We start from the raw sequence: 40684 nt of genomic DNA on the forward strand, positions 1-40684 counted from the left end.
GGGGCCGGCACCGGCAGCAGGGTGGCCACGTAGAGCCAGGTCTCGGGGTCGAGCTCCATCTGCACTACCAGGATCGGCGGCGATAGCGGCTCCATCAACAGGCTGTGCTGGCCCCAGCGCGGCGGCAGGTCGTGCAGCAGCACCTCGTTGTTGTAGACGCGCAGGGTCTCGGCGCGGGAGAACTCCACCAGCACGTCGTCGATGCTCAGCTCGCGAATCAGAATCTCGCGAAAATTGTCCACCACCAGCGCCTTCTCCGGCCCCGAGCCGATATCCTCCACCGGTATGCGCCGCTCGTTGACGCTGACGAAGAAGCGCGTACCGCCCATGTTGCGCAGCTGGTCGAGCACGATATGGCGGTACTCGTAGGGCAGCGAGCGGAAGAAGCGCATGGTCGAGGCCACGCTGTAGGCCACGTTGCGCGATAGCTCGTCGAGTTGTTCGAGCTGGCTCGAGCGCACCTGTGAGGTCCAGATGGTATAGCTGGCAAGCTGGGCCGTGAGTACGCCGACGATCATGATCAGCACGAAGCGTCCACGCAGGGTGCGCGGCAGGACCCACACGAGGCGGCGGCGCCAGCGCTGCCAGCGCGTTGTCATCACGTCAATGCTTCGATCTTGGCGGTGAAGACGTAGCCGGCGCCACGCACGGTGCGGATCAACTGATGGTACTGCGCATCCTCGCCGAGACGCTGGCGAAGGCGGCAGACGTGCACGTCGATGGAGCGATCCAGCGGCGGCGCCGGGCGGCCCCGGGTCAACTCGTACAACGCCTCGCGCGTTAGCACCCGCTCGGGATGCTCGAGGAAGACCTGGAGCAGTTGGAAATCGGCACCCGAAAGCGGGATGCGCTCGCCCTTCTCGTCGATCAGCTCGCGAGTCATGCGATCCAGCCGCCAGGCGCCGAAGGCGACCAGCCGCGCCCGGGCCGGGTCGGCCGCGGCACCACCGCCACGGACACGACGCAGCACCGCCTTGATGCGGGCCAGAAGTTCGCGCGGATTGAATGGTTTGCCCAGGTAGTCGTCGGCACCGAGCTCGAGACCGAGGATGCGATCGGTCTCGTCGGCGCTGGCAGTGAGCATGATGATCGGCACCTGGCTGTCGCGGCGAATATCGCGGCAGATGGTGAAGCCATCGTCACCGGGCAGCATGATGTCGACGATGAGCAGGTCGGGAGTTTCGCTCGTCAGCAGCCGATGCAATGCCGCGGCGTCCTCGGCAGCCAGGGCGCGATAGCCGTGACGGCCCAGGTAGTCGACCAGCAATTCGCGTATTTCGGGGTCGTCGTCGACCACGATCAGGGTGGCGGGCGTTGTCGTCATCGTCGTCCGATGGTAAGGGGCGTCGCCTGGGCGCCGCCGTGAGTCGTTGTCGTTATTCGGCCTTGATGATGGGCAAGCGGGTACGACGCGGCAAGGGGGGCTAGACCATCGTCGCACACCGGTCTAGAGAGAAAATCTCTCCTGCAGATGTCTGGCCACGGCGGTTTCGGCGTGGTGTCCGATGCGGCGTGCCACGGGCACCCTTTCAGCCAGCTCCGGATGCGCATTGGCCATGACGTGGGCTTCGCCAGCGAGGCTGAGCATCTCGGTATCGTTGAGGTTGTCGCCGAAGGCCAGGCAGCGCTCGCTGTCGATCTCGAGCACGGCGAGCAGGGCCTCGAGCGCCGTGCCCTTGTTCACTCCGCCGGCCATGATCTCGAGCGAATTGACGGTGGAATAGGTGACGTGCAGGCGCTCGCCGTGGCGCCCGCGCACCGCGGCTTCGAGACCTGTCAGTCGCTCGGGATCGCCGATGTAGAGCACCTTGCCGACGCCCTCGCCGTCGAGGCTCGCCGGCTCGACCACGCGATAGCCGAAGCCGGTGTGGGCGTGATAGGCGAGCAGCCGCGGCGCGGGGGCATCGATCAGCCACTCGTCCTCGAGGTAGAGATTGAGGCGCACGCTGTCGTGACGCTCCAGCGCGATCAGCTCACGCGCCAGCTCGGCCTCGAGGTGACGCGACGCCAGCAGCTCGCCATCGGGGCCGTGCAGGTAGGCGCCATTGGTGCTGATCACATGGATCGGCACGCCCAGCCGCTCACGAAAGGCCAGCATGTCGAGAAAGTGGCGTCCCGAGGCGAAGGCCAACTGGTGGCCCCGTTCGGCCAGCAGGCGCAGGGTCTCGACGGTTTCCGGGTGCAGGTCGTGATTGGCGTCCAGCAGGGTACCGTCGAGGTCGGATACGATCAGGTGGGGTGTCATGGGCGTCCATTGCATCGGGTACCCGGTAGAGGCTAACGCAGGCCATGTCCGTTTGCACAGGCCATTCGACCTGGCCTTTCCATGGTGCCTTGAACATGGCCAGGCCGGACGATCTTGCCATCCGGCCTGGACGTGTATGCCAGGCAAAGCCTTATCGGTGCCCCGAGACAGCCGGGCAGAACAGGACAGGCTAACCACGGCTCCTCAGCGCGTTCGCCACGGCGGCGGCCTGGGCGCCGACCACCAGGTGCCAGACATTGCCGCCCAAGGCCTGGGTGCCCCGGCATCCGAGTCGTTCGAGCGACGCTTCGTCGAGATACTTGCCGTCGGCGAGCTCGACACGCAGGCGGGTCCGTGCCTGCGCCTCGAAACCGCGCAGGTTGGCCTCACCGCCCAGGGCCGCCAGCCAGCGTGCCGCCTGTTCGGCCGAAAGCGACTCAGCCGATGTCTCGGCCGGCTCCGGCGAAGCCTCTTCCACGGCCTTGCCTGCGGCCGATACCTCGCCGCCCGACTCGGCCACGGCCGCGCGGATCTCATCGGCCACGCCGTCGGCAATAGGACCCAGGATGACCTGTACGCCGCCACCGCGCAGGCGCATCACGCCGCGAGCGCCCAGGCGCTTGAGCGCCTCCTCGTCGATGGCGTCGGGGTCCTCGAGCACCAGCCGCAAGCGGGTGGTACAGGCGCCGACACTGCTCAGGTTGCCCGCTCCGCCCAAGGCGGTGACGAACGCCGGGCCGCGCTCACCGGCAGCGGAGGGGCCGCTGGCGGAAGGTGTCGCCGACTCGGGCTCGCGGCCCGGCGTGGTCAGGTTGAAGCGGGCGATGGCCCAGCGGAACACGCCGTAGTAAATGGCGAAGTAGGCCAGCCCCACCGGCAGCAGCATCCAGCCATTGTTGGAGAGGCCATAGGAGAGTGCGAAATCGAAGGCGCCCGCCGAAAAGGTGAAGCCCAGCTTGACGTCGAGCCAATGCATCAGCGCCATCGAGATCCCTGTCAGCAGCGCATGCATGAGATAGAGCAGCGGCGCCAGGAACATGAAGGTGAACTCGATGGGCTCGGTGACGCCGGTCAGGAACGCGGTGAGCGCCAGCGACAACAACAGACCGCCCACCTGGGCACGGCGCCCCTTGGGTGCGGCATGGTACATGGCCAGGGCCGCCGCCGGCAGGCCGAACATCATCACCGGGAAGAAACCGGTCATGAAGCTTCCCGCCGTCGGGTCGCCGGCAAAGAAACGGTTGAGATCACCGCTGGCCAGCGTGCCGGAGGCCGCCTCGAAGCTGCCGAAGACGAACCACACCAGGCTGTTGAGCACGTGATGGAGCCCGGTCACGATCAACAGGCGGTTGAGCGTGCCATAGACGAACAGGCCCAGCTCGCCGGCATCGATCAACCATTGTCCGAGCGTATCGATACCCTGCTGTACGGGAGGCCAGATCAAGCCGAAGACGACCCCCAGAACCACCGCCGCCAGTCCCGTGGCGATGGGCACGAAGCGACGACCGCCGAAGAACGCCAGGTATTCGGGTAGGCGTATCGCCTTGTAGCGGTTGTAGAGCAGCCCCGCCACGCTGCCGATGATGATGCCGGAGAGTACCCCCATGTCGATATCCGGGTTGAGCGACATCAGGACGGCATCGAGTACCAGGTAGCCGACCACGCCGGCCAGACCCGCGGCGCCATTGCTGTCGTCGGCGAAGCCGATCGCCAGACCGATGGCGAAGATCAGCGCCAGGTTGGCGAAGATGGCTTCGCCGGCGCTGGCGACGAAGGCGATGTCGAGCAGATCCGGCTGGCCCAGACGCAGCAGCAGGCCGGCAATGGGCAGCACCGCGATGGGCAGCATGAGGGAGCGTCCGAGCTTCTGTAGCCCGGCCATGGTCCAGGAACCCAGGTCGGTCGTCTTCATGACGGTAACCTCTCGATAGTCGTTGTCGTGGGATCTCGTTCTGTCGTTAGCCAGGCCGACAGGCGCTCACGCACCGCCGCGGCATCCGCCAGGCTCAGCAGCGCCGGCAGTTCCGCAGCCAGGCGCCCGATATCGAGTCGCCTGATGGCTGCCTTGACGGCAGGCACCCGGGCGGGCTCGACGGAAAGCTCGTCGACGCCCAGGGCAACCAGCACCAGTGATGCCAAGGGGTCACCGGCGGCAGCGCCGCAGACGCCGACCGGGCAGCGTCCGGCGGACCCCTCCACGGTGGCCTTGATCAGCCTGAGCACGGCCGGGTGCAGCACGTCGGCCCGCGCCGCCAGGTCCGGGTCCTCGCGATCCATGGCCAGGGTGTACTGGGTCAGATCGTTGGTGCCGATGGAGAGGAAATCCGCCTCCTCGGCGAGGCTGGCCGCGCACAGGGCGGCACTCGGCACTTCAACCATCACGCCCAACTGGGGCCGCTCGGCAAGACCGAGCCGTCTCGCCACGCTGTCGAGGCGCCGGCGTACTTCCACCAGTTCGGCAACCTCGCTCACCATCGGCAGCATGATGCGCAGCGATTCGAGCGGCTCTACCCGCAGCAGCGCCCTGAGCTGGGTCTCCATCAGCTCCGGCAGGCACTGCCAGAGGCGCACGCCGCGCACCCCCAGCGCCGGATTGGCGACATCGGGCAGCGGCAAGTACGGCAGCTGCTTGTCGGCGCCGATGTCGAGGGTGCGCACGATGACCGGCTTGCCGCCCAGGGCATGAATGCTGGCCTGGTACTCGCGGTGCTGGTCGTCCTCGCCGGGAGCGGAGGCACGTTCGAGGTAAAGAAATTCGCTGCGCAGCAGGCCAATGCCGTCTGCTCCGGCCTGCGCCGCCAGCTCGGCCTCGGCCGACGAGCCAACATTGGCACACACCTCGACTCGTCGACCGTCCAGGGTAAAGGCTGGCTTGTGGGCGGCTCGTCGCTCCTCCTGCGCCTGGCGCTCCCGCGTCTCGATAGCGGCGTTCACCTCGACCAGGCGAGCCGCAGACGGTGACACCTCGAGGCGACCACGCTCGCCATCGAGAATCGCACGCTCGCTGCATGCCCGTTCCACGGCGCCCATCGAAACCAGACAGGGAATACCTCGCGCCCGCGCCAGAATCGCCACGTGCGCCGTGGTGCCACTGCGCGCCAGGCAGAGGCCGGCAGGGCGACGCTCGGCCAGCGCGACGAACTGCGAGGGCGTCAGCTCGTCGGCCACGACGATGGCGCCCTCCGGCACTGCCGCGTCTTCGCACGCCCCGGGCTCGGCCAGCAGCGTCATGACGCGCTGCTGCAGGTCGCGCAGATCGGCGATGCGGCCCGCCAGCAGCGGGTTGCCGCTCTCGGCGAGCCTTCCTGCCTCGGCATCGAGCGCCTCGCGCCAGGCCTGGCCGGCGCTGCGCCCGGCGCGTACCGACGTAAGCGCGGCATCACCCAGGGCAGGGTCCTCGAGCCAGGCCCGGTGAGTGCCGAATATCTCCGCCTCGCCGTGCCGGCCTCGCTGCGCGGCCTCAGCCTCGGCCTGCTCCAAGGCCTCAGCGGCTTGGCTCAGGGCCTGCTGCAACCGCGGCCACTCCACCGCTTCGCCCTCCCCGTCCCGTGGCACTTGGGGCAACGGCGGGCGATACGTCACCAGCGGCCCCACGGCCAGCCCGCCACTGGCCACCAGGCCAGCCAGCTCCCCTTCACCCAAAGGCCCGGAGGGAGCCGTGGCCTGGCACGGCGCTGCATGGTCGTCGGCCTCGGCGATGGTCAGCAGCGCCACGGCCGCCTTCAGGGCTTCCTCGGCCCGTTCACCGCTAGCCGTGAGGTTCAGTTCGTCTCCCTCGGAAAGCCCCAGGTTGAGCAGTGCACTGATGCTGTCGGTCTCGGCCGTGGCTTTGCCGTGCGCTATCGTCATGCTGACGGCGTGGCGCCGGGCAATGTCCCGCAGCCTTGCCGCTGGTCGTGCATGCAGGCCTGAGCGCAGGGCCAAGGTGATGCGCCGGGTTGCGGTGGAAGGTGCCGCATCTCTATCCGCCGATGCCGCTATGTCTCTCGCCTCCTCCGTCAATTGGAGCAGCGGCTCGCCGCGGGCGACGCGAACGCCACCGGCGTGGCCCATCGCCGACACTCGCCAGCCGTTGGCGGCCGTCACGACCAGCGGCGTGATCAAGGAGCTGGCCTGGCGTGCGACACGGTCGGCGTCGAAGCGGCACAGCGGGTCGCCGGTCGTCACCCGGTCGCCCACGGCGACGAGCAGTTCGATGCCCTCGCCGTTCAGCTCGACGGAGTCGAGGCCCAGATGGAGCAAGAGTTCGACGCCCGCTTCCGTCTTGAGCGTTACGGCGTGGCGGGTCCGGGCACACTGAACCACCTCGCCGTCGCAGGGGGCGTAGAGACACTCGGCGAGAGGATCGAGGGCGATACCCTCGCCCAGGACGCCAGCGGCAAACACCGGGTCAGGCACTTCACCGAGGGGAACCACGACGCCGTCCACGGGCGCATGCAGGATCAAGGGAGATGCGGTCATGAAGACCTCCGCTATTGTTATGTGGGCAGTCAAGGGCCGAGGCCCACTGCCTGGGTCAAAGGGTGCAGGTCACCTTGTTGAGGTGTCGGGGTCGGTCGGGATCGCTGCCTCGCGCCGCAGCCAGGTTGGCCACCATCACGTAGAAGCTCTGGATCACCGAGAGCGGCTGAAGCGCGTCGTGGTCGGCATCGACCAGGGTCAGCTGTCGACCGGCCACGCGCTCGTCCGCCGCCAGCAGCACCCGCGCGCCGATGCTCTTGAGCCACTCGGCGAGATCCAGCAGCCCGGCCTGTTCAGCGCCCGGCGGGGCGAACACCAGCACCGGATAGCCCGGATCGATCAGCGCCATGGGGCCATGGCGCACCTCGGCCCCGCTGAAGGCTTCGGCCTGGATGGCGCAGGTTTCCTTGAACTTGAGCGCCGCCTCCTGGGCCACGGCCAGGCCGGCGCCGCGACCGATCACCATCAACCGGTCGCTGCCTGCCAGCGCCTCGACCGCGGCCGACCAGTCCTGCGCCAGGGCCTGACTCAGGCGCTCCGGCAAGGCCTCCAGGGCCGCCAGAAGGTCGCGATCCCGATTCCAGTGACCCAGCAGTTGGGCCGCGGCAGCGAGAGTCGCCAGATAGCTCTTGGTGGCGGCAACACTCTTCTCATCGCCCGCATAGAGCGGTACTTCCAGGTCGCTGACCGCTCCCAACGGTGATTCGGGGGTATTGACCAGCGCCAGCGCGCACGCGCCGGCCTCGCCGAGAGCGCGCTGGGTGGCGACCAGGTCGGGGCTCTGCCCCGACTGCGAAACCGCCAGCGCCAGCTGTCCCTCGAGCCGCCATGGCGCGCTGGCCAGGGTGGTCAGCGACAGCGGCAGCGAGGCCACGGGAATGCCCCGGCTCTGCATGCACAGATAGGCGAAGTAGCTGGCAGCGTGATCGGAGCTGCCACGTGCCACCGTCACCGCAGCCAAAGGAGGATCGCGACGCAGCCGCTCGCCGAGATCGGCCAGGATCGCGGCATTGCGCGGCAGCTGGCCACGGATGCGCTCGGGCGCATTGCGGGCTTCATCGAGCATCAGGGACATCAGCGCTCTCCTTCGATGATGCGGCCCTCGACCACGACCGCCTGCAGGCCGAGGCGGTCGTCGAGCAAGACTAGGTCCGCCACGGCCCCTTTAGTCAGCCGTCCGTGATCGGCCAGACCGAGGAAGTCGGCCGGGAAGCGAGACAGGCGGGAAGACGCGTCGGCCAGCGACAGGCCGAGCTGGACCAGGTTGCGTAGCGCCTGGTCCATGGTCAGGGTGCTGCCGGCCAGGGTGCCGTCGGCCAGGCGCACGCCGCCCAGGCACTTGGTCACGGTCTGCTCGCCGAGACGGTAGTCGCCGTCGGGCATGCCGGCGGCGGCCGTGGAGTCGGTAACCGCATAGAGGTGGGGGATGCAGCGCAAGGCGGCGCGAATGGCACCGGGATGCACGTGCTGCAGGTCGGGGATCAGTTCGGCGTAATCGGCATGCGCCAGGGCGGCTCCCACCATGCCCGGCTTGCGGTGATGCAACCCGGTCATGGCATTGAAAAGGTGGGTGAAGCCGCAGGCACCATGGCCGAGTGCGGCAACGCCCTCTTCGTAGCTGCCCAGGGTATGCCCCAGTTGCACGCGGATGCCGCGAGCCGTCAGGTGGCGGATCAGTTCGCCGTGACCGCACAGTTCCGGCGCCAGGGTCACCAGCCGGATCGGCGCCAGCTCGCACAGCGCGTCCACTTCGGCGATCTCACCGGGGCGGGCATGGGCGGGCTGGGCACCAAGCTTGCCGGGGTTGATATAGGGGCCTTCCAGATGCACGCCCAGAACGCGGGAAGCATCGGTCGCGGGCGCCTGCATATAGGTATCGACAGCCGCCAACGCCCGGCGAATTTCCGCCTCCGGGGCGGTCATGGTGGTGGCCAGCAGGCTGGTGGTGCCGAAGCGGACATGGGTGCGGGCCAGGGTGGCCAGTGCCTCGCCCCCCTCCATGGTATCGGCACCGCCGCCGCCATGGACGTGCAGGTCGATGAAGCCCGGCAGGATGCGCGGATGCGCATTGCCCAGCGGATCGACCGGTTCGCCCGAGATACGGCTGATGCGGCCCGCCTCCCACGCGATCTCGCCCAGGCGCCAGCCGTCGGGTGTCAGGATATTGCCATGGAACATGCCGGCGCCTCCTAGCGGGTCAGCTCGACCATGAAGTCGTAGTAGTCGGTGCGGCAGTAGGTAATGGTGAGCTCCGCCGCCGTGCCGTCGCCCAGATACCCCAGGCGGGTAATCTTAAGCAGCGCCTGGCCGCTTGGGACCTCGGCCAGTTCGGCCAGTTCGGCATCGGCGTTGATCGCCGTGACGTGCTGCAGGGCCCGCACCACCGGCTTGCCGGCTGATTCCATGACGGCGTAGAGCGAGGTCTCCACCGCCATGGGGTCGGGCAACACCGAGGCCGGCAGGCAACTCTCCTCCACCGCCATCACCACGTCGTCCGCCAGGCGCAGCCGTCGGAGCCGCGCCACGCGCGCGTCGGCTCCCAGCCCCAGCCGCATGCTCTCCTCGGCACTGGGAGTCGCCAGGCTGCGAGAAAGCCAATGGGAGCTTGGCGTAAAACCGCGCTGGGTGAGCATTTCGGTAAAGCTCACCAGCCGCGTGAGGGATTGGTTGAGGCGTGGCGTGATGAAGGTGCCCGAGCCGCGGCTACGGCGAATCAGCCCCAACTCGGCCAGCCGATCCAGAGCCTTGCGCGCCGTGATGCGCGACACGGCAAGCGTTTCGGCCAGGCTGCGTTCCGAAGGAAGCGCCTCCCCAGCCTGCCAGGCTCCCGCTTCGATGGCCTGTTCCAGCTGACGGGCCAGCTGCTGATAGAGCGGCGTGGCCCCTGCGGGGTTGAGCCGTAACTGCTGAAATCTCGTATCCATGGGTTTCTCGCGGCACTACCAATGTAATACCACTATAGAGCCAGATAGAGACCAATCAAATACCAATTGTGCGCGACTTTAGTCGCACCACAAGGTGGCGGATGCCCTGTATGAGCAGTTCCCTATCCACTAACCTTCTGTTTCTTCGCCGCCATAGCGGCAACGTTTGGCGCAGGAGCCAGGAATCCGTATAGTGGCCCTCCTACCCCGCCACACGTTCGTGATCATGCTGCAGAACAACCCGCTGCTCGCCCAGCTCAAGCAACAGATTCGTGATGTCACGCCCCGCGCCGAGGGTGTGATCAAGGCCACCGACAAGGGCTTCGGTTTTCTCGAAACCGATGACGGCCAGTCCTATTTCGTGCCGCCCCCTGCAATGAAGCAGGTGCTGCACGGCGATCGCGTCCAGGCCGTGATCCACGAAAATGGCGACAAGACCTCGGTCGAACCGGATACCCTCGTCGAAGCGGGCCTCAGCCGCTTCATTGCCCGAGTGCAGAAGCGCGAGGGACGTCTGGCGGTGGTGCCCGACCACCCTTCGATCAAGAACGCGCTCAAGGCACGCATCAAGAACAGCCTCGACGAGGCCAGCATCGGCGACGCCGACTGGGTCGTGGCGCGCTTGGTGCGTCACCCGCTCAAGCCCGAGGATCGCGCTTTCTTCACCCAGATCGACGAACTGGTTGCCAAGGCCGACGACCCCGCCGTGCCGTGGCGGGTGACCCTGGCCCGCCACGCCCTCGAGCAGGAGTGCCCCGAGGCCGGTGATGACTGGCCGTTGCGCGACGAGGGGCTCGAACGCCAAGACCTGACCGCCGAGCCTTTCTTCACCATCGACAGCGAGAAGACCCGCGACATGGACGATGCGCTGCGCATCGAGCCACGCGAGGAAGGCGGCTGGCGCCTGACGGTGGCCATTGCCGACCCCACCGCCTACGTCGAGGAGGGCCATGCCGCCGATCTGGAGGCGCGCACCCGCGCCTTCACCGTTTACCTGCCGGGACAGAACGTGACCATGCTGCCCGAGCAGTTGGCCGACGACCTGTGCTCGCTGCGCGAGGGCGAGGAGCGCCCGGTGCTGGCCTGCACTCTGGAAGTGGAGGCCGATGGCAGCCTGGGCGACTACCGCTTCTTCGCCGCCAGCGTGCGCTCCCAGGCCAAGCTGGTCTACGACCGCGTGTCGGATTGGCTGGAAGGCCAGGGCGAATGGACGCCGACCGAGGAGATAGCCGGCCAGCTCCAGGCGCTGCGCGACATGACCAAGGCGCGTGCAGGCTGGCGAGCCGAGCATGCTCTGGTGTTCAAGGACCGCCCCGATTACGTCTTCGATCTCGACCCGGCGGGCAATGTGCTGGATATCCGCATCGAGGAGCGGCGCATCGCCAACCGCATGATCGAAGAGTCGATGATCGCCGCCAACGCCTGCTGCGCCCACCTGCTCGCCGAGCATGTCGGCCACGGCATCTTCAACGTGCATCGCGCGTTCGACCCGGAAAAGGCCGAGGCCGCCCACGAGTTTCTCACCGCTCAGCAGATCGAGGTCGAACTCGAGGCACTCTCCGAGCTGCCGCGCTACAAGGAGCTCAAGCGCGCACTGGAGAGCCGTGACGACGCCTGGCTCGATGCCCGCCTGCGCCGCTTCCAGGGCTTCACCAGCATGTCCGCTCGCCCCGGCCCGCATTTCGGCCTGGGTCTGGCCGCCTATGCCACCTGGACCTCACCGATCCGCAAGTACGGCGACATGGTCAATCATCGCCTGATCAAGCGCGTGCTCAAGGGCGAGCAGGCCCCGGCCGAAGCCACCCAGGCGCTGACCGAGCAACTTACCGAACGGCGCCGGCTCAATCGCATGGCCGAACGCGACGTCAAGGATTGGCTCTACGTGCGCTACCTGACGCCCGCGGCCAAGGCGCAGCAGGCCTTCGACGCGGAGATCTTCGGCATCAGCCGCGGCGGCATGCGCGTGCGCCTCACCGCCAACGGCGCCACCGCCTTCGTCCCGGCGCCGATGCTGCACAGCGACCGCGACAAGGTGGTCATCGACGACAAGGAAGGCCGCATCCAGATCGAGGGCGAGGAGCGCTACAAGCTGGGTGATGTGATTCGCGTCGAACTGGTCGAGGCGCGCGAGGAGACCCGCTCGCTGGTGGCGCGCCCAAGCGAATGACGCCGCCTGATCCACTCTCGCTTCGCCCCGGCCCCCATGGTCGGGGCGAAGTCGTTATGGGGAACGTTCGTTCAACCGCCGTCGCTTCTCGGCGTCCCAGTCGATAGCGGGCCCCTGCAAGCCGTGGCCACTGGCATAGGGTGACGGCTCGGGCGGCTGCCAGTCTTCCAGCAGTGCCTCATCCAGGCGAAATACCTCCACGCCGATGGGGTGGCAGGTCAGCAACGGATCGCCGGCGTCGGGCCCCCAAAGATCCACCGAAAGATCCCCTCCCGGGCAGCACGACAGTGCGCAGAGAAGGTCTATCTCGGCGAACAGCTCGAGGTAGTCGCCCTCCCGTGCCGGGCACGCCTTCATAAAGTACTTATCGTCGTCGTTGAGCCCGGTGCACTGAAAGACATTGAGCACGTCATGCACGTCGAACTCGGTGAGGCCGAAGGTACGCACGGCGCGTACCAGGTTGGAGTGGCAGTGGTGATCGAAATCTTCGCCGGTGAGCAGGCGATTGACGTAGGGGTCGCAGCGCGTGCCCAGCAGGTCGTGTACGCGCCCGCCCTGCTCGTCGACACCATAGCCCGACAGGGTATCATCGATGATCGTCGCCATGGGGCGCAGGTAGGGCAGCGTCGACCACAGGCGGTCGAAGGTAGAGACATGGGCACGCTGCAGCTGACGGGTGCGCGAGGCCCAGAAGCGCTCGCGAGGATTGTGCAGGTGCCAGAGATTGAAGTCACCGACCTGGGGCCCCTCCATTGTGGAGAGCCGTAGCACGTGCCCCGCCGGCACTTGCCAGGCACGCCCGTCGCGGATCGGCACGACCAGCGAATCGACCCGCTCACGGGCATCCGGGTCGGTCAAGCGAGCGTAGAAATCCCGATCGACGTCGAGGATCGAGCCTCGGGTCGCCTGGTAAGCGGCGGGAACCTGGGTCATGGGAATCTCCTTCAAGAAGGTTTCCCTCAGCGTAACCCATGGCGCCCTGCCCGCTCACCACGACCCTCAACGCTCGATGCGGCGCATCTAGTCGCGCATGGCCCTGGCCAACACATCTCCGATCGGCTTGACCAGGTAGCTGGCGAAGGTGCGTTCGCCGGTGTGGATCATGACCTCGGCCGGCATGCCTGCCAGAAGACGCATGTCGGAGGTCATCTCTTCACGCCCCTCGTCGGTGACTCGCACCCGAGCCCGATAGAAGTCGCGCCCGGTGCTCTCGTCCTCGAAGCTGTCGGCCGAGACATGGATCACCTCGCCGGCGACGGCATGGGTGAGCCCCTGGTTGAAGGCACTGAAGCGAACCTCGGCCGACTGTCCGACATACAGGCTGTCGACGTCACTGACCGGCACGCGCGCCTCGACCACGAAGCCCTCGTCGCTGGGCACGATATCCAGGATCGGATCACCCGCGCCGATCACCGCCCCCAGCGTATGCAGCTGCAGGCCGACCACGGTCCCCGCCACCGGCGCGGTCACCGTGGTACGGCGCACTTCGTCGGACAGCGCCGTGATCCGCTCCTCGGCATCGGCGATCTGCTCCTGCACTTCGCGCAGCTGTTCGCCGGCCTCCGCCTGGAATTCCTGCCGGCGGATCTGCTTTTGCAGCTCGTTCTCGCTGATCTGCGCCGCGATACGGGCAATCACGGATTGCTGCTGGGCGGTTTCCCCTTCGAGTTCGAGGATGTCGCGCTCCAGCTCGCGCAGGCGTTGTCGATCGCCGTGGCCACGTTCGAACAGGCTGCGCAGATCGTCAGCCTCCTCGCGCAACGAGGCGATCTGCTGGCGGTTGTACTCCACCAGGGACTTCAAGCCCTCGCGCTGCTCCTCATACTGGCGAGTCTGCTGATCGAGTGTTTCGAGATTGCTTTGCAATGACTGCCGCCGCGAGAAGAACAGCCCATGCTGTACCGCCAACACCTCGTTGACACGCTGGGAATCGCTCTCCAGCAGTTCCTCGGGAAATACCAGGGTCGTCTCCTCGGCGAGTTCGGCGGTCAGGCGCACTTCGCTGGCTCGGTTGATCAGATACTGCGCTCTCGCCACTTGGAGCTGAGACGCTGCTCGGGTGTTGTCGAGCACCATCAGCACATCGCCGGCCTCGACGTGATCGCCGTCGGCCACGCGGATTTCCCTGACGATCCCCCCCTCATAGTGCTGTACCGTCTTCTTGAACGATGCGACCGAGACCTTGCCCGGGGCCACGACGGCAATCGCCAGGTTGGCGGCCAGCGCCCAGCCACCGAATCCGCCGAAGGCGACCAGCAGAATGAGCAGGCCCAAGCGACGGTAGCGACGCCCGTCGATGGGCAACGTCTTTGGCGTGACGTGTTCGCTGTTCATGACACACCCACTCCTGCCGTCAGCTCTGCGTGCGATGCTCGGGATCGTGAAGGCTTGCCGGGCACCGTCTGACTGGACCTCGGCACCGCGATGCGCGCCAGCACCTCGTCGCGTGCCCCCAGCAGACGCAGCCGGCCGTCGTTCAGTACCATCAGCTTGTCGACATCGGCCAGCACGCTGCGCCGATGGCTGATCACGAACAGCGTCGTCCCCTCCGCCTTGAGCTGACGCAGCGCCTCGGCCAGCGCCCGCTCGCCGGCATCGTCGAGATTGGCGTTGGGTTCGTCGAGCACGATGAGCACGGGTCTGCCGTACAGCGCTCGCGCCAGGCCGATACGCTGTCGCTGCCCACGCGAGAGCGCACCGCTGGCGGCACCGATAGGCGTCTCGTAGCCTTCGGGCATTCGCAGGATCATCTCGTGCACGCCCGCCTTCTTCGCCGCCGTTACCACTTGCGCGTCGTCGACCTCGCCGAAGCGCGCGATGTTCTGACTGATCGTGCCATCGAAAAGCTCGATGTCCTGGGGCAGATAGCCGATGTGCGGACCCAGCTCGTCACGGTTCCAGTGCCTCAGATCGGCACCGTCGAGCCGGACCGCTCCCGATTCCGGCACCCAGACGCCCAGCAGGGCGCGCGCCAGCGTGGTCTTGCCCGCAGCGCTCGGCCCGATGATGCCGACGTGTTCACCACATGCGATGTGAAAGTCGAGTTCGTGCAACACCGGCTTTGCCGCTCCCGGTGGCGCGAGTGTCAGGGATTCGGCCGCGACCTCCCCCTTGGGCGGGGGCAGCGACAAGCGACGCGTCTCCACCGCCACGTCGCGGCACAACGCGTCGAGCCGCTGATAGGCGTCGCGGCAGCCCACGAAGCTCTTCCAACTGCCGATCATCTGGTCGATGGGCGCCAGCGCCCGCCCCATGATGATCGAAGCGGCTATCATCATGCCCGGCGTAATGCTCGCCTCCAGCACCAATAGTGCACCCAGCCCGAGAATCAGCGACTGCGCCAGGATGCGTAGCCCCTTGGACAGGTTGCTCAACCCACTGCTGCGATCGCTGGCCTGGGACTGCCTGATCAGCGCTTTCACGTGACGTACTTCCCAGCGTTGCATGATCGCCGGCAGCATACCCATGGCGTGCAGGACCTCGGCGTTGCGCAGGTTGCTGCCGAGCTGTGCCTGGGCCTGTATGTGCTCGTGCCCGGCTTCGGCCAGCAGGCGCTGGGAGGCCTTCTCGTTGACGATCGCCAGCCCCAGCAGCAGCAATCCGGCACCGGTCGCGAAAACCCCGAACCACACGTTGAACACGAACAGGATGATCAAATAGATGGGCACCCAGGGCGCATCGAAGAAGGCGAACAGGCCATTGCCCGAAATGAACTGGCGCACCGTCCTGAGATCATCGAGGGGTTGGCCGCTGCCCTCGCCCGGAGACGCCAGACCACGGCTGAACATGGCGCGATACAGGCGTCCGCTCACCAAGGTATCGAGGTGGTTACCCACCCTCACCAGCAACCGTGAGCGCACCAGTTCCAGCCCCACCATGACCGCCAGCAGAAAGATCGCCACCAGGGTCAGCATGAGCAGGGTCTCCTTGCTGCCGCTGGTGATGACCCGATCATAGACCTGCAGCATATAGAGTGCCGGCGTCAGCATCAGCAGATTGATGAACAGGCTGAAGCCTGCCACCCATAGCAGAGCGGGTCGACAGCGCCTTAGCGCATGCTGGAAGTCGCTTTGTGTTCTCGGAGGCATGGTGCTCACTGAATCGACATGAAAGGGCAATTGCAGGCCTTACCACAGCTTGCGGAACGGCACCGTAACAAACCGTTCCTGGGCACTCGGCTAACTTATTAATATTTTTGTGTATTAATGAGAGGAAAAGTAAGGCATCAAAAAGCCGAACTCGACCTAGGAATGAAAATATCCAACGTTTCAATTAAATAACGGAACCGGCCACCTCAATCCCTCGATTAAATGTAAAAACTCCCTGTACTTACAATCCCTCATCGCCCGAGCGCTCTTGTTACTTGCCCCAAGCTCGATAGCATGCGCAGCGAAGCGGAAGATAACTGATGCCGCTGCAGATCGCATGGCCCCTGGCAGCGATGGCACGGGGCCGAGAATGACTCATCAGGAGGAACCAACATGCCGACCATCGATGTCGCCCGCGGCACATCGGCCCGAGAACTCCAGGAGCTGATCGACACCGCCCCGAACGAGTCGACCCTGCTTCTGGAGCCGGGCGACTACCGATTCGACCAGGCCCTGCGCATCAACCGCTCCGATATCACTCTCAAGGGGGCGGGCACCGACTCCACCACGCTGACGTTCACCGATGCCGCCCTCGACGACAACGATCGCTTCGGTATCGGAGTCGAAGGCGACATGCGGGGCGAGACGCTCGGTACGCTCGCCGCCGACCTTGGCGAAGGCGAGCGGAACGTACGGCTCGGCGCCGGCCATGGTCTGGAGCACGGCGACACGGTGCGGATCTGGCAAGACAACGACACCGAATTCTTCGACGAGATCGGCGACACCTCCTGGCGCAAGCAGGCGCATGCCGAATTGCGCACCAGCATGGCCAAGGTCGAGGCCGTGAGCGGCGACACCATCACGCTCGACCGTGGCGCGCACTTCGATTTCGCCGGGGGGCAGGCCGAGCTGGAGCGGCTCGCGCCCGTCGATGACGTGTCCCTCGAAGGCTTCACCGTCAACTACGAATTGGGCACCCCAGACGCTTCCGTGTTCTCGAATACCCAAGGCAACCTGACCGGCTACCAGGCCATACGCCTGGATGGCGCCACCAATGCCCACCTGGAGGATGTCGCGGTCGAGAACGGCCCCTCGACGGCTTTCCATTTTGCCCGCTCGCTGGATCTCGAGGCCGACTCACTGCGTGCCGAGGGAGCCTTCAACAAGGGCAGCGGCGGCAACGGCTACGGCTTCGAGCTGAAGGAGAGCTATGACGGCAACTTCAGCCATCTCGAAGACAGCGGCATGCGCCATGGCGTACTGTTCGCCTCCTGGCGCTCCTCCGTCGGCAACGAGATCGAGGTCGACTTCACCGACCGCGACATCAACTTTCACGGCGGACGCGACCATGACAATCAAGTCCGCGTCGCCCAGTCGAGTCGCAACGCCGAGGCCGATGAACTCTCACCGGCGCTATGGGTCAATGCCGGCGGCGAGAGCTTCGGCGCCATCACCGATGCCGAGGCCAACGAGGTGCGCTTCGACTACGTACAGGGCTCGCGGCGCAGCGATGTGCTTCAAGGCAGCGACGACGGCGTCTACCTCAATGGCGGGCTGGGCCATGATGAGTTGTTCGGCGGCGCCGGCCACGACGTGCTTGAGGGTGGCCCCGGCGACGACTGGTACGACGGCGACGATCTACTGAGCGGAGGAGCAGGCATCGATACGGTGCGCTATAGCGGCCCGATCGATGCCTACCAGATCGAGTTCGACGGCGACCACATCACTGTTCGGAGCGACAAGGAAGCGACGGATACGCTCGAGGAAGTGGAGTTCGTCAGCTTCGATGCTGGCACCGTACTGCATACGGCATCCCGTGGCACCTTCCAGGCCGCCGCGCTCGACGCCCCTGCGGCCGATGACATACTCGGCGACAATGCCATTCCCGCCGGCCTGGTGGACGATGACGCCGAGCTGATGGTATCGGGCAGCACGACGCAGCGCTGGGACGACGGCTACATCGCCGAGATATTCGTCGAGAACGTGACCGATTCCCCCCTCACCGCGCCGGAGCTGCGCCTGGAAAGCGACGATGCCATCGACACCCTGTGGAATGGCGAGCTCAACCGCGATGGCGATACCTACCTCATCCGCGACGACAGTGCCGGCGAACTCGACCCCGGCGAGGCATGGCGCTTTGCCTACCGCGCCTATGGCGACGATCCCAAGCCCGCCATCACCGGCACGGATGGCCAGGACGTTGCGCTGCTCGGCATGCACGATGGCAGCGACCTCGGCCTGCTCGGCTGACCTTGCGTGCGGCACGACTAGACATGAAATGCCTTTTGCCGGTCACGAAAAAGGGCGCCCCGAAGGGCGCCCTCTCGTCTGACGGATCGCCGCGGCTTACCAGCCGGTGACGTCCTTCAGTGCATCGCCGATCTCGGCCAGGGAGCGGACGGTGCGCACGCCGGCATCTTCCAGCGCGGCAAACTTCTCGTCGGCAGTGCCCTTGCCACCGGAGATGATGGCACCGGCATGACCCATGCGCTTGCCCGGAGGCGCGGTGACACCCGCGATGTAGGAAACCACCGGCTTGGTCACGTTGGCCTTGATGAAGGCCGCGGCCTCTTCTTCGGCGGTACCGCCGATTTCACCGATCATGACGATCGCCTCGGTCTTCGGGTCATTCTCGAACATCTCGAGGATGTCGATGAAGTTGGAGCCCGGGATCGGGTCGCCGCCGATGCCCACGCAGGTGGACTGGCCGAAGCCGTGATCGGTGGTCTGCTTGACCGCTTCGTAGGTCAGGGTGCCGGAGCGCGACACGATACCCACACGGCCCGGCTGGTGGATGTGACCCGGCATGATGCCGATCTTGCTCTCGCCCGGGGTGATCACGCCGGGGCAGTTCGGGCCGATCAGGCGCACGCCCAGCTCGTCGCACTTCACCTTGACGTCGAGCATGTCCAGCGTCGGGATGCCCTCGGTGATGCATACGATCAGCTTGATGCCGGCATTGGCGGCTTCGAGGATCGAGTCCTTGCAGAAGGCGGCCGGGACGTAGATCACGCTGGCCTCGGCACCGGTCTTCTCGACCGCTTCCTTGACGGTGTTGAACACCGGCAGGCCCAAGTGCTCCTGGCCGCCCTTGCCCGGGGTCACGCCGCCGACCATCTGGGTGCCATAGGCGATCGCCTGCTCGGAGTGGAAGGTCCCCTGCCCGCCGGTGAAGCCCTGGCAGATGACCTTGGTGTTCTTGTCGATCAGGATGCTCATTACTTGCCCTCCGCTGCCTTGACGACCTGCTGAGCCGCATCGGTCAGACTGGTAGCAGCGATGATGTTCAGACCGCTGGAGGCCAGCTTCTCGGCGCCCAGCTCGGCGTTGTTACCTTCGAGACGTACCACTACCGGCACGTTGACGCCGACTTGCTCGACGGCACCGATGATGCCCTCGGCGATCATGTCGCAGCGCACGATACCGCCGAAGATATTGACCAGCACGGCCTTGACGGAATCGTCGGAGAGAATCAGCTTGAAGGCTTCCGCCACGCGCTCCTTGGTCGCACCGCCGCCCACGTCGAGGAAGTTGGCCGGCTGGCCGCCGTTGAGCTTGATGATGTCCATGGTGCCCATGGCCAGGCCAGCGCCGTTGACCATACAGCCGATGTTGCCTTCCAGGGCCACGTAGTTCAGTTCCCACGCCGCCGCTTCGGCTTCGCGCTCGTCCTCCTGGGAGGGGTCACGCATCGCCTGCAGGTCCGGATGGCGGTACAGGGCGTTGCTGTCCAGGTTGAGCTTGGCGTCGAGGCAGTGCAGGTTGCCTTCGTCGGTGATCACCAGCGGGTTGATCTCGAGCAGCGCCAGGTCCTTCTCGTGGAACAGGCGCGACAGGCCCAGGAAGATCTTGGTGAACTGCTTGACCTGGTCGCCCTTCAGGCCCAGGGCGAAGGCCAGCTCGCGCGCCTGGTACGGCTGCGCGCCGACCAGCGGATCGATCTCGGCCTTGAGGATCTTCTCCGGGGTTTCCTCGGCGACCTTCTCGATCTCGACGCCGCCCTCGGTGGAAGCCATGAACACCACGCGACGGGTGGCACGATCGACCACCGCGCCCAGGTAGAGCTCATTGGCGATGTCGGTGCAGTTCTCGACCAGGATCTTGGCAACCGGCTGACCGTTCTCGTCGGTCTGGTAGGTCACCAGATTCTTGCCCAGCCACTGCTCGGCGAAGGCCTTGGCTTCTTCCGGGCTCTTGATCAGCTTGACGCCGCCGGCCTTGCCGCGGCCACCGGCGTGAACCTGGGCCTTGACGACCCACATGTCGCCGCCGATTTTCCTGCAGGCTTCCGCCGCTTCCTCGGGGGTATCGACCGCAAAGCCCTTGGAAACCGGCAGACCATAATCAGCAAACAGCTGCTTGCCTTGATACTCGTGAAGGTTCATCGATTCATGCCATTGGTTGCATGTGACTCGAATGGTAACCGCGAAACACCGCCTGCGACGGTCGTTGTCGGGTCACCCCCGTCCGCCCCCGGTACATGGCCGGGCACGACGCGCCATCCCTCTGGATGGCGCTTGTTGTACTGCATGGGCTGGCTTACTTGCGCTTCTTGCGGTTGGCCATATGGATGGCATGGCCGTCCACCGCCAGCGCCGCCTCGTGAATCGCTTCGGAGGTGCTCGGGTGGGCATAGCAGGTCAGCGCCAGGTCCTCGGCGCTGGAGCCGAACTCCATGGCGATTACGCCCTGGGCGATCAATTCGCCGGCATGCTGGCTGACGATGTGCATGCCCAGGATGCGGTCGGTCTCGGCGTCGGCAATGACCTTGGCCATGCCCTCGGGCGCGTTGTTGGCCAGTGCCCGGCCGTTGGCCGAGAACGGGAAGCTGCCGGTCTTGACCTCGATGCCCTTGGCCTTGGCCTCCTGCTCGTTCATGCCGACCCAGGCCACTTCCGGCGAAGTGTAGATCACGCTGGGAATGGCGTCGTAGTTCATCTCGGCCTTGTGGCCGGCGATGATGTCCGCCACCATCACGCCCTCTTCGGAGGCCTTGTGAGCCAGCATCGGGCCGCGTACGCAGTCGCCGATGGCATAGATGCCCGGCACGCTGGTGCGGCACTGGTCGTCGACGTGGATGAAACCACGCTCGTCCAGGCCAACGCCGACGCCCTCGTCGACTACGCCCTTGGTGTAAGGGCGGCGGCCAACGCAGACGATCAGCTTGTCGAAGGTCACCTCCTGATCGCCATCTTTGTCGCTGTACTTGACCACCACCTCGTTGCCCTTGACCTCGGAGCCGGTGACGCGTGCGCTAAGCTTGATGTCCAGGCCCTGCTTCTTGAGCAGCTTCTGGGTCTCCTTGGCTACATCCTTGTCCACCATCGGCAGGAAGGTATCCATGGCCTCGAGCACGACGGTCTCGGCGCCCAGGCGGCTCCATACGCTGCCCAGCTCGAGCCCGATCACGCCGGCGCCGATCACGCCAAGTCGCTTCGGCACTTCGGTGAACTCAAGCGCACCGGTGGAGGTAACGACGATGTCCTCGTGCAGCGGGGTCGGCGGAATCTCTACCGGCACCGAACCCGCGGCAATGACGATGTTGTCGGCTTCATAGGTCGCCGTCTCGCCGTCATGGCCGGTGACTTCGACCTTCTTGGTGCCGACCACCTTGCCGGTGCCGTCGATTGCGGTGACGCCGTTGGCCTTGAACAGCGCGCTGATACCGCCCACGTTCTTGGCGATGACGGAGTTCTTGAACTCCAGCATCTTGGCCACGTTGGCCTTGGGTGCTTCGAGATCGATGCCGATCTCGGCGAAGTGATCGCGCGCCTCGACGAACTTGTGGGACGTCTCGAGCAGCGCCTTGGAGGGGATGCAGCCCACGTTCAGGCAGGTACCGCCATGCACGGTCTTGCCTTCCTTGTTGACCCATTTCTCGACGCAGGCAGTCTTCAGCCCCAACTGGGCGGCACGGATGGCGGCTACGTAGCCCCCGGGGCCCGCACCGATGACGATCACATCAAATTTATCGGCCATGTGGTTTTCCTGTTGATCGGTTCGCGTTTGAGTCCGTTGATTCGGGCGCCATCAGATATCCAGCAACAGGCGCGCCGGATCCTCGAGCAGCTCCTTGATGGTGACCAGGAACTGCACCGCATCCTTGCCGTCGATCATACGGTGATCGTATGACAGGGCCAGGTACATCATTGGGCGGATCTCGACCTTGCCGTTGACGGCCATGGGACGCTCCTGGATCTTGTGCATGCCCAGGATGGCGGTCTGCGGCGGGTTGATGATCGGCGTCGACATCAGCGAGCCGAAGATGCCGCCGTTGGTGATGGTGAAGGTACCGCCCTGCATCTCGTCGATGCCGAGCTTGCCATCACGTGCGCGCTTGCCGAAGTCGACGATGCCCTTCTCGACGTCGGCGATCTTCATGCTGTCGGTATCGCGCAGCACCGGTACCACCAGGCCACGGTCGGTGGACACCGCCACGCCGATGTCCTGGTAGCCGTGGTAGACGATGTCGGTGCCGTCGATGGAGGCATTGACGTCAGGGAAGCGCTTGAGCGCCTCGGCGGCCGCCTTGACGAAGAAGCCCATGAAGCCGAGCTTGACGTCGTGGGCCTTGAGGAAGGTGTCCTTGTACTGTGCGCGCAGCTCCATCACCGCGCCCATGTCCACCTCGTTGTAGGTGGTGAGCATGGCGGCGGTCTGCTGGGCCTGGACCAGGCGCTTGGCGATGGTCTGGCGCAGGCGGCTCATCGGCACGCGCTTCTCGGGACGCTCGCCCTCGACGACTGGCGCGGCAGCGGCGGCCTGCTTGGGTGCGGCGGCCGGGGTGGCAGCGCTCTTCTTGGCCGTACCGGCCTGAACGGCGCGCTGCACGTCCTCCTTGAGGATGCGACCGCCCTTGCCGGTACCGTCGATCTTGCTGACGTCGAGGTCATGCTCGGCAACCATCTTGCGCGCCGCCGGCGCCAGGATCTTGTCGCCGACCTTCTCATCGCCGGAGCCGTCGTCGGCGGAAGCCGCGGGTGTTTCATCTGCCGCAGTAGCGGCGCCGCCCGCCCCCTCGGTGAAGATCGCCAACACGGCTTCGGACTCGACCTGGCTGCCCTCTTCCACCTTGATCTCGGCGATGGCGCCGTCAGCCGGTGCAACCACTTCGAGCACCACCTTGTCGGTCTCGATATCGGCCAGCACTTCGTCGCGCTTCACCGCCTCGCCGACCTGCTTGTGCCAGGTGGCCACGGTGCCTTCCTGGATCGACTCGGGGAAGGTCGGTGCCTTCACCTCATGGGACTTGCCGCCAGCGGCAGGCGCCGCCTTGGTCTCGCTCTTGGCTTCGCTCTTCGGCTCGGCCTTGGCGTCGGCCTTCTCGCTGCTTTTCTCGCTCTTCTTCTCGCCGCCCTTGGCGGCGCCTTCCCCGATCCTGCCCAGCACCTGCTCGGACTGCACGGTGTCGCCCTCTTCCGCCAGCACCTCGGAGAGGGTGCCGGCTTCGGGCGCCACCACCTCGAGCACCACCTTGTCCGTTTCGATCTCGACGATCAGCTCATCGCGCTCGACACTGTCCCCCGGCTTCTTGTGCCAGGCCGCCACGCTGCCTTCGGCAACGGATTCCGGAAAGGTGGGCGCTTTGATCTCGGTAGCCATGTCGTTTCCCTTGTATGTTCTCTCTCGTCCCGGTGGGTCGCCTCAAAGATTGAAGGCGTCTTCCACCAGCTGGCGCTGCTGTTCGGTATGCACGGACATGTAGCCCGCCGCGGGTGCTGCCGATGCCGGGCGACCGGCGAACTTGAGCTCGCCGCCCAGGCCGGCCTTGAGCATGTCGGCCACGGTCCGCATGTGATGCTGGCTCGAATACCAGGCGCCCTGATTGAGCGGCTCCTCCTGACACCACACCACGCTCTCGAGGTTGGCGTAGTCCTTGAGCGCCTCGAAGAGCTCCTCCTTGGGGAAGGGGTAGAGCTGCTCGATGCGCACGATGGCGGTGTCTTCGCGCTCGTTCTCGGCGCGCCATGCTGCCAGGTCGTAGTAGACCTTGCCGGCACACATGACGACGCGCTTGACCTTCTGGGCCTCGAGGTTGCCCTGATCCGCCAGCACCATGTGGAAATGACCGTTGGCCAGATCGTCGAGGCTGGAAGTCGCCTCCTTGTGACGCAGCAGGCTCTTGGGCGACATCACCACCAAGGGCTTTCTCAGCGGACGGATCACCTGGCGCCGCAGCAGATGGAAGATCTGCGCCGGCGTGGTGGGCACGCAGACCTGCATGTTGTGCTCGGCGCACATCTGCAGGAAACGCTCGAGGCGTGCGGAAGAGTGCTCCGGCCCCTGGCCCTCGTAGCCGTGCGGCAGCAGCATGGTCAGGCCGCACAATCGGCCCCACTTGGTCTCGCCCGACGAGATGAACTGGTCGACCACCACCTGCGCGCCGTTGAAGAAGTCGCCGAACTGCGCTTCCCAGATCACCAGGTCGTTGGGGGCCGTGGTGGAGTAACCGTATTCGTACGCCAGCACCGCCTCCTCGGAGAGGAAGGAGTCGTGGATGGTGAAGCGCGGCTGGCCGTCGGACATGTGCTGCAGCGGCACGTAAGTGGAACCGTCCTTCTGGTTGTGCACTACCGCATGGCGGTGAGAGAAGGTACCGCGTCCCACGTCCTGGCCGGTGATGCGTACCGGATGGCCCTCGTCGAGCAGGGTGGCGTAGGCCAGGGTTTCGGCGAAGCCCCAGTTAAGGCCCAGACCGCCGGCCTGCATCTTGCGGCGGTCCTCGTAGATCTTGGCCACCTGGCGCTGGACCTCGACGCCGTCGGGAATTTCGCACATGCGCGCGGCGAGCCGCTGCAGGCGCTTCATCTCGACGCTGGTGTCGGCGTAACCGCTCCACTCATGGCCGAGGTAGGGCTTCCAGTCGACGAACAGCGAGGTATTGGGCTCCTGCACCAGGGCGTTGGCCACGTGGTTGCCGGCCATCAGGTCCTCGCGGTAGGTCTCGATCATCGCCTTGGCCTCGTCCTCCGTGACCACGCCCTGCTCTACCAGGCGCTGGACATAGAGAGTCCGCGAGGAAGGATGATCCTTGATCTTGCGGTACATCAGCGGCTGGGTGCCGGATGGCTCGTCGGCCTCGTTGTGGCCGCGGCGACGGTAGCAGACCAGGTCGATGACCACGTCCTTCTTGAACTGCTGGCGATAGTCCAGTGCCACCTGAGTCGCGTGCAGCACGGCATCCGGATCGTCGCCGTTGACGTGAAAGATCGGTGCCTGGACCATCTTGGCGATATCGGTGCAGTACTCGGTGGAGCGCGTGTCCTGCGGGTGCGAGGTGGTGAAGCCGACCTGGTTGTTGATGACGATGTGCACCGTACCGCCGGTCTTGTAGGCGCGGGTCTGGGACATCTGGAATGTCTCCATGACCACGCCCTGGCCGGCGAAGGCCGCATCGCCATGCACGTTGATCGGCAGGACCTTGGTGCCTTCGAAATCGTCGCGGCGATCCTGGCGGGCACGCACCGAGCCCTCGACCACCGGCGATACGATCTCCAGGTGGGAGGGGTTGAAGGCCAAGGCCAGGTGGACCTCGCCCCCCGGTGTCATGACGTTGGAGCTGAAGCCCTGATGGTACTTGACGTCGCCCGAGCCGCGCTCGATCAGCTTCTTGCCGTCGAACTCGTCGATCAGTTCGGAAGGGTTCTTGCCAAGGATGTTGACCAGCAGGTTGAGGCGGCCACGGTGGGCCATGCCGATGACCATCTCCTTGATGCCGTAGCCACCACCACGCTGAATCAGCTCGTCCATCATGGGGATGAACGACTCACCACCCTCGAGGCCGAAGCGCTTGGTGCCCGGGTACTTGGAGGCCAGATAATTCTCCAGGCCCTCCGCGGCGGTCAGGCGCTCCAGCAGGTGCTTGCGCACCTCGTTACTGTACTTCGGCGCCGAGCGCACCGATTCGAAGCGCTGCTGCAGCCAGCGCTTCTCCTCGGTATCGACGATGTGCATGATCTCGCAGCCGATCGAACGGCAGTAGGTCTGCTCCAGCGCCTCGACGATCTTGCGCAGCGGTGCCTTGTCGATCCCCAGAAAGAAAGAGCCGGTCTGGAATTCGGTATCCAGATCGGCCGGTGAAAGCTGGTGGAAGGAGAGGTCGAGGTCGGGAATGGGAGCTTGGCTGCGCAGCTTGAGCGGGTCGATGTCGGCTTTCTGATGCCCCCGGAAGCGGTAGGCGTTGATCAACTGCAACACCTTGACCTGCTTCTTGCTCTCGCCACTGTCGGCGGCGGCTGCAGCGATGGTCGTCCGACGCGCACGGGCCAACTGCTGGAACTGATCGCGCACGGGGCTGAGGGGGACATCGTGGGAGGCGCTGCCATCGACGCTCGGCAGCTGATCGAAGTAGGTTCGCCATTCTTCGGGCACGGAACCTGGGTCGGCGAGGTATTGCTCGTAGAGCGCTTCCACATAGTGAACGTTGCTGCCGCTCACGTGGGAGCTGTTCCACATCAACTCCATTATGCCTTGTTGCATCTCTCGGTCACCCTACACTGATGGGGTGTTGTCGGCGCCGTTGCGGGCCAGCCGCGACGGCTTGGCTGGTGCCCCTGCCGGTGGGGGCATCTTCTCTTCCCGGCGGTTCCGGCCGCGAAGCCGGAATCCTTGCGATTCATGCTCAAGAGCCGGTACCTGTGGCACCGGCTCTCTTGCTGTTGTCAGCGAGCCGACCGCGACATGACGTCGCGGTCGCACTGCGGCCAGTATGATAGCAAGCTACGCGCCACGATTTAAGTGGCATTCGCCAGCAGCATGTCGCGAATCTTGCCGATCGCCCGCGTCGGGTTGAGCCCCTTCGGACATACCGCGACGCAGTTCATGATGCCGCGGCAGCGGAACACGCTGAACGGATCCTCCAGCTCGGCCAGGCGCTCGCGAGTCGCAGTGTCACGCGAATCCGCCAGGAAGCGGTAGGACTGCAGCAGGCCGGCCGGGCCGACGAACTTGTCCGGGTTCCACCAGAATGACGGACAGGAGGTCGAGCAGCAGGCGCACAGGATGCACTCGTAGAGCCCGTCGAGCTTGTCGCGATCCTCCGGCGACTGCAGGCGCTCGATGGCCGGGGCCGGCTCATCGTTCTGCAGGTACGGCTGGATGCGTTCGTACTGCTTGTAGAACAGTCCCATGTCGACCACCAGGTCGCGCACCACCGGCAGGCCCGGCAGCGGACGCAGCACCAGCTTGTTGTCCTTGACCACGTCGGATATCGAAGTGATGCAGGCCAGGCCGTTCTTGCCGTTCATGTTCATGCCGTCGGAACCGCATACGCCCTCGCGGCAACTGCGACGGAAGGCCAGGGTGGTGTCCTCGGCCTTGAGCATCTCCAGTACGTTCAGGACCATCAGGTCGCGGCCCTGGGTGTCGAGCTGGTACTCCTGCATGTAGGGCGCGGAGTCGGTTTCCGGGTTGTAGCGGTAAATGGATACCTGAAGCATCTCGTGACTCCCCCTTAGTAAGTACGGATTTTCGGCTCGAAGGTGTCGACGGTCTTCGGCTTGAAGTTGACGTCGCGCTTGCCGACCCGCTTCTCGGTCGGGAAGTACATGGAGTGCTTCAGCCAGTTGGTGTCGTCACGATCCGGATAGTCGTAGCGGGAATGCGCACCACGGCTCTCCTTGCGCTCCAACGCCGCGATGGCGGTAGCCTCGGCCACTTCCATCAGGTTGTCGAGCTCGAGCGCCTCGACGCGTGCCGTATTGAAGGCACCGGACTTGTCGACCAGATGCGCCTCGGCGATGCGGCCACGCAGGTCGGCCAGCTTCTTGACGCCCTCCTGCATGTGCTCCTCCTGACGGAACACGCCGAAGGAGTTCTGCATGATGCTCTGCAGTTCGGTCTTGAGGGCCGCCACGGACTCCCCGCCGGAGGACTCGTTCCAGCGGGTCATGCGCTTCATGGCCGCGTCGATGTCGCTCTCGGAAGCATCAAGATAGTCGATACCCTCGTTGAGCGCGCCTTCGATGAACATGCCGGCCGCGCGGCCGAATACCACCAGGTCGAGCAGCGAGTTGCCGCCCAGTCGGTTGGCGCCGTGCACCGAGACGCAGGCTGCCTCGCCGCAGGCGAACAAGCCGTTGACGATGCGATCATTGCCGTCAGCGTCCTGCATGATCGCCTGGCCGTGCACGTTGGTCGGGATCCCGCCCATCATGTAGTGGCAGGTCGGCACCACGGGGATCGGCGCATTGACCGGATCGACGTGGGCAAAGATCTTGGACAGCTCGCTGATGCCCGGCAGGCGCTTGTTGAGCACCTCATCGCCCAGGTGGTCGAGCTTGAGGAAGACGTGGTCGCCATTCTCGCCGCAGCCACGGCCCTCGAGGATCTCCATGACCATGGAGCGCGCCACCACGTCGCGGCCGGCAAGGTCCTTGGCATTGGGCGCATAGCGCTCCATGAAACGCTCGCCGTCCTTATTGACCAGATAGCCACCCTCGCCGCGGCAGCCTTCGGTGACCAGCACGCCGGCACCGTAGATGCCGGTGGGGTGGAACTGCCACATCTCCATGTCTTGCATCGGGAAACCGGCGCGCAGCGCCATGCCGATACCGTCGCCGGTATTGATCAGGGCGTTGGTGGTGGAGGCGTAGATCCGCCCGGCACCGCCGGTGGCCATGACGGTGGCCTTGGACTTGACGTGCACCACTTCGCCGGTCTCGATGCACATGGCGATGCAACCCACCACGTCGCCATTGGCGTTCTTGACCAGATCGACCGCGAACCACTCGTTGAGGAAGGTCGTGTTGTTCTTCAGGTTGTTCTGGTAAAGCGTGTGCAACAGGGCATGACCGGAGGCATGCGGCGGCTATCACTGGCTGCCCGACGGCCTGGCCGCCTTCGCCGAAGTTCTTGGACTGACCGCCGAACGGTCGCTGGTAGATCCGGCCGTTGTCGAAGCGCGAGAACGGCAGGCCCATGTGCTCGAGCTCGAAGACCGCCTTGGGACCCTCGGAGCACATGTACTCGGCCGCGTCCTGGTCGGTGATGTAGTCACCGCCCTTGACGGTGTCGTACATATGCCAGCGCCAATCGTCATTGGGGTCGGCCGAAGCGATGGCACAGGTGATCCCGCCCTGGGCGGAAACGGTGTGCGAGCGAGTCGGGAAGACCTTGGACAGCACGGCGGTCTTCTTGCCGGACTTGGCCAGCTCGAGCGCGGCACGCAGGCCGGAACCGCCACCGCCGATGATGATGGCGTCGTAGGTCAAGGTACGCATGTTAGACATGAATCAGGCTCCCCACAGAACTTGGATGCCCCAGACCAGGAACATGAAAATGGCCAGGATGATGACGACCTGGGCGCCGAGGCGGATGGGTGTCGACTTGAGGTAGTCGGTAGTCACTGTCCACAGGCCGATCCAGGCGTGCGCGGCAAGAGAAATAAAGGCCAGTAGAGAGAAAATGCGCATCCAGGTGTGGGCAAACAGGTTGCTCCAGGTGACGTAGTCGAGCCCGGGATTGAACAGCAGATACGCGACGATGAAAACCGTATAGAGCGCCAGGATGACAGCCGAGACACGCTGGATAAGCCAGTCGGAGAGGCCGCTACGACCCAGATTGGTGATGTTGGTTACCATACCCAGACTCCCGCCAGAATGATCAGGACGGCACTGAGGACCACAGTGGCCTGTGCCTTCTTGACGCCACCTTCAAGGGTCACGCCGAAACCGGCATCCATCAGCAGGTGCTTGATGCCAGCCACGAAGTGAAATGCCAGTGCCGACAGCAGACCCCAGGCGATCAGCTTCGCCAGGAAGTTATGCGCCAGCGCGTCCTTGACGGCTGCAAATCCTTCCGGCGACGACAGCGATTTGTCGAGCGCCCAGAAGGCAAAGATGAGGCCAACGAACAAGATGACGCCGGTAATGCGGTGGGCGATCGACGTCAAGGCGGGAAGCGGGAAATGTATCGTGGTGAGGTCTAGGTTGACGGGTCGTTTGCTATTCACGGCTCTATACACACTCTCTTGGCTCGCTCTACAACCGATGGGACCAGGCTCGAGCGGGCGGTGGTTTGAGGTAGGGGGCTCGCCGCTGCCGGGACGGGCATGACAACGAGTACCTGCCAGTCGCGCGGTGTGGATTATAGGGACATGAACCCCCAGTGACAAATGCGCACCGCCTTCACTCGACCATGGTACAAGCCTGCCGACGCGCAATTGATGGCTATCCAGGAGGGCATCGTCAGGAAGCCCGCAACCGGCTAGGCTTCTAGTGGTGCAAAGCACCATTTCTTATCCAGATACTGTACAAGACAGGCTCTTTCGCACAACGAGGCGGTCGCTTTGGCCCAATTGACAATCCCGGGAACGCTTCTATAGTGGGCGAACCTTTTTCGCGGGCCAGCGGTTCAACAGGGTTTGCGAAAGAATGAGTTAACGTTCTATTCGACTTCGAGAGGAGGCCAGAATGGCTGACAGGAAAGCGACACTGACGGTAGACGGCCTGGACAAGACGATCGAGCTGCCGGTCTACTCAGGTACCCTGGGCCCTGACGTGGTCGATGTTCGTGGTCTCGGCGCCGATGGCCTGTTCACCTACGACCCCGGCTTCATGGCAACCTCCTCGTGCCAGTCGGCCATCACCTATATCGATGGCGCCAAGGGCGTACTGCTGCACCGCGGCTACCCGATCGATCAGTTGGCCAAGGAATCCAACTTCGTCGAGCTGTGCTATACCCTGCTGTTCGGCGAGCTTCCCACCGACGAGCAGTATGCCGACTTCGAGTCGCGGGTCCGTAACCACACCATGGTCCATGACCAGATCAACAACTTCTTCAAGGGCTTCCGACGCGACGCCCACCCGATGTCGATCCTGTGCGGCGTGGTCGGCGGCCTGGCGGCCTTCTATCATGACCACATGGACATTACCGACGAGAAGGATCGGGAGATCAGCGCCATCCGCCTGATCGCCAAGATGCCCACCATTGCGGCGATGTCCTATAAGTATAACGTCGGCCAGCCGTTCAACTACCCGCGCAACGACCTGAGCTATGCAGAGAACTTCCTCTACATGATGTTCAGCAACCCGTGCGAGGAGTACAAGGTCAACCCGGTCTACGCCAAGGCCATGGACCGCATCTTCATGCTCCATGCCGACCACGAGCAGAACGCCTCCACCTCCACGGTGCGCCTGGCCGGCTCCACCGGGGCCAATCCCTTTGCCTGCATCAGCGCCGGCATCGCCGCGCTATGGGGCCCGGCTCACGGCGGCGCCAACGAGGCGGTCCTGAAGATGCTCGACGAGATCGGCGACGATTCCGAGGAGAACATCCAGCGCTTCATCGACAAGGCCAAGGACAAGGATGACCCGTTCAAGCTGATGGGCTTCGGCCATCGCGTATACCGCAACTTCGACCCGCGCGCCAAGGTGATGAAAGAGACCTGCGACGAGGTGCTGGCCGAGCTCGGCATTGACGACCCGCAACTCAAGATCGCCAAGCGCCTGGAACAGATCGCCCTGGAAGACGAGTACTTCGTGGAGCGCAAGCTCTACCCCAATGTCGACTTCTATTCCGGCATTATTCTCAAGGCGATGGGAATTCCGACCAACATGTTCACGGTGATCTTCGCCGTATCGCGCACCATTGGCTGGATCTCCCACTGGCACGAGATGCTGAGCGACGACTACAAGATCGGTCGTCCGCGCCAGCTCTATATCGGCCACACCCAGCGCGACTATCCTGCCAAGTAAGCGGCAGGATGCGGCCCCGGGCCGCAGCGTAGTGGAAAGCCGCCTTCGGGCGGCTTTCTGCGTAAGGGCCCTGCGTTAGCGAGCGAGCTTCCAGCAACAACCCACAGAGAGGGAAACGCAATGCAAGAGCAGATCTCCACCGCCGCCTTCATCGGCCTGGGAGTGATGGGTTACCCCATGGCCGGCCACCTGGCTCGTGCCGGTCTCGAGGTGCGCGTCTACAACCGCACCGAGGCCAAGGCCAGGGCCTGGGCCGAGGAACATGGTGGCAGCCACCACGCCACACCCGCCGAGGCCGCCCAAGGAGCCGATCTGGTACTGGTCTGCGTAGGCAACGACGATGATGTCAGGCAGGTCACCCTGGGCGAACAAGGCGCACTCTCCGGCATGAGCGCGGGCAGCCTGCTGGTCGACCACACCACCGCCTCGGCCGACCTTGCCGAACAGCTCGACGCAGCCTGCCGCGAGCATGGTATCGGCTTCATCGACGCGCCGGTTTCAGGCGGCCAGCAAGGCGCCGAGAACGGCATGCTGACGATCATGTGCGGTGGCGCGCAGCCCGACTTTGCGCGTGCCGAGCCCATGCTGGCCCACTACGCCCGGGCCGTCAGCCTGATGGGACCTGCCGGTAGCGGTCAGTTGACCAAGATGGTTAATCAGATTTGTATCGCAGGGCTGGTACAGGGCCTGGCCGAAGGCCTGCATTTCGCCGAGCAGGCCGGGCTCGATCAGCAACGCGTGGTCGACGTGATTTCCAAGGGCGCCGCCGGCTCCTGGCAGATGGAGAATCGCCACACGACCATGATCGCCGACGAATACGATCACGGCTTTGCCGTCAACTGGATGCGCAAGGACCTGGGGATCTGCCTCGAGCAGGCGCGCCGCCTCCAGGCTCGCCTGCCCGTCACGGCGTTGGTCGACCAGTTCTATGGAGATGTTCAGGTAATGGGCGGCGGACGCTGGGACACCTCCTCCCTGCTGCGCCGCCTGCGCGCACTCGGACAGGGCTGACATGCTCTCGAAGCGTACTGAGGTGCGTCGCCTATCCGCGACGCACCTCAAGAGAAAGTACCAGAAAAGTGGCAGACCGATCTTGACAGAGCGCACTTTACACGGAGCGAATCGGGCTTTTTCAACGCCCCGAACGTTTTCCACACATTCTGTGGATAACCCTGTTCACAACCGCAAGAAAACATCATCGGATCGGCATGAGAAGGGGCTTGTCCTTAGATTGGCTATTTTTTGACCAATTTTAAGTCACTGTTATTTAAGCTTTTTTGCAGCTGCACACTCGTTTGGCGCTTGCGTGACCAATTACACACAGGAGGGGAGCCAAGACATTGAGCAAGTGGACAAGTCAAGCCCAAAAGGCTGAAAAAACGGCAGCTTCAATGGAGTTTTCACGCAAGAAAACATGTCGTAACGCACTCATACACAGAGCGCCGAAAAAGTCTGAGACAAGATGAAGCGGTAGGGATAACTACAGGAGGAAGTGGCGTCCCATAGGGGGTTCGAACCCCTGTTCCCGCCGTGAAAGGGCGGTGTCCTGGACCACTAGACGAATGGGACGCAATGTCTTCAGGTATTGCAGACACGTTTGGTGGAGCCTAGCGGGATCGAACCGCTGACCTCGACACTGCCAGTGTCGCGCTCTCCCAGCTGAGCTAAGGCCCCACATGTGCCGTGAAGACGGGGCGTATGCTACTGATTCGCCCCATTCATGTCAAGGCACTCAGACCGATCAAGCCAGATCGCGATACTCTTTCTCGAAGCGCTTGGCCTGCTTCTTGGAGACTCCGCCCAGCACTTCAATGGCATTTCGTAGCCGCGCCCGAGTCACGTCGGAGCCCAGGATCGCCATGGCGTCCATGACCGAAGTGCTTGCCGTGGTGCCGGTAATGGCGATGAAGACGGGCGCCAGGAAGTCCTTCATCTTGAGCTCGAAATGACCGGCCAGAGCCTTGATCTCGTCGAGCAGCACCTCCTTGCGCCATGCCGGCACCGTCTCGAAGCGCCAGATCAGGAACTGCAGCAACTTGAGAAGCTCCTCACGTTCTACCTTCACACCTTCGAAATCCTCTTCACGAACCGTAGGCACGCCGCTGAAGAAGTGCCCTGCAAGTGGCGCTACCTGAGACAGTGTCTCCACCCGGGTACGTACCTGCGGCAGGATCTGACCGACGTATTCCTCATTGAACGCCCACTCCATCAGCGCCCTGAGAAAGGCCTGGTCATCCAGGTCCTCACGAATATAGAGCCCGTTCAGCCAGGTCAGCTTTTCCAGGTCGAAGACCGGCCCACCCAGCGACACCCGCTGGATGTCGAAGTGCGCCATCATCTCGTCGAGGCTGAACTTCTCGCGTTCATCCGGCATCGACCAGCCCATGCGCCCCAGATAGTTGATGACCGCCTGCGGCAGGAAGCCCATGCGACGGTAAAAGTTGATGGAGGTGGGATTCTTGCGCTTGGAGAGCTTCGACTTGTCGGGGTTGCGTAGCAGCGGCATATGACACAGCGCCGGCATCTGCCAACCGAAGTATTCATACAACAGCTGATGCTTGGGCGCCGAGTTGATCCACTCCTCGCCACGCAGCACATGGGTGATGCCCATCAGATGGTCGTCCACCACATTGGCTAGGTGATAGGTCGGCATACCGTCCGACTTGAGCAGGATTTGGGCATCCACCTGCGCCCAATCCACCTCGATAGGACCGCGCAGCATGTCGTTGATCACACAGGTGCCACTGGAGGGCACCTTCATGCGCACCACGTATGGCCAACCCTCCCGCTCACGCCGGACCGCCTCCTCCTCAGGCAGCGCCAGATCCGCGGGCTTCAGCGCCAAGTGCATGCCGCTGGCCTTGCGCGCTTCTCTCAACTCGTCCAACTCTTCGCTGGTGCGATAGCACTTGAAGGCATGGCCGGCTTCAATCAGTTGGCGGGCGTGCTCGGCATAAATGTCGCCGCGCTCGCTCTGGCGATAGGGGCCATGGGGGCCGCCAACATCAGGACCTTCATCCCAGGCAAGCCCCAGCCAGCGCAGCGAGTCCAGGATCATCTGCTCGGATTCCTGCGTGGAACGCACCCGGTCCGTGTCTTCGATTCGCAGGATGAACTGCCCGCCATGCTGCTTCGCAAAGCAGAGATTGAACAACGCGATGTAGGCAGTTCCAACGTGCGGGTCGCCGGTGGGTGACGGCGCAATGCGAGTACGTACAGTCATGTCGTCCTTTATCCAGTCGGGTAAGCGTATGGCGGCATTATACGCACCTGAATCGACACAGGTAGCTGCGCCAGCACTCCATCTGAGGATGGCCGGCACAGGCTTGCACGGATAGAATGATTCTTATTGGCGTAAGCACACCAATCGAGAGAGTCAATTTATCGTTGACGCGTTAAATTTGCACAGTTAACACAGATCATTGACTATCGTCATACTTTAGTACCTACAGTCGCCGGGTTGATGAAATGGATTCACTGGGTCAAAGAATCAAGCACTTGCGGATACAGGCGGACCTGAACAAGGCTGCGCTGGCAAGAAAGGTCGGGGTTTCGGATGTCACGATCTCGTATTGGGAATCGGGTGCCATCAAGCAGATCGGTCACGAAAGACTGGTAGCGCTGGCGGATGCCCTTGGCTGTACGCTGGCTCAACTGCTCGAAGGCGACGCTCGGTTGAAGCCCACGCCTCTCTATCTTCGCGGCCAGCCTCCCGTGCCATGGCTGGACCCCAATGCCAATCACTTCACGTTGTCCGACGAAATACTGGCAGGCGTCGACTGGCAAGGTGAGTGCTATCTCGTCACCCCGGCGCCAGGAGAACGGTTCGACTATCTCGACAGCGGTGATCTCGCTGCCTTCGGCCCTACCGAGAGCTGCGACCAACCTGGTCGCTATCTGATCGAAGGGGCGGGAGGGTTGTATATCGGTCAGCTCGAGTATGGCGATAGCGGTGAGCTGTTGTTCAGCAGCGGCAGCGACGCCACGTCGGTGCCGATCCCGCTGGAAACGACCGAGCGGGTTGTAGGAAGGCTATTGGCTCGCTGGCGCAAGGATAGTGCCTGAAGGCGCCCCCTTTCACTCGACTTCCAACACTTCTACCTGATCGGTGGCCCGACGCGGCTCACTGCCGATCAGGTAGCGCCGCGAGTACCTTGCCACTTGCCCCAGGCCATGCCGCGAGCTCCGCACCAGATCACCCTCGAGATGCTCACCCTGCTTGCCGATTCGCTCCTGCACGGAAGCCGGCTGAATAGTGGCTTCTACTAAATCGACGGTAATGGTGTATCCCCCATCCGGCAGGCCGCTGCCCGACCCGAATGGCCCCGCGGCGAATCGTCCATCGGAAACCGTTGTGCGCGCTTGCCAGCGCACACCGCTCAGCTCACGCTCCACGACGAGCAAGAGGTGCGTCTCGTCAGGCAGGTTGGTTTCGCCTTCGACCATGAGCCGACGATCGCCACGCAGGGTAGCCGACGCGTTAATCTCGACCGCCAACGGGTCCACTTCGGCCGGCGCCGCGGCTGACTCACTTGCAACGTCGATCGGCTGCTCCTGTTGCGGCTCCTGTTCCGTTGCCGAGTCGTTGTTATCGCTCCCACAACCCGACAGCCACAGCACTGCCAACAGCCCTGCGCAGCATCGACGCCATGCCTTCATGCCTTACTCCTGACCGTAAATGGCTTACCTAGACTAGCACTCCAGCGATCAGCAAGTCCTGCCCATGGCGATCACGGTTCTCCTTCCTGCTCGGCGCAGTCGAGACAAAGCGTGGCGTAGGGAATCACCTCGAGCCTTCGGGGGTCGATCGGCTCACCGCAACGCTCACACAGCTCGCCCTCACCTTCCTCGATGCGTTCGAGCGCATGCATGACCTGCCCCAGCTCCTCTTCAGCCTCCTCCTCGAGGGCATCGATCACGTCTTCGTTCTCGAGTTCGATGGCTTGTTCTTCCATGTCGCGATCGAGAGGGTTCTCCAAGCGTATCTTGTGAACCTTGTAGCGATCGACCCGCTCGACGAGCTCATCTCGCAGCGCTTCCAGCTCGGCTTGACGATCTTGCATGGGATACCTCCGTTGGTGATAACCCACCCCTTGTAGACGGCTTACACCCTTGTAATAGCACAGCAGGCCGAGCACCGGAGGCGACACGCTGTCAGAGGCTCGCTGCGCCGGTATCGAAGACGAGAGGATAGCGGCTTTTCACGTACGGCAGGCAGGGGAAGACCTGCTCGCCCAGTTGCATGAGCCGAGCGGTGATTTGCGAGCACTCCTCCACGCTCAGGAAGGGACCGATGCGCTGCTCCTGGCCCCTCGCATGGAGGGTAAACTCATAGAACTCCGGCTGAAAACGCGTCTGGTCGCGCAGGCGATCGGCATAGGTATCGACCAGCGCGGCCGCGTCACTGAAGATGCCGCACAGTCTCTCATAGCGAGACAGGGCAAAGGTTCGGGTATCGGTCACCTCGCTCTCGTCCAGATGAGTTCGCATCAGGCAATAATATTTCTTGTTGTCGAGGATGCTCAGTGAGCGTGTAAAGAGCTCATGGCTGATGCGCATGAGTTCGGCGGCATCCGCGCTGTAGGTGGCGCTCTCCTCGTATCGAGTCGTCTCCGGCTCCTGCCCGACGGCCATGTCGATATTCGGCCCGAGCGGCCATAACAGTATCCATGCCATAAATGCCAGTATCGAGACGATGGCGATGGTAGGACCTTTCTGGCCAAGAAATTCTGATCCTGCCTTCCTGGTTAGCGTGATCATTCTTCCCTCCTGAGTTGAGTCCCGCTGAGCCTGCCTGGCTCTCTCTTTCGCTCTTTTCACTCCTCGCTGAATGCTGCTTCTGAGCCATCCGTGGCCGCATCGGCCCGTCCCACGGCGGCAGCCCTCCGTCAGACGACTGCCCGGAGACAAATATAAAGAAAGCCCGACCGCCAGGCCGAGCTTCGATCTCTGCATCCACTGCCGAACTTGTTGGCGTCCTGCCCGCTTAGCTCCGGCTCGCTTCCCTGGCCCCTCTATCGTGGCACTGTTCACACGCCGAAGAATTAACCTGCGTTAACCAAAAAGAAACGAATTTAATCGAATGATCACCTTTGCACGAAAATGCAAACCAAATGAAACGAAACCAGATATTCCTGATACCTGAGCCTCAGGCAAAAAGAAAGCCCGGCACTAGGCCGGGCTTCAATTCCTGGTTCCTTTCCAGCTCACCATGACGATCCTGTCATGCATCCTTGGCGTCATCGAGCATCCTCTGCTCGGTCTTCCCTCTTCCCCGCCTCCTTGCGAGATACTCACCAGCCTAGTGACGGAATACGGCAATGGCTAATGAACATATTTCATCGGCACACTTGAGGCGAAAGCTTTTGACAATGCGAGGCTCACAACCGGTACCTGCACAGGCCTAGCGCCTGTCTCGATGCATAGAGATAAGCCCGGCCATGTAGCCGGGCTTGTTTCGATTCCTTCCACACTTCCTACGGCGTCCTTTCCTCTGCTCCTGATTACCAGACCTTCCTGGCGCCTTCTTCCCTGAGGGGCCCTCCCGGCCCGACCATATACAGCTTGCCAGATCGGTCGCAGGAAAGATGCCGACATCGCCTCTTCGTTGTGTAAGACATTGCCGACTAGAAATGTAATACCCTGCCCAGGAGGTAGCGCCTAGCGAACTCCCAGGGCAGCATAACCCTTTGATGTGACTTCGATACGCTCCATTCCGCCCTCTTCATCACGCTTCACTCGGACCAGTCCAGCGGCTTCCAGCCCAGCCACATGCTTCTCCATGTTCAATACCTTGCTGTCTTCGCCAAGGTGACCGAAAGGAGCGGCAAGCACACCGCCATGCTGCATCGCATACGATAGAATTTCTATTTGGTGATCCGTCAGTTCGCTCCCCATCGTGGCCTCCTTGCATGCCATGATTTTTCCAGAGAAAGAAGCGCAAATTGTGAAATGGCAGCGAAAAATAGGCAGCCCCCTCACCAAGGTGAGAGGGCTGATAAAAAGCTCTCTGGAACTCCCTGACCTATAATGACATCCTGTCTCGGGCGGTCTTCCCTGTTCCGTCCACCGGCCTCCTGACCATCAAGGCTTCCTGCCTTGAAAGGCTCTCCTTGCCGCTTCGCTTACATCCTCAGAATAGTTTGCCTTCGTGCCAAATCAAGGCTAACAAGGAAATAAAGCGTTCCAGTATGTAACGGATCGCAACGAAGCCCAGTCTCGCGATTGTTCTAATTTACCTGTTAGCTCAGCTAAAAAAGCCCGACCATCAGGCCGGGCTATGTCTTCGTTTCCTTACATCTTCCTCAAGCTTCCTGCTCGAGCATCCCTGGTGTGTGAGCCGTCCCTGACTCGGTCTTCCGTGCCGGGTTTTCCCTGCCCGATGCGCTTACTCTGACATCTCATCCAAGGAGCATCATTAACCTGGGATAAGTAATTAGGTAGGAGACTCTGACAAGTTGCTCTCTGATAACCTTGGTCATTAGGGGGTTGCTCTGCCACCGATTCTGTCACTACGCCGGTAGACTTATTTGCGAGAGACGCCTTTCCCTCAGCAATAGGCAAGGCCCCGTCCATCCCTGGCCGGGGCCTTGCAGGTGCGCCTCTTCTCGTCCCTGGCGACCGGGGCGAACCGATCGCTTGGCGAAGCGCTCCGCTTACCCTACCAACCGCTCGGTAGTGGCGATAGAGTCAAACGCTTACCGTCTTGTAGGAAATCTGCCATTCGTCTCGCGTGGCACCTTGATGCGCTTCACCGCCCACCTCTCGACACGCCGCCTGCTGCCGATCTACTCGGCGCGCCCCAGCACCTGCACTACCCTTACTTACTCGAGGCATTGAGGAGGAGCTACCCGCCACGAAACCCCATAAATGCGAAAGCCCGGCCGTGAGGCCGGGCTGCATCTTCGCTTCCTTTCCACTTCCTCGGGCTTCCTGCCCGAGCCTCCTTGGTACGTGAGCCTTCCATGACTCGGTCTTCCTTGTCTCGGGTTCTCCCTGCCCGATAAGCACACTATGCCAGCTCGCCATGGGGCAGAACGTTAACTTGGGATAAGTCCGCTTGTAAGAGATTGCCGACACGGCTTGTGAGCGTTGGTGACAGCAGGCAGCACTCTTCGGTCAGGTTCGGTCAGGTCGCCAGCTTCATGGTCGCGATGCCGGCGACAATCAGCAAGGCGGCCAAGACACGCAGGGGCGACACGGCCTCCCCCAGAAACCACACGCCGACGGCAAAGGTCCCTACGGCACCGATACCGGTCCAGATCATGTAGGCCGTCCCCAGCGGTAAGCTGCGCATCGCGATCGCCAGTAACCCGAACGACCCTACCATCGTCACCAACATGACGGTTGTCGGCAACAGGCGCGTGAAACCGTGAGATTGTTTCATCGCAAACGCCCACACAACCTCCAGCAGCCCGGCCAGGCCGAGAAGCACCCAGGACATGGAAAGCCCCTTTTCCTCTCTCGGGTCGTCCCGAAATGTATGCCCGATATGGGGGAGGTCGTCCTCCGGGACGCGATTATAAGCCAGCGCGACTCGACATTCAGGGAGAGTCTTCCGCCCCATGGAGTAAAAAAGCCCTGACCGGTAGCCAGGGCCAGGCTCGATGAGACGCGATTTTTTAGCGATCCCGTTTGGGAACGCGAAAGCATAGCGTCCCTCGCACGGGTAGGAAGCTGCCAGGGGAAACGCTTCGTCCAGCCGATCATAAAAAAAAGCCCGACCACTGGGGCCGGGCTTTCAATCAACGCTTCCCTTTCCACCAACCTTGAGCATCCTGCTCAAGCATCCTTGGGGTATGAGCATTCCGTCGCTCGGCCTTCCCTGTAGGACTCTCCCTAGCCCGTTGACTTCAAGGTAGTCGCTCCGAGCGAAAAGCGGTTTATCCCAAGTTAACCAATGTCGTAAGAAATACGCTTCGCTTCTTGTAAGACATGGCTTACAAGGTGCATGCAGGCTCGATGCCTCTTGCCCTCTAATTTCCTGCCGGGCTGGCTCCAAGCCCGGCTCAGCGGTCAGCGGTCAGCGGTCAGCGGTCAGCGGTCAGCGGTCAGCGGTCAGCGGTCAGCGGTCAGCGGTCAGCGGTCAGCGGTCAGCGGTCAGC

At 63.5% G+C, this 40684-nt stretch carries 29 protein-coding genes, 2 tRNA genes and 2 pseudogenes; 5 read left to right on the forward strand and 28 right to left on the reverse strand.

Annotated elements, in window-relative coordinates:
* The 8 genes and pseudogenes from HBJ55_RS21695 to HBJ55_RS21730 all read right to left on the reverse strand — a co-directional run.
* A pseudogene (locus HBJ55_RS21695) lies at positions 1-599 on the reverse strand (ATP-binding protein); the annotation flags it as partial.
* Positions 599-1324 (reverse strand): response regulator, encoded by a 726-nt coding sequence (locus HBJ55_RS21700; protein ID WP_167120217.1) that lies wholly within the window; start codon positions 1322-1324, stop codon positions 599-601. The pseudogene HBJ55_RS21695 and the gene HBJ55_RS21700, both read right to left, overlap by 1 nt.
* Positions 1325-1447: 123 nt before the next feature.
* Positions 1448-2245, reverse strand: a complete 798-nt coding sequence (locus HBJ55_RS21705) for a Cof-type HAD-IIB family hydrolase (RefSeq protein ID WP_167120220.1) — start codon at positions 2243-2245, stop codon at positions 1448-1450.
* A 190-nt stretch (positions 2246-2435) separates the two neighbouring features.
* The gene (nagE, locus tag HBJ55_RS21710) at positions 2436-4157 is read right to left on the reverse strand and encodes an N-acetylglucosamine-specific PTS transporter subunit IIBC (RefSeq protein WP_206022809.1); all 1722 of its coding nucleotides are present in this window, start codon (positions 4155-4157) and stop codon (positions 2436-2438) included.
* Positions 4154-6706, reverse strand: a complete 2553-nt coding sequence (gene ptsP / locus HBJ55_RS21715) for a phosphoenolpyruvate--protein phosphotransferase (RefSeq protein ID WP_167120223.1) — start codon at positions 6704-6706, stop codon at positions 4154-4156. The genes nagE and ptsP overlap by 4 nt, the downstream gene beginning before the upstream one ends.
* Before the next feature lie 55 nt (positions 6707-6761).
* Entirely contained in the window at positions 6762-7781 is a 1020-nt protein-coding gene (locus HBJ55_RS21720; protein WP_206022810.1) for an SIS domain-containing protein, read from the reverse strand.
* The gene (gene nagA, locus HBJ55_RS21725; RefSeq protein ID WP_167120226.1) at positions 7781-8884 is read right to left on the reverse strand and encodes an N-acetylglucosamine-6-phosphate deacetylase; all 1104 of its coding nucleotides are present in this window, start codon (positions 8882-8884) and stop codon (positions 7781-7783) included. Before nagA ends, HBJ55_RS21720 begins: the two co-directional genes overlap by 1 nt.
* Positions 8885-8895: 11 nt before the next feature.
* The gene (locus HBJ55_RS21730; RefSeq protein ID WP_167120229.1) at positions 8896-9630 is read right to left on the reverse strand and encodes a GntR family transcriptional regulator; all 735 of its coding nucleotides are present in this window, start codon (positions 9628-9630) and stop codon (positions 8896-8898) included.
* A 226-nt stretch (positions 9631-9856) separates the two neighbouring features.
* Here HBJ55_RS21730 and HBJ55_RS21735 point away from each other — a divergent pair, with 226 nt between their 5' ends.
* The gene (locus HBJ55_RS21735; RefSeq protein WP_167120299.1) at positions 9857-11797 is read left to right on the forward strand and encodes an exoribonuclease II; all 1941 of its coding nucleotides are present in this window, start codon (positions 9857-9859) and stop codon (positions 11795-11797) included.
* A 54-nt stretch (positions 11798-11851) separates the two neighbouring features.
* Here HBJ55_RS21735 and HBJ55_RS21740 read toward each other — a convergent pair whose 3' ends face one another.
* The 3 genes from HBJ55_RS21740 to HBJ55_RS21750 form a co-directional block, all read right to left on the reverse strand.
* On the reverse strand, positions 11852-12730 hold the full coding sequence (locus HBJ55_RS21740; protein WP_167120232.1) for an urea carboxylase-associated family protein: 879 nt from the start codon (positions 12728-12730) through the stop codon (positions 11852-11854).
* 87 nt (positions 12731-12817) lie between these two features.
* On the reverse strand, positions 12818-14131 hold the full coding sequence (locus tag HBJ55_RS21745; protein ID WP_167120235.1) for an HlyD family type I secretion periplasmic adaptor subunit: 1314 nt from the start codon (positions 14129-14131) through the stop codon (positions 12818-12820).
* Positions 14128-15885, reverse strand: a complete 1758-nt coding sequence (locus HBJ55_RS21750; protein ID WP_167120238.1) for a type I secretion system permease/ATPase — start codon at positions 15883-15885, stop codon at positions 14128-14130. Before HBJ55_RS21750 ends, HBJ55_RS21745 begins: the two co-directional genes overlap by 4 nt.
* 393 nt (positions 15886-16278) lie before the next feature.
* Here HBJ55_RS21750 and HBJ55_RS21755 point away from each other — a divergent pair, with 393 nt between their 5' ends.
* Positions 16279-18135: a cellulose binding domain-containing protein gene (locus HBJ55_RS21755; protein WP_167120240.1), complete on the forward strand. Its 1857-nt coding sequence runs from the start codon at positions 16279-16281 to the stop codon at positions 18133-18135.
* Positions 18136-18231: 96 nt separating this feature from the next.
* On the opposite strand, the gene sucD is transcribed toward HBJ55_RS21755, so the two are convergent.
* The 9 genes and pseudogenes from sucD to sdhC form a co-directional block, all read right to left on the reverse strand.
* Positions 18232-19104 (reverse strand): succinate--CoA ligase subunit alpha, encoded by an 873-nt coding sequence (gene sucD / locus HBJ55_RS21760; protein WP_167120243.1) that lies wholly within the window; start codon positions 19102-19104, stop codon positions 18232-18234.
* Positions 19104-20270, reverse strand: a complete 1167-nt coding sequence (gene sucC, locus HBJ55_RS21765; RefSeq protein WP_167120246.1) for an ADP-forming succinate--CoA ligase subunit beta — start codon at positions 20268-20270, stop codon at positions 19104-19106. The genes sucD and sucC overlap by 1 nt, the downstream gene beginning before the upstream one ends.
* Positions 20271-20424: 154 nt before the next feature.
* Entirely contained in the window at positions 20425-21864 is a 1440-nt protein-coding gene (gene lpdA / locus HBJ55_RS21770) for a dihydrolipoyl dehydrogenase (protein ID WP_167120250.1), read from the reverse strand.
* A gap of 51 nt (positions 21865-21915) precedes the next feature.
* A complete protein-coding gene (gene odhB / locus HBJ55_RS21775) occupies positions 21916-23487 on the reverse strand; it encodes a 2-oxoglutarate dehydrogenase complex dihydrolipoyllysine-residue succinyltransferase (RefSeq protein ID WP_167120253.1) in 1572 nt (523 codons plus the stop codon).
* A gap of 42 nt (positions 23488-23529) precedes the next feature.
* The gene (locus HBJ55_RS21780) at positions 23530-26364 is read right to left on the reverse strand and encodes a 2-oxoglutarate dehydrogenase E1 component (RefSeq protein WP_167120256.1); all 2835 of its coding nucleotides are present in this window, start codon (positions 26362-26364) and stop codon (positions 23530-23532) included.
* A 254-nt stretch (positions 26365-26618) separates the two neighbouring features.
* Positions 26619-27323: a succinate dehydrogenase iron-sulfur subunit gene (locus tag HBJ55_RS21785; protein WP_167120260.1), complete on the reverse strand. Its 705-nt coding sequence runs from the start codon at positions 27321-27323 to the stop codon at positions 26619-26621.
* Between the two features lie 14 nt (positions 27324-27337).
* Positions 27338-29036: pseudogene (gene sdhA / locus HBJ55_RS21790) on the reverse strand (succinate dehydrogenase flavoprotein subunit).
* Between the two features lie 81 nt (positions 29037-29117).
* Positions 29118-29465 (reverse strand): succinate dehydrogenase, hydrophobic membrane anchor protein, encoded by a 348-nt coding sequence (gene sdhD, locus HBJ55_RS21795; protein ID WP_167120263.1) that lies wholly within the window; start codon positions 29463-29465, stop codon positions 29118-29120.
* The gene (gene sdhC / locus HBJ55_RS22505; RefSeq protein ID WP_338072067.1) at positions 29459-29836 is read right to left on the reverse strand and encodes a succinate dehydrogenase, cytochrome b556 subunit; all 378 of its coding nucleotides are present in this window, start codon (positions 29834-29836) and stop codon (positions 29459-29461) included. The genes sdhD and sdhC overlap by 7 nt, the downstream gene beginning before the upstream one ends.
* Positions 29837-30296: 460 nt before the next feature.
* Between sdhC and gltA the strand changes: the two genes are divergently transcribed.
* The gene (gltA, locus tag HBJ55_RS21805; RefSeq protein WP_167120269.1) at positions 30297-31580 is read left to right on the forward strand and encodes a citrate synthase; all 1284 of its coding nucleotides are present in this window, start codon (positions 30297-30299) and stop codon (positions 31578-31580) included.
* Positions 31581-31700: 120 nt separating this feature from the next.
* Complete coding sequence (locus tag HBJ55_RS21810; protein WP_206022811.1) at positions 31701-32591, forward strand: NAD(P)-dependent oxidoreductase; 891 nt, start codon at positions 31701-31703, stop codon at positions 32589-32591.
* A gap of 482 nt (positions 32592-33073) precedes the next feature.
* Here HBJ55_RS21810 and HBJ55_RS21815 read toward each other — a convergent pair.
* The 3 genes from HBJ55_RS21815 to gltX all read right to left on the reverse strand — a co-directional run bounded on the left by HBJ55_RS21815 (position 33074) and on the right by gltX (position 34803).
* Positions 33074-33149 (reverse strand) — tRNA-Glu (locus tag HBJ55_RS21815).
* Positions 33150-33178: 29 nt separating this feature from the next.
* Positions 33179-33254: transfer RNA gene (locus HBJ55_RS21820), tRNA-Ala, on the reverse strand.
* A 67-nt stretch (positions 33255-33321) separates the two neighbouring features.
* Positions 33322-34803: a glutamate--tRNA ligase gene (gltX, locus tag HBJ55_RS21825; protein ID WP_167120272.1), complete on the reverse strand. Its 1482-nt coding sequence runs from the start codon at positions 34801-34803 to the stop codon at positions 33322-33324.
* 245 nt (positions 34804-35048) lie between these two features.
* Here gltX and HBJ55_RS21830 point away from each other — a divergent pair, with 245 nt between their 5' ends.
* Positions 35049-35645 (forward strand): helix-turn-helix domain-containing protein, encoded by a 597-nt coding sequence (locus HBJ55_RS21830; RefSeq protein WP_167120275.1) that lies wholly within the window; start codon positions 35049-35051, stop codon positions 35643-35645.
* 12 nt (positions 35646-35657) lie between these two features.
* Here the strand turns inward: HBJ55_RS21830 and HBJ55_RS21835 are convergent, their stop codons facing one another.
* The 5 genes from HBJ55_RS21835 to HBJ55_RS21855 all read right to left on the reverse strand — a co-directional run bounded on the left by HBJ55_RS21835 (position 35658) and on the right by HBJ55_RS21855 (position 40023).
* Positions 35658-36239, reverse strand: a complete 582-nt coding sequence (locus HBJ55_RS21835) for a hypothetical protein (RefSeq protein ID WP_167120278.1) — start codon at positions 36237-36239, stop codon at positions 35658-35660.
* A 71-nt stretch (positions 36240-36310) separates the two neighbouring features.
* Positions 36311-36643, reverse strand: a complete 333-nt coding sequence (locus HBJ55_RS21840) for a TraR/DksA family transcriptional regulator (protein WP_167120281.1) — start codon at positions 36641-36643, stop codon at positions 36311-36313.
* Positions 36644-36734: 91 nt separating this feature from the next.
* Entirely contained in the window at positions 36735-37340 is a 606-nt protein-coding gene (locus HBJ55_RS21845) for a hypothetical protein (protein ID WP_167120284.1), read from the reverse strand.
* Between the two features lie 900 nt (positions 37341-38240).
* A complete protein-coding gene (locus HBJ55_RS21850) occupies positions 38241-38477 on the reverse strand; it encodes a hypothetical protein (protein WP_167120287.1) in 237 nt (78 codons plus the stop codon).
* A 1231-nt stretch (positions 38478-39708) separates the two neighbouring features.
* Positions 39709-40023, reverse strand: coding sequence for a DMT family transporter (locus HBJ55_RS21855; protein WP_167120290.1), 315 nt, complete (start codon positions 40021-40023; stop codon positions 39709-39711).
* Positions 40024-40684 lie beyond the last annotated feature (661 nt).

Source organism: Billgrantia bachuensis (assembly GCF_011742165.1).
GTDB lineage: Bacteria > Pseudomonadota > Gammaproteobacteria > Pseudomonadales > Halomonadaceae > Halomonas > Halomonas bachuensis.

Bases quoted from the DNA above. Each gene is read 5' to 3' on its own strand.
- HBJ55_RS21700 (WP_167120217.1), bottom strand. From the start codon at position 1,324: ATGACGACAACGCCCGCCACCCTGATCGTGGTCGACGACGACCCCGAA.
- HBJ55_RS21705 (WP_167120220.1), bottom strand. From the start codon at position 2,245: ATGACACCCCACCTGATCGTATCCGACCTCGACGGTACCCTGCTGGAC.
- nagE (WP_206022809.1), bottom strand. From the start codon at position 4,157: ATGAAGACGACCGACCTGGGTTCCTGGACCATGGCCGGGCTACAGAAG.
- ptsP (WP_167120223.1), bottom strand. From the start codon at position 6,706: ATGACCGCATCTCCCTTGATCCTGCATGCGCCCGTGGACGGCGTCGTG.
- HBJ55_RS21720 (WP_206022810.1), bottom strand. From the start codon at position 7,781: ATGTCCCTGATGCTCGATGAAGCCCGCAATGCGCCCGAGCGCATCCGT.
- nagA (WP_167120226.1), bottom strand. From the start codon at position 8,884: ATGTTCCATGGCAATATCCTGACACCCGACGGCTGGCGCCTGGGCGAG.
- HBJ55_RS21730 (WP_167120229.1), bottom strand. From the start codon at position 9,630: ATGGATACGAGATTTCAGCAGTTACGGCTCAACCCCGCAGGGGCCACG.
- HBJ55_RS21735 (WP_167120299.1), top strand. From the start codon at position 9,857: ATGCTGCAGAACAACCCGCTGCTCGCCCAGCTCAAGCAACAGATTCGT.
- HBJ55_RS21740 (WP_167120232.1), bottom strand. From the start codon at position 12,730: ATGACCCAGGTTCCCGCCGCTTACCAGGCGACCCGAGGCTCGATCCTC.
- HBJ55_RS21745 (WP_167120235.1), bottom strand. From the start codon at position 14,131: ATGAACAGCGAACACGTCACGCCAAAGACGTTGCCCATCGACGGGCGT.
- HBJ55_RS21750 (WP_167120238.1), bottom strand. From the start codon at position 15,885: ATGCCTCCGAGAACACAAAGCGACTTCCAGCATGCGCTAAGGCGCTGT.
- HBJ55_RS21755 (WP_167120240.1), top strand. From the start codon at position 16,279: ATGCCGACCATCGATGTCGCCCGCGGCACATCGGCCCGAGAACTCCAG.
- sucD (WP_167120243.1), bottom strand. From the start codon at position 19,104: ATGAGCATCCTGATCGACAAGAACACCAAGGTCATCTGCCAGGGCTTC.
- sucC (WP_167120246.1), bottom strand. From the start codon at position 20,270: ATGAACCTTCACGAGTATCAAGGCAAGCAGCTGTTTGCTGATTATGGT.
- lpdA (WP_167120250.1), bottom strand. From the start codon at position 21,864: ATGGCCGATAAATTTGATGTGATCGTCATCGGTGCGGGCCCCGGGGGC.
- odhB (WP_167120253.1), bottom strand. From the start codon at position 23,487: ATGGCTACCGAGATCAAAGCGCCCACCTTTCCGGAATCCGTTGCCGAA.
- HBJ55_RS21780 (WP_167120256.1), bottom strand. From the start codon at position 26,364: ATGCAACAAGGCATAATGGAGTTGATGTGGAACAGCTCCCACGTGAGC.
- HBJ55_RS21785 (WP_167120260.1), bottom strand. From the start codon at position 27,323: ATGCTTCAGGTATCCATTTACCGCTACAACCCGGAAACCGACTCCGCG.
- sdhD (WP_167120263.1), bottom strand. From the start codon at position 29,465: ATGGTAACCAACATCACCAATCTGGGTCGTAGCGGCCTCTCCGACTGG.
- gltA (WP_167120269.1), top strand. From the start codon at position 30,297: ATGGCTGACAGGAAAGCGACACTGACGGTAGACGGCCTGGACAAGACG.
- HBJ55_RS21810 (WP_206022811.1), top strand. From the start codon at position 31,701: ATGCAAGAGCAGATCTCCACCGCCGCCTTCATCGGCCTGGGAGTGATG.
- gltX (WP_167120272.1), bottom strand. From the start codon at position 34,803: ATGACTGTACGTACTCGCATTGCGCCGTCACCCACCGGCGACCCGCAC.
- HBJ55_RS21830 (WP_167120275.1), top strand. From the start codon at position 35,049: ATGGATTCACTGGGTCAAAGAATCAAGCACTTGCGGATACAGGCGGAC.
- HBJ55_RS21835 (WP_167120278.1), bottom strand. From the start codon at position 36,239: ATGAAGGCATGGCGTCGATGCTGCGCAGGGCTGTTGGCAGTGCTGTGG.
- HBJ55_RS21840 (WP_167120281.1), bottom strand. From the start codon at position 36,643: ATGCAAGATCGTCAAGCCGAGCTGGAAGCGCTGCGAGATGAGCTCGTC.
- HBJ55_RS21845 (WP_167120284.1), bottom strand. From the start codon at position 37,340: ATGATCACGCTAACCAGGAAGGCAGGATCAGAATTTCTTGGCCAGAAA.
- HBJ55_RS21850 (WP_167120287.1), bottom strand. From the start codon at position 38,477: ATGGGGAGCGAACTGACGGATCACCAAATAGAAATTCTATCGTATGCG.
- HBJ55_RS21855 (WP_167120290.1), bottom strand. From the start codon at position 40,023: ATGTCCTGGGTGCTTCTCGGCCTGGCCGGGCTGCTGGAGGTTGTGTGG.